The 56,990-nt window shown below is 63.8% G+C and carries 47 protein-coding genes and 1 pseudogene (1 of these 48 running past the window's edge); 25 read left to right on the top strand and 23 right to left on the bottom strand.

What is annotated here, in order from left to right; all coding sequences use genetic code 11:
* Positions 1-56: 56 nt before the first annotated feature.
* Complete coding sequence (locus J0I79_RS08830) at positions 57-515, bottom strand: phasin (protein WP_292856550.1); 459 nt, start codon at positions 513-515, stop codon at positions 57-59.
* A gap of 248 nt (positions 516-763) precedes the next feature.
* On the opposite strand from J0I79_RS08830, the gene J0I79_RS08835 reads away from it, so the two are divergent.
* Entirely contained in the window at positions 764-4,855 is a 4,092-nt protein-coding gene (locus J0I79_RS08835) for a PAS domain S-box protein (protein ID WP_292856552.1), read from the top strand.
* A 268-nt stretch (positions 4,856-5,123) separates the two neighbouring features.
* Here the strand turns inward: J0I79_RS08835 and J0I79_RS08840 are convergent, their stop codons facing one another.
* Positions 5,124-7,082, bottom strand: a complete 1,959-nt coding sequence (locus J0I79_RS08840) for an acetoacetate--CoA ligase (RefSeq protein WP_292856554.1) — start codon at positions 7,080-7,082, stop codon at positions 5,124-5,126.
* Positions 7,083-7,304: 222 nt separating this feature from the next.
* On the opposite strand from J0I79_RS08840, the gene J0I79_RS08845 reads away from it, so the two are divergent.
* Positions 7,305-9,158 (top strand): AsmA family protein, encoded by a 1,854-nt coding sequence (locus J0I79_RS08845; RefSeq protein WP_292856556.1) that lies wholly within the window; start codon positions 7,305-7,307, stop codon positions 9,156-9,158.
* Between the two features lie 70 nt (positions 9,159-9,228).
* Here the strand turns inward: J0I79_RS08845 and J0I79_RS08850 are convergent, their stop codons facing one another.
* The 6 genes from J0I79_RS08850 to J0I79_RS08875 form a co-directional block, all read right to left on the bottom strand.
* The gene (locus J0I79_RS08850) at positions 9,229-10,047 is read right to left on the bottom strand and encodes an ABC transporter permease subunit (protein ID WP_292856558.1); all 819 of its coding nucleotides are present in this window, start codon (positions 10,045-10,047) and stop codon (positions 9,229-9,231) included.
* The gene (locus J0I79_RS08855) at positions 10,044-11,012 is read right to left on the bottom strand and encodes an ABC transporter permease subunit (protein ID WP_292856560.1); all 969 of its coding nucleotides are present in this window, start codon (positions 11,010-11,012) and stop codon (positions 10,044-10,046) included. The genes J0I79_RS08850 and J0I79_RS08855 overlap by 4 nt, the downstream gene beginning before the upstream one ends.
* 10 nt (positions 11,013-11,022) lie before the next feature.
* Positions 11,023-12,162 carry an ABC transporter ATP-binding protein gene (locus J0I79_RS08860; protein WP_292856562.1) on the bottom strand — a complete coding sequence of 380 codons (1,140 nt, stop codon included), beginning with the start codon at positions 12,160-12,162 and terminating at the stop codon, positions 11,023-11,025.
* Between the two features lie 75 nt (positions 12,163-12,237).
* Complete coding sequence (locus J0I79_RS08865) at positions 12,238-13,335, bottom strand: polyamine ABC transporter substrate-binding protein (protein ID WP_292856564.1); 1,098 nt, start codon at positions 13,333-13,335, stop codon at positions 12,238-12,240.
* A 325-nt stretch (positions 13,336-13,660) separates the two neighbouring features.
* Positions 13,661-14,614, bottom strand: a complete 954-nt coding sequence (locus J0I79_RS08870) for a DMT family transporter (protein WP_292856566.1) — start codon at positions 14,612-14,614, stop codon at positions 13,661-13,663.
* Positions 14,615-14,750: 136 nt separating this feature from the next.
* A complete protein-coding gene (locus J0I79_RS08875; protein ID WP_292856568.1) occupies positions 14,751-16,193 on the bottom strand; it encodes an XRE family transcriptional regulator in 1,443 nt (480 codons plus the stop codon).
* 235 nt (positions 16,194-16,428) lie between these two features.
* Here J0I79_RS08875 and aceA point away from each other — a divergent pair, with 235 nt between their 5' ends.
* The 3 genes from aceA (at position 16,429) to J0I79_RS08890 (ending at position 18,705) form a co-directional block, all read left to right on the top strand.
* Positions 16,429-17,718 carry an isocitrate lyase gene (gene aceA / locus J0I79_RS08880; protein ID WP_292856570.1) on the top strand — a complete coding sequence of 430 codons (1,290 nt, stop codon included), beginning with the start codon at positions 16,429-16,431 and terminating at the stop codon, positions 17,716-17,718.
* 57 nt (positions 17,719-17,775) lie between these two features.
* Positions 17,776-18,018: a hypothetical protein gene (locus J0I79_RS08885; protein ID WP_137929594.1), complete on the top strand. Its 243-nt coding sequence runs from the start codon at positions 17,776-17,778 to the stop codon at positions 18,016-18,018.
* 273 nt (positions 18,019-18,291) lie between these two features.
* The gene (locus J0I79_RS08890; RefSeq protein ID WP_292856654.1) at positions 18,292-18,705 is read left to right on the top strand and encodes a response regulator; all 414 of its coding nucleotides are present in this window, start codon (positions 18,292-18,294) and stop codon (positions 18,703-18,705) included.
* Positions 18,706-18,776: 71 nt separating this feature from the next.
* On the opposite strand, the gene J0I79_RS08895 is transcribed toward J0I79_RS08890, so the two are convergent.
* Positions 18,777-19,493 carry an HAD family hydrolase gene (locus J0I79_RS08895; protein ID WP_292856574.1) on the bottom strand — a complete coding sequence of 239 codons (717 nt, stop codon included), beginning with the start codon at positions 19,491-19,493 and terminating at the stop codon, positions 18,777-18,779.
* 159 nt (positions 19,494-19,652) lie between these two features.
* Here J0I79_RS08895 and J0I79_RS08900 point away from each other — a divergent pair, with 159 nt between their 5' ends.
* The 4 genes and pseudogenes from J0I79_RS08900 to J0I79_RS08915 all read left to right on the top strand — a co-directional run bounded on the left by J0I79_RS08900 (position 19,653) and on the right by J0I79_RS08915 (position 24,074).
* On the top strand, positions 19,653-21,089 hold the full coding sequence (locus tag J0I79_RS08900; protein WP_292856576.1) for a glutamine synthetase family protein: 1,437 nt from the start codon (positions 19,653-19,655) through the stop codon (positions 21,087-21,089).
* A gap of 40 nt (positions 21,090-21,129) precedes the next feature.
* A pseudogene (locus J0I79_RS08905) lies at positions 21,130-21,495 on the top strand (four helix bundle protein).
* Between the two features lie 49 nt (positions 21,496-21,544).
* A complete protein-coding gene (locus J0I79_RS08910) occupies positions 21,545-22,831 on the top strand; it encodes an FAD-binding oxidoreductase (protein ID WP_292856578.1) in 1,287 nt (428 codons plus the stop codon).
* 373 nt (positions 22,832-23,204) lie between these two features.
* The gene (locus tag J0I79_RS08915) at positions 23,205-24,074 is read left to right on the top strand and encodes an SH3 domain-containing protein (RefSeq protein WP_292856580.1); all 870 of its coding nucleotides are present in this window, start codon (positions 23,205-23,207) and stop codon (positions 24,072-24,074) included.
* 136 nt (positions 24,075-24,210) lie between these two features.
* Here the strand turns inward: J0I79_RS08915 and J0I79_RS08920 are convergent, their stop codons facing one another.
* On the bottom strand, positions 24,211-24,957 hold the full coding sequence (locus J0I79_RS08920; RefSeq protein ID WP_292856582.1) for an SDR family oxidoreductase: 747 nt from the start codon (positions 24,955-24,957) through the stop codon (positions 24,211-24,213).
* Between the two features lie 313 nt (positions 24,958-25,270).
* Between J0I79_RS08920 and zwf the strand changes: the two genes are divergently transcribed.
* From zwf to edd, 3 genes are all read left to right on the top strand, one after another.
* The gene (gene zwf / locus J0I79_RS08925) at positions 25,271-26,740 is read left to right on the top strand and encodes a glucose-6-phosphate dehydrogenase (RefSeq protein ID WP_292856583.1); all 1,470 of its coding nucleotides are present in this window, start codon (positions 25,271-25,273) and stop codon (positions 26,738-26,740) included.
* The gene (pgl, locus tag J0I79_RS08930) at positions 26,722-27,441 is read left to right on the top strand and encodes a 6-phosphogluconolactonase (RefSeq protein ID WP_292856585.1); all 720 of its coding nucleotides are present in this window, start codon (positions 26,722-26,724) and stop codon (positions 27,439-27,441) included. Before zwf ends, pgl begins: the two co-directional genes overlap by 19 nt.
* Positions 27,442-27,514: 73 nt before the next feature.
* Positions 27,515-29,338, top strand: a complete 1,824-nt coding sequence (gene edd / locus J0I79_RS08935; protein WP_292856587.1) for a phosphogluconate dehydratase — start codon at positions 27,515-27,517, stop codon at positions 29,336-29,338.
* 65 nt (positions 29,339-29,403) lie between these two features.
* Here edd and J0I79_RS08940 read toward each other — a convergent pair whose 3' ends face one another.
* From J0I79_RS08940 to J0I79_RS08960, 5 genes are all read right to left on the bottom strand, one after another.
* Complete coding sequence (locus J0I79_RS08940) at positions 29,404-31,077, bottom strand: VWA domain-containing protein (RefSeq protein WP_292856589.1); 1,674 nt, start codon at positions 31,075-31,077, stop codon at positions 29,404-29,406.
* Between the two features lie 88 nt (positions 31,078-31,165).
* On the bottom strand, positions 31,166-32,545 hold the full coding sequence (locus J0I79_RS08945) for a tetratricopeptide repeat protein (RefSeq protein WP_292856591.1): 1,380 nt from the start codon (positions 32,543-32,545) through the stop codon (positions 31,166-31,168).
* A 197-nt stretch (positions 32,546-32,742) separates the two neighbouring features.
* Positions 32,743-33,741 (bottom strand): GlxA family transcriptional regulator, encoded by a 999-nt coding sequence (locus J0I79_RS08950; RefSeq protein WP_292856656.1) that lies wholly within the window; start codon positions 33,739-33,741, stop codon positions 32,743-32,745.
* A 28-nt stretch (positions 33,742-33,769) separates the two neighbouring features.
* The gene (gene folD / locus J0I79_RS08955) at positions 33,770-34,669 is read right to left on the bottom strand and encodes a bifunctional methylenetetrahydrofolate dehydrogenase/methenyltetrahydrofolate cyclohydrolase FolD (RefSeq protein ID WP_292856593.1); all 900 of its coding nucleotides are present in this window, start codon (positions 34,667-34,669) and stop codon (positions 33,770-33,772) included.
* A 184-nt stretch (positions 34,670-34,853) separates the two neighbouring features.
* Entirely contained in the window at positions 34,854-37,412 is a 2,559-nt protein-coding gene (locus tag J0I79_RS08960; RefSeq protein ID WP_292856595.1) for a Wzz/FepE/Etk N-terminal domain-containing protein, read from the bottom strand.
* Between the two features lie 197 nt (positions 37,413-37,609).
* Between J0I79_RS08960 and J0I79_RS08965 the strand changes: the two genes are divergently transcribed.
* Entirely contained in the window at positions 37,610-38,905 is a 1,296-nt protein-coding gene (locus tag J0I79_RS08965) for a lipopolysaccharide biosynthesis protein (RefSeq protein ID WP_292856597.1), read from the top strand.
* Positions 38,906-38,911: 6 nt separating this feature from the next.
* On the opposite strand, the gene J0I79_RS08970 is transcribed toward J0I79_RS08965, so the two are convergent.
* The 3 genes from J0I79_RS08970 to J0I79_RS08980 are packed head-to-tail and all read right to left on the bottom strand — an operon-like array spanning position 38,912 to position 41,813.
* Positions 38,912-39,841 carry a DUF6492 family protein gene (locus J0I79_RS08970; protein ID WP_292856599.1) on the bottom strand — a complete coding sequence of 310 codons (930 nt, stop codon included), beginning with the start codon at positions 39,839-39,841 and terminating at the stop codon, positions 38,912-38,914.
* The gene (locus J0I79_RS08975; RefSeq protein ID WP_292856601.1) at positions 39,838-40,644 is read right to left on the bottom strand and encodes a WecB/TagA/CpsF family glycosyltransferase; all 807 of its coding nucleotides are present in this window, start codon (positions 40,642-40,644) and stop codon (positions 39,838-39,840) included. Before J0I79_RS08975 ends, J0I79_RS08970 begins: the two co-directional genes overlap by 4 nt.
* A complete protein-coding gene (locus tag J0I79_RS08980) occupies positions 40,641-41,813 on the bottom strand; it encodes a glycosyltransferase family 4 protein (protein ID WP_292856603.1) in 1,173 nt (390 codons plus the stop codon). Before J0I79_RS08980 ends, J0I79_RS08975 begins: the two co-directional genes overlap by 4 nt.
* A 175-nt stretch (positions 41,814-41,988) precedes the next feature.
* On the opposite strand from J0I79_RS08980, the gene J0I79_RS08985 reads away from it, so the two are divergent.
* From J0I79_RS08985 to proC, 3 genes are read left to right on the top strand one after another with little or no spacing between them, the layout of a single operon-like run.
* On the top strand, positions 41,989-42,987 hold the full coding sequence (locus tag J0I79_RS08985; protein ID WP_292856605.1) for a glycosyltransferase: 999 nt from the start codon (positions 41,989-41,991) through the stop codon (positions 42,985-42,987).
* Entirely contained in the window at positions 42,956-44,284 is a 1,329-nt protein-coding gene (locus J0I79_RS08990) for an O-antigen ligase (protein ID WP_292856607.1), read from the top strand. The genes J0I79_RS08985 and J0I79_RS08990 overlap by 32 nt, the downstream gene beginning before the upstream one ends.
* A 60-nt stretch (positions 44,285-44,344) precedes the next feature.
* The gene (proC, locus tag J0I79_RS08995) at positions 44,345-45,160 is read left to right on the top strand and encodes a pyrroline-5-carboxylate reductase (RefSeq protein WP_292856609.1); all 816 of its coding nucleotides are present in this window, start codon (positions 44,345-44,347) and stop codon (positions 45,158-45,160) included.
* A gap of 12 nt (positions 45,161-45,172) precedes the next feature.
* Here proC and J0I79_RS09000 read toward each other — a convergent pair whose 3' ends face one another.
* From J0I79_RS09000 to J0I79_RS09010, 3 genes are all read right to left on the bottom strand, one after another.
* Positions 45,173-45,565: a type II toxin-antitoxin system VapC family toxin gene (locus J0I79_RS09000; RefSeq protein ID WP_292856611.1), complete on the bottom strand. Its 393-nt coding sequence runs from the start codon at positions 45,563-45,565 to the stop codon at positions 45,173-45,175.
* On the bottom strand, positions 45,565-45,807 hold the full coding sequence (locus J0I79_RS09005; protein WP_292856613.1) for a type II toxin-antitoxin system VapB family antitoxin: 243 nt from the start codon (positions 45,805-45,807) through the stop codon (positions 45,565-45,567). Before J0I79_RS09005 ends, J0I79_RS09000 begins: the two co-directional genes overlap by 1 nt.
* A 65-nt stretch (positions 45,808-45,872) precedes the next feature.
* Positions 45,873-47,186 (bottom strand): NAD(P)H-dependent oxidoreductase, encoded by a 1,314-nt coding sequence (locus J0I79_RS09010; protein ID WP_292856615.1) that lies wholly within the window; start codon positions 47,184-47,186, stop codon positions 45,873-45,875.
* Between the two features lie 343 nt (positions 47,187-47,529).
* On the opposite strand from J0I79_RS09010, the gene J0I79_RS09015 reads away from it, so the two are divergent.
* From J0I79_RS09015 to J0I79_RS09025, 3 genes are all read left to right on the top strand, one after another.
* Positions 47,530-48,936, top strand: a complete 1,407-nt coding sequence (locus J0I79_RS09015; RefSeq protein ID WP_292856617.1) for a PTS transporter subunit IIC — start codon at positions 47,530-47,532, stop codon at positions 48,934-48,936.
* A gap of 72 nt (positions 48,937-49,008) precedes the next feature.
* Positions 49,009-49,470, top strand: coding sequence for a PTS sugar transporter subunit IIA (locus tag J0I79_RS09020; RefSeq protein WP_292856619.1), 462 nt, complete (start codon positions 49,009-49,011; stop codon positions 49,468-49,470).
* Between the two features lie 20 nt (positions 49,471-49,490).
* The gene (locus J0I79_RS09025; protein ID WP_137929567.1) at positions 49,491-49,778 is read left to right on the top strand and encodes a PTS sugar transporter subunit IIB; all 288 of its coding nucleotides are present in this window, start codon (positions 49,491-49,493) and stop codon (positions 49,776-49,778) included.
* A 19-nt stretch (positions 49,779-49,797) separates the two neighbouring features.
* Here J0I79_RS09025 and J0I79_RS09030 read toward each other — a convergent pair whose 3' ends face one another.
* Complete coding sequence (locus J0I79_RS09030; RefSeq protein ID WP_292856622.1) at positions 49,798-51,192, bottom strand: multicopper oxidase family protein; 1,395 nt, start codon at positions 51,190-51,192, stop codon at positions 49,798-49,800.
* 276 nt (positions 51,193-51,468) lie between these two features.
* On the opposite strand from J0I79_RS09030, the gene J0I79_RS09035 reads away from it, so the two are divergent.
* A complete protein-coding gene (locus J0I79_RS09035; RefSeq protein ID WP_292856624.1) occupies positions 51,469-52,239 on the top strand; it encodes a glucose 1-dehydrogenase in 771 nt (256 codons plus the stop codon).
* A 13-nt stretch (positions 52,240-52,252) separates the two neighbouring features.
* Complete coding sequence (locus J0I79_RS09040) at positions 52,253-52,762, top strand: HD domain-containing protein (RefSeq protein WP_292856626.1); 510 nt, start codon at positions 52,253-52,255, stop codon at positions 52,760-52,762.
* Positions 52,763-52,822: 60 nt separating this feature from the next.
* Here J0I79_RS09040 and J0I79_RS09045 read toward each other — a convergent pair whose 3' ends face one another.
* The gene (locus J0I79_RS09045; RefSeq protein ID WP_292856628.1) at positions 52,823-53,641 is read right to left on the bottom strand and encodes an alpha/beta hydrolase; all 819 of its coding nucleotides are present in this window, start codon (positions 53,639-53,641) and stop codon (positions 52,823-52,825) included.
* A gap of 189 nt (positions 53,642-53,830) precedes the next feature.
* On the opposite strand from J0I79_RS09045, the gene J0I79_RS09050 reads away from it, so the two are divergent.
* The 4 genes in view from J0I79_RS09050 to J0I79_RS09065 are tightly spaced (at most 9 nt apart) and all read left to right on the top strand, a layout consistent with a single transcriptional unit that may run on beyond the window.
* Positions 53,831-55,084, top strand: a complete 1,254-nt coding sequence (locus tag J0I79_RS09050) for an ABC transporter substrate-binding protein (protein ID WP_292856630.1) — start codon at positions 53,831-53,833, stop codon at positions 55,082-55,084.
* Between the two features lie 3 nt (positions 55,085-55,087).
* Entirely contained in the window at positions 55,088-55,825 is a 738-nt protein-coding gene (locus tag J0I79_RS09055) for an ABC transporter ATP-binding protein (protein ID WP_292856632.1), read from the top strand.
* Entirely contained in the window at positions 55,822-56,535 is a 714-nt protein-coding gene (locus tag J0I79_RS09060) for an ABC transporter ATP-binding protein (RefSeq protein WP_292856634.1), read from the top strand. The genes J0I79_RS09055 and J0I79_RS09060 overlap by 4 nt, the downstream gene beginning before the upstream one ends.
* A gap of 9 nt (positions 56,536-56,544) precedes the next feature.
* Positions 56,545-56,990 carry the 5' portion of a branched-chain amino acid ABC transporter permease gene (locus tag J0I79_RS09065; RefSeq protein ID WP_292856636.1) on the top strand. The gene runs 430 nt beyond the window's last position, so the window shows 446 of its 876 coding nt (coding positions 1-446); it begins with the start codon at positions 56,545-56,547; its stop codon lies off the right edge, out of view.

A 56,990-nucleotide genomic window follows, 5' to 3' on the forward strand; every position in this document is an offset into this window, starting at 1 on the left:
TCTATTTGTCTGATAAAATGCGACGTTTTGTTGCATCCGCAGACGATGCACAGATATCAGGCAGCCTTGACTTCCTTGATCGCCTTCTCGAAGGCGGTCTTGATCGGCTTGGAGACCTCTTCGGCGGCCTTGGAGGCGACAGCCTGGAAGTCCTTGGCCTGCTCGACGCTCAGTTCGACGCGCTTGCGCAGGAAGGCGGTCTGCAGCTCGACGACTTCCGACAGCGACTTGGCGCCGATCAGGGCTTCGAGATGCGAGAAGCCGGCCTCGGCATTGGCGCGCAGCGCGGCAATGGTCTTGAGCGACAGGTCGCTGGAAACAGTCTTGGCGGTCTCGTAGGTCGACTCCAGAGCCTTCTGGGTCTCCTCGGCGCCGGTCTTGAGCTTGGCATAGGCCTCTTTCGACTGCTCAACGCCCTTTTCGGCGAAAGCGCGGATCTGGTCGGTGGCCTTGGAAGCGTCGAAGCTCGGGAATTCAACGTTTTCGATCGTCTCGGCAGTCTTGGTCTTGGTCATTTTCCATCCTTTCAGCGGCAGCGGCTTTGACAGAAAGCCGTCTCGTTCATGTATGATGGCAATATAAAGGCAAATTTTGTGCATTGCAATATCTTTGTTGCAGTGCACAAAAAGAATCTTTCCCAGCGTTAACCAAAAGCCCAAATTCCAGCCTTTGCACGTTCTGGCTTGTGGACCTTCGCGCCCGCGGCTTTTATTAACAAAGCGTTAACTGCAAATTCGCCGCTCCGTGAGGGTTCGCCAAGCGCATGCCGTCCGAATACTCCTTCCTCGACGTCGCCGTGCTCGACGCGGTCCGGCAGCGCTTTGCCGCCGGCGACGCGATCGCGATCCTGTCGGAGGACCTCGAGCAGGTGATCTGGGCCAACGGACCGGGAGCGGCCGTCTTCGGCTATCCCGATATCGAAGCAATCATCGGCGCCTCGGCGCGGCTGCCGCTGATCGCACGCCGCCAGATCACGGCAACCAGCGGCTTTCCCGAGATCGGCAGCGACCGCGCCATCACGGTCCGGCTGGCGACCGGTATGAGCAGCCGCGCCGTCGGTTTCCTGGCAAGTGCCGTGACCCTGCCCGATGGCGAGAAGGCGATCATGCTGGCCGTGCCGGCGGCGCAGACAGGCTCGCGAAGCGCGGCCGAAATCGCAGCCAAGGCGATCAGCGGCTTTACCGAGGACGGTCATTTCATCGCTTTCGTCGACGCCAGGGGCAATGTCGAAGCCGCCTCCGACGGGTTTTCCAGACTCGGCATCCAGCCAGCGACGCTGGCCGCCCTGGTCGCCGATGTGGCGGCCGAAGGAGAGCGCATCGTCAAGCGCCTCGTTCCGGGCGGCAAGACATCCTATCCGGCAGGCCTCGCGCAGTTGACACCGGAACGGCATCTGCTTGTCGTGATCGACGAGGATCAGTTCGAGGATAGCGCGGCCGCTTCGCCGGTGCTGGCGGATGAGCCCGCCGCTCCGCCGGAAGGCCACGCAGACGACACTGGCGATACGGCAGCGGAAGGCGTCGCGACCGAGCCCGAGCCTCAGCAAGACAGTCAGCCAACGGCGGATGTTTCACGCGCGGAGCCGATCGGGCATTCGCCTGCCGCCACCGAGATCGAGCCGGAGGCCGCCGCTTCCGAGCCAGTAGCGGAGGAAGGGCCGCAGGAGGCAAAGCAAGCGATCGACAAGCCGGCCGAGCCGATGCCTGATGTCGCCGACAATGATCAGCAAGCAGCGGACGGCGCGCCGGCACAGCACGATCATTGGTATTTCCATGCCGGCGAAGACGACGCTCAACCCGAGCCGCCCGCCCCGGAAATCGAAGCCGAAACGACCGGCGCCAAGGCTCCGGCCGAAAGCGCGAAGCAGGACGAGCCTGCAGCGCCGGCGCCTGTCGCGGCTTCGGCGGCCAGGACGATAGACCGGACCGCGCCGCCGTTGCGCTTTGTCTGGCGCACCGACGCCGAGGGCAAATTCAGCGCGCTGTCGCCGGAATTCGCCGATATCGTCGGTAAGCAGGCCGCCGACGTGATCGGCCGGCGCTTCAGGGATGTCGCGGCCGCCTTCGGCCTCGATGCCTCCGGCGAGATCGCCGGCCTCCTGGAGCGGCGCGACACCTGGTCGGGCCGTTCCGTGTTGTGGCCAGTCGTCGGCACCGACATGAAGATACCCGTCGACCTCGCCGCGCTGCCCGTCTATGGCCGCAGCCGCGCCTTCGAAGGCTTCCGCGGTTTCGGCGTTGCCCGCAGCGGCGATGCCGTCGTCGATCCGGAAGCGATCGGCATGGCGCTGGTGCCCAATGGCGAGGTGGCGGCAACGCAGGAGCCGAAGGACGCCGCACCGGCAGCCGAACAGCCGAAGGCCGAACAAGCGCAGATTGAGCAGCCCAAGGCGGAGGCGCCCAGAGCCGAAGAGCCGAAGGCGGAGGATCCGTTCAAGGGCGAAGTGCCGGCGCTGACCATCGTGCCGAAGCCCGAGCGGCGCTTTGCCGACAAGGTGATCCGGCTGGCGGAACACCGGCAGCCGGCCAACGACAAGGGCTTGTCCACGCTGGAGCGCAGCGCGTTCCGGGAGATCGGCGAGCGGCTGAAGAAGGACAATCCTCCCGCCGACCCGCCTAAGGTCGAGGCGCCGGCTGTCGAAAGCGCCCCGGAAGCGGCAGCCCCTGCAACGGTCGAGCCGGCGGTCGAAACAGCCCTGGAGAAGCCGGAAGCCAAGATCGAACCCGCCGGCGAGATCGCGGCGACGCCTCAAGCCGAGCCGGAAGCAAAGAGCGACGACGTCCTCTCGCCGGCGCCTGAGGACGACGCAACGCCGTCAGAGGCATCCGATGCCGACGCCCAGGATGAAGCGGATCTTGCGCGGCTCGATGGCGCTCATCCCGACGACGTGCCCGATGAGGAACATGCCGGAACGCCGTCCACGGCCAACGGCTCGTTGCTCAGCTATGCCGACCGCCATGACGAACCCGCTTCGATCACGGATGGTGACGCACCGGCCGCCGCCGGACCGGCAGGCACCGAGGCGACAACAGCCGAACCAATAGCGATGGAGACCAAACCCGCATCCGCGGACGCCGGACACGTCGCCGCCGATGACGATGACAGCATGACTTCGGCCGATTTCCGCGATGCCGAAGACAGCGAGGACTGGGCTGAAGACACGGGCGTCGCCCCCGGCGGCGACGGTCAGGGCGGGCATGCCGAGCGGTCCGCCGCGTCCGACGGACAAGGCACTGCGCCTAGCGCCGAGAGCATCGGGGCACCTGACGCGGCAGCGACACAGCGACCACGCCTCCAGGTGCCGCCGCTCAGAACCGAAGGGATCGTGCCGTCGGCCTTTTCTGTCGGCGATGAGAGCAAGGCTCCCGATACCTCGCTGCTCGGCAAGCTGCCGGTGCCGCTGCTCATCCATTCGGGCGACCAACTGTATTACGCCAATGAGGAATTCCTCGACCTGACCGGCTACGAGACGCTCGAGGACCTCGAGGATGCCGGCGGCCTCGGCGCGCTGTTTGCCGATCCGTATGCCGATGACGGCGCTTCCGACGGCAGCGACCGGTCCTTGCGGCTGAGGACGCGCGACGGACAGGAATTCCCGATCGACGCCATATTGCGGTCGGTGCCCTGGCGCGACGGCAAGGCGCTGATGCTGGTGGTGCGCCGCTCCGGCGAGGACGACGCGCCTGTCGCCCTGCATGCGGCGGGCGAGGAGCAGACGCAGCCCGACATTTCCGACCTCAAGGCACGCATCGCCGAGATGCGCACCATCATCGACACCGCCACCGACGGTGTCGTGCTGATCGGCAGCGACGGCACCATCCGGTCGATCAGCCGGCCGGCCGAAGCGCTCTTCGGTTTCGACAGCGACGAGGTCGCCGGCAAGCCGTTCGCCTCGCTGTTTGCCATCGAAAGCCAGCGCGCGGCGCGCGACTATCTCAGTGGCCTGTCGGAGCCCGGCGTGGCCAGCGTCCTCAACGATGGCCGCGAAGTCATCGGCCGCGAGGCGCAGGGCCGCTTCATCCCGCTGTTCATGACCATCGGCCGGCTGCCCAACGACAGCGGTTTCTGCGCCGTCGTGCGCGACATCACGCAGTGGAAACGGGCCGAGGAGGACCTCACCCAGGCGCGCGCGGTGGCCGAACGCGCCTCCTCGCAGAAGACCGACTTCCTTGCCCGCATCAGCCACGAAATCCGCACGCCGCTCAACGCCATCATCGGTTTTTCCGAGCTGATGGTCGACGAGAAGTTCGGACCGGTCGCCAATGACCGCTACCGCGACTATCTCAGAGACATCAACCGTTCGGGCAATCACGTGCTCGATCTGGTCAACGACCTGTTGGACATCTCGAAGATCGAGGCCGGCCAGCAGGAAATGGCCTATGAGGCGGTGTCGCTCAACGACACGCTGGCCGAGACCGTGGCGATGATGCAGCCGCAGGCCAACCGCGAACGCGTCATCATCCGCTCCAGCTTCGCCTCGCGCCTGCCTGAAGTGGTGGCGGACCTGCGCAGCGTGCGGCAGATCGCGCTCAACATCCTGTCGAACGCCATCCGTTACACCCAGGCCGGCGGCCAGGTGATCGTCTCGACCGCCTATGAGAGCTCGGGCGACGTCGTCATGCGGGTGCGCGATACCGGCATCGGCATGAGCCAGGCCGAGATCGAGCAGGCGCTGAAGCCATTCAAGCAGATCAACGCGCTGAAACGCGGACGCGGCGACGGCACCGGGCTCGGCCTGCCGCTGACCAAGGCAATGGTGGAGGCGAACCGCGCCCGCTTCACCATCAACTCGACGCCCGGCGAAGGCACGCTGGTGGAGGTCGCCTTCCCGTCCACCCGGGTGCTGGCGGAATAGGCATCTCCCCGGATGCAGCCTTCGGGGCAAAAGAAAAGGCGCCCAAAGGGACGCCTTAAGAGATGGGATTGCTGTCACAACGGGGGCTTGAGCGAATTCAGATCCTCCGGGGGCAGAGGAACGGGATTTCTCCCTCAAGTTACGTGCGACTATCGACGTCGGGCCTTAACAACTCCTTACCGGGCCGCCGGAAAATTTACGAATGTGTACCACTCGTGAAATCTAGGTAAATTCACGCGACAGATTTCGTTAACCATGCCGGTTGGCGTCACTGCGCAAGCTGCGGCAGGTTCCTGAACAGGTCCAGCGCTTCCGGATTGGCAAGCGCTTCCTTGTTTTTGATGGCGCGGCCATGAACCACGTCCCGCACGGCAAGCTCGGTGATCTTGCCAGACTTGGTGCGCGGAATGTCCGAGACGGCAACGATCCTGGCCGGGACATGGCGCGGGCTGGCGCCGGTGCGGATCTTGGCGCGGATGCGCTTCTCCAAGTCTTCGTCGAGCTTGACGCCCGCGGCCAGCCGCACGAACAGCACGACGCGCACGTCATTGTCGAAATCCTGGCCGATGCACAAGGCTTCCAGGATTTCTGGCATCTGCTCGACCTGGTTGTAGATTTCGGCCGTACCGATGCGCACGCCGCCCGGATTGAGCGTGGCGTCCGAGCGGCCATGGATGATCATGCCGCCATGCCCGGTCCATTCGGCGAAGTCGCCATGACACCAGACATTGTCGAAACGCTCGAAATAGGCGGCGCTGTACTTCTTGCCGTCGGGATCGTTCCAGAAGCCGATCGGCATCGACGGAAAGGCCTTGGTGCAGACCAGTTCGCCCTTCTCCTGCCTGACCGGCTTGCCGTCATCGTCCCAGACATCGACCGCGAGGCCAAGGCCGGGCCCCTGGATTTCGCCGGTCCAGACCGGCTCGATGGGAACGCCGAGCACGAAGCACGAGACGATATCGGTGCCGCCGGATACGGAGGCCAGATGCACGTCCTTCTTGATACCGTCATAGACGAAGCGGAAATCCTCCGGCGACAGCGGCGAGCCCGTCGAGGAGATGGCACGCACGCTCGAAAGATCGTGGCTGCCGATCGGCTTGAGGCCGGCCTTGCGCACGGAATCGATGAACTTGGCCGAAGTGCCGAAGAAGGTCATCTTCTCGGCATCGGCGAAGTCGAACAGCACATTGCCGTCGGGATAGAAGGGCGAGCCGTCATAGAGCAGCAGGGTCGCGCCGGAGGCCAGGCCCGACACCAGCCAGTTCCACATCATCCAGCCGCAGGTGGTGAAGTAGAAGAAGCGGTCGCCTTCGGTAAGGCCGGCATGCAGCTGGTGTTCCTTGACATGCTGGATCAGCGTGCCGCCCGCCGAATGGACGATGCATTTGGGAATGCCTGTCGTTCCTGACGAAAACAGGATGTAGAGCGGGTGCGAAAACGGCAGCCGCTCGAAGGCGACCGGTTTGACGGCGAAGGGCGCCAGCGCCTCTTCCATTGCCACGGCCCTGTCGATCGTCTCGGCGACGTCGGTGGACGTGCCGAGGTAATCCACCACAAGAACCTTGCGGACGCTGCCGAGCTTGGCCGCGACCGCCGCCACCTTGTCGGCGACCTCGATCGCCTTGCCATTGTACCAGTAGCCGTCGGGCGCGATGAAGATGACGGGCTCGATCTGGCCAAACCGGTCAAGCACGCCCTGTTCGCCGAAATCAGGCGAGCAGGACGACCACACCGCGCCGATCGAAGCGGCCGCCAGCATCGCGGCGACGCTTTCGGGCATGTTGGGCATCATCGCCGCGATGCGGTCGCCCTTCTTGACCTTTAGTGACAGGAAAAGCTGCTGCAGGCGCGAGACCATGCCATGTAGTTCATTCCAGGACAGCCGCCGTTCGACCTTGTCCTCGCCGCGAAACACGATCGCCTCACCGGCACCGGTCTTCTTCAGCAGGTTCTCGGCGAAATTCAGCATCGCGCCGGGAAAGAAGGCGGCGCCGGGCATCCTGTCGGCATCGGCGAGAACCTGCTCGCCCTTGTCGCCGACGATGCCGCAGAAATCCCAGACCAGGCTCCAGAACGCCTCGCGGTTCTCGACGGACCAGCGGTGAAGGTCTGCGTAGGAGGGAAATGCCGTGCCGGTGGCCGCCTGCGCCGACTTCATGAATGCGGTGAGCGGCGCGGCGTCAATCCGGTCTTGCGACGGGGTCCAGAGCGGTACTTCAGCAGCCATGATCGATCCTCCCAGGTCGTCATCGCTTATGCATATTGCAGCGCAGCAGAGCAAGATTTTGTTAAGCCGACGCGGCCGGATGTGCGCAAATGCCATCGCCGGGCCATAAAGACTTGAAATGCGTCGGCCCAAAGTCGTAGTGACGACTGGAAGCCGCAGGTGGCGACCGGGATTTATACCCCTCGGACGATTTTTTGCCGGAATGGAGGCATACGGGGCGATATGCCATCATCCTTGATCCGCCGCGGAGTATGGGCGATCGGCGCTGCCGTGATCGTCGTTGCTCTGGTGGTCGCCGCCCTGCCGCTGATCGCCTCGACGCGGATCGTGCGTGACCGCATCGCCTGGGAAATGAGTGCGTGGAGCGGCTTTCGGGTCGCTATTGATGGCTCGCCGCGCATCGAGGTCTGGCCAAAATTCCGTGCCATCCTGACCGATGTGACGTTGTCGAAGTGGACGGACGGCGACGCGCCGCCGGTGGTGGAAGCCGAACGGGTCGAAGTCGACCTCTCGGCGATGGCGGCGTTGCAAGGCGATGTCGCGTTTTCGACGGCACGGCTCGTGCGGCCGACGATCCGCGTCCAGCGCACCACGGACGGCCTGTTCCTGCCAACGGCACCGACGGGCGGGCGTATCGCGCGCTCCATCGACACGGCGCGCGGCGTGGTCAATGCCGATCCAGCCAAACCCGATCTCGACAAGCTGCCGGCGGACGCCTTCGGCACGGTGGAGTTCAGGGATGGCCGCATGGTCGCATCCGTCAACGGCAAGGACGTGGAAATCCTGAGCAGCCTCAACGGCAAGGCGACCTGGGCGGCGATGAACAGCGACGCGACACTGTCGGCAACCGGCATCTGGCGCGGCGAGAGCGTGACGGTGGACGCCGCTTCGGCCAAGCCGCTGGTGCTGTTTGCCGGCGGCATGGCGCCGCTTACCTTGTCCTTCAAGGCAGCACCCGCCACCTTCTCGTTCGACGGCACCGCCAGCATGTCCAACAATGGCTATTTCGACGGCCAGGTGAAGTTCGCGGCGCCTTCGCTGCGTCGCGTGCTGGAATGGTCGCAGGCCGGCATAGCGCCGAGCGCCGCGATCGGCTCGGTCAGCATTTCAAGCAAGGTCACGGCGTCCGCGGGACGTGTCAAATTCGAGAACACCGCACTGGCGCTGGACAACAATCCGGGCATGGGCGCGCTGGACGTATCGCTTGGCGACGCTCAGCCGCTGATCTCGGGTACGCTCGCCTTCGATACGCTCGACCTCAGGTCGTTTCTGTCCGCCTTCACGCCGCTGGGGCCGGCAAGCGGCGCCGCGCCCAGCGACGTCAACACGAGTTTCGCCGACCGGGTCAACCTGGACCTCAGGCTCTCGGCGGCGCATGCGACGGCAGGCGCCATCCAGCTTGCCGATGTCGCAGCGACCGCGCAGGTCAAGGACGGTCTTTCCGTCTTCGATATCTCCGACGCCTCGGCCTTTGGCGGCAATATCCAGACCAGCCTCCGTTTCGACCGCAAGCCGGAAGGCACGCAGGTCGAGATCCGGCTCCTGGCTTCCGATGTCGATGGCGGCGCGTTCGGCACGGCCGCCGGCATGACCCGGCTGGTGCCTGTCGGCACGGGAACCGTCTCGGTCATCCTCAAGGGGCCAGGCAGGACCTGGGACTCGATTTTCGAGAACGCCGACGGTTCGGTCTCGGCGACCTTCGGCCCCGGCGCGCTCAGCAAGTTCAATCTGCAGGCTTTCCTCAAGCACACCGAACAGGGCGGCTTCTTCGCGCTCGACGACGTTTCGGATGGAACGCTGCCGATCGACGGCGCCGAAGTGAAGGCAACCATTTCCAGAGGCGTGGCGAGGCTGGACAAGGCCGAGGCCAATTCGGCGAAATACAAGATCTGGCTTTCCGGCATCGCCTCCTATGCCGGACGCGGGCTGGCCCTGTCCGGCGGCGTCACCCAAGCGGATCAGGCGGCAGCGCAGAAAGCCGGCCAGCAAGGCCCCAACCAGTCGTCCTTCTTTGTCGGCGGGACGTGGAGCACGCCGTTCATTTCACCGATCAGCCGCGGCGTGTCGGGCGAATAGGGCAAATCCAGGATAGCGTTTCACCGCTTGCCGAAACGATGAAACGCCTTGATCCCGCGTTTGCCTTCTATCAACCGCGCTGCGCGGCCTGTTCGTCGAGCTGGCGCTGCACCTCACGCCGCTTGTTCGCGATCGAGGCTACGATCACACCGACCGCGACAACTGCGATCAGAAGGGTGCATGCGGCGTTGATTTCCGGCGTCACGCCGAGACGGACCTGGCTGTAGATCTTCATCGGCAGCGTGGTGGCGCCGGGCCCCGAGGTGAAGCTGGCGATGACCAGGTCGTCGAGCGACAGCGTGAAAGCCAGCATCCAGCCGGACACGATCGCCGGCATGATGACCGGCAGCGTGATCTGGAAAAAGGTCTTGGCCGGCGTTGCGCCGAGATCCATCGCCGCTTCCTCCAGCGAACGGTCGAAGGACACCAGACGCGACTGCACGACGACCGCCACGAAGCACATGGTCAGCGTGATGTGGGCGAGCGTGACGGTCAGGAAGCCGCGGTCGAGACCCACGGCGACGAACAGCAACAGCAGCGACAGGCCGGTGATGACTTCCGGCATGACGAGCGGCGCAAAAACCATGCCTGAAAACAGGATACGGCCCCTGAACCGGGTGTAGCGCGTCAGGGTGAGCGCGGCCAGCGTGCCAAGCACCGTCGCTACCGTGGCCGAAATGACGCCGACGCGCGCGGTGACCCAGGTGGCGTCCATCAGGCCCTGATTGTGAAACAGCGACACGTACCATTTGGTCGAGAAGCCGCCCCACACGGTGACGAGCTTGGATTCGTTGAACGAGAAGACGATGAGCAGCACGATCGGCAGGTAGAGAAAGGCAAAGCCAAGCACGATCGAGGTGACGTTGAAGCGGCTCCAGGTGGTGTTCATTTGCCCTGCTCCTGTGCCTTGGCCTGCGCCTGCTGGAAGAGCATGATCGGCACGGTCAGCAACAGGAGCAGAATGACCGCGACAGCCGATGACACCGGCCAGTCACGGTTGGCGAAGAACTCGTTCCACAACGTCTTGCCGATCATCAGCGTTTGCGATCCGCCGAGCAGGTCGGGGATGACGAATTCACCGACGGCCGGGATGAACACAAGCAGGCAGCCGGCGATGACGCCCGGCAGCGACAGCGGGAAGGTGATCTTCCAGAAGGCAGCGGTCGGCGGGCAGCCGAGATCCTTGGCGGCCTCAATCAGCGAATAGTCCATTTTCTCCAGCGAGGAATAAAGCGGCAGCACCATGAACGGCAGATAGGAATAAACGATGCCGATGAAGATTGCCGTATAGGTGTTGAGGATGACCAGCGGCTGGTCGATGATGTGCAGCGACAGCAGCAGCTGGTTGAGCAGGCCCTCGGGCTTCAGGATGCCGATCCAGGCATAGACGCGGATCAGGAACGAGGTCCAGAACGGCAGGATGACCAGCATCAGCAATGTCGGGCGCACGGTGGCCGGCGCGCGCGCCATGCCATAAGCGATGGGGTAGCCGACGATCAGCGTCAGCACGGTCGAAATGGCGGCGATGACCAGGCTGGTGACATAGGCCTTGAAGTAGAGCGCGTCCTGCGTCAGCCAGGCATAGTTGTCGAGGTTGAGCTCGCGGAACCCGCCGAAGAAGCCGGAAAGGCCGTCGCTGAAATCGAGCACCGGCGTGTAGGGCGGCATGGCGATCGCCGTCTGCGACAGCGATATCTTGAAGACGATGATGAAGGGGATAAGGAAGAAAAACAGCAACCAGACGTAAGGGACGATGATGACGAGCCGGTTGACAAAGCCGGCCGCCAGCCGCGTCAGGAATGGCTTGGCGGCGGCCGGTGCCGCCGCGGCGTCGGTGATGGCGATGTTGGACATGTCCGCCCCCTTACCTGGTCAGCACGACGCCGGCATCGGGCCGGAATGAGACCCAGGCACGGTCATTCCAGGTCAGCGGATCTTCTGTAATGCGCGAGGCGTTCAAGGCGCTGGCCCGGACGATCTGACCATCGTCGAGCTTGATGTGATAGACTGTCATGTCGCCGAGATAGGCCACGTCATAGACCTCGCCTTCAAGGGCGTTCACGGCATCGACCGGCTTCTTCGACGACACCTTGATCTTTTCAGGCCTGATGGCAAAGACGATATCGGAATTGGGGGCCGCGGCGCCGCCGTTGTCGACGACGATCTGGGCTCCGGTCGATCCGGTGATGCGGGTGGTGTTGGCCGTCCGCTCGGCGACCTTGCCTTCGAACATGTTCACATTGCCGACGAAATGAGCGACGAAGCGCGACGTCGGGGCTTCGTAGACTTCGGCCGGCGTGGCGACCTGCATCACTTCGCCCTTGTCCATGATGGCGATGCGGTCGGCCATGGTCATGGCTTCTTCCTGATCGTGCGTGACGACGACGAAAGTGAGGCCGAGCTCCTGCTGCAAATCCATCAGTTCGAACTGGGTTTCTTCGCGCAGCTTCTTGTCGAGCGCGCCAAGCGGCTCGTCGAGCAGCAGCACCTTCGGCCGCTTGGCGACCGAGCGGGCGAGCGCGACGCGCTGGCGCTGACCGCCGGAGAGCTGGTGCGGCTTGCGCTTGGCGAACTGCTCGAGTTTGACCAGCTTGAGCATTTCGGCAACGCGCTTCTCGATATCCGGCTTGGGCATGCCTTCCTGCTTGAGGCCGAACGCGATGTTGTTCTCCACGGTCATGTGCGGGAACAGCGCATAGGACTGGAACATCATGTTGACCGGCCGGCGATGGGGCGGGATGCCACGCAGGTCCTGGCCATCGAGCAGGATGCGGCCGGCGCTCGGCTCCTCGAAGCCGGCGAGCATCCTGAGCAGCGTCGACTTTCCGCAGCCGGAGGCGCCAAGCAGGGCGAAGAATTCGCGCTCGAATATGGTCAGCGACAGATTGTTGACGGCCGTGAAGTCGCCGAACTTCTTGGTGACATTGTCGAACTGGATGTATGGCTTGGCGTTCGGGTCGTTCCATGGCGCGAAATCCCTGCGGATGCTGCCAAGCGATTTCATGTCCCACTCCGTGCTTTGTAATTCCCCAAAATAAAACGACCCCGGCAGTTGGCTGCCGGGGTCACGTCCAATCGCCTACTGGCCGGTAACGATCTTGGTCCAGCTGCGCGTGATGATGCGCTGGGTCTTGGGATCGTAGGGCTGGACGGTGTAGAGCTTCTGCAGCGTCGCCGCATCAGGATAGACTGACGGATCATCCAGAAGAGCCTTGTCGACGAACTGCTGCGACGCCTTGTTGCCGTTGGCATAGAGCACGTAGTTCGAGGATTTGGCGATCACTTCCGGCGTCATCATGTAGTTGATGAATTCAAGCGCTTCGGCGACATGCGGCGCATCGGCGGGAATCGCCATCTGATCGAACCACATCTGGGCACCTTCCTTCGGCACGGAATAGCCGATCTCGACGCCTTGCTTGGCCTCGACCGCGCGGTTGCGGGCCTGGAACACGTCGCCCGACCAGCCGACCGCAAGGCAGATGTCGCCATTGGCAAGCGCATTGATGTATTCGGACGAATGGAACTTCCTGATGTAGGGACGGACCTTGAGAAGAGCGTCCTCGGCCTTGGCGATGTCGTCGGGCGACGTGCTGTTGGGGTCGAGGCCGAGATATTTCAGGGCCGCCGGAATGATGTCGGCCGGCGAATCCAGCACGTAGACGCCGCAATCCTTCAACTTGGCCAGGCTCTGCGGATTGAAGAACACATCCCAGCTGTCGATCTTGTCGGTGCCGAGGGCCGCCTGCACTTTCTTGGTGTTGTAGCCGATGCCGACCGTGCCCCACATGTAGTTGACCGAGTATTCGTTGCCCGGATCGTATTTGGCGGTCCGTTCCGAGACCGTGTCCCACATGTTGGAGAGGTTCGGCAGCTTCGACTTGTCGAGTTTCTGGAACACGCCGGCCTGGATCTGGCGGGCGAGGAAGTTGCCGCTCGGCACCACGACGTCGTAGCCGCTGCCGCCGGCGAGCAGCTTGGTTTCCAGGATTTCATTGGAATCGAAGGTGTCGTAAACAACCTTGATGCCGGTCTTCTTGGTGAAATCGTCGATGATCGAGCTGTCGATGTAATCCGACCAGTTGAAGACGTTGACGACGCGGTCCTCCGCATGCCCGGCGGGCGTGAAAAGCGTCAGAAATACCGAGGTCGCCGAAAGCCATAGCGCTTTGCGGATCATGCTATTCTCCTTTGGTGAGTGTTCCATTGCCGGCTCGTCGCGAGTTGCACGCGGCCGCGCATTTGCTTCAGACTATTGTGTTGTCCAGGGGACAACAAGCGCCGATTGGCGCGCCTTTTGCGGCCTCGCGGTTGTCCCGGTCTGGAAGGAATCGCGGTGCCGTCAGAAGCTTTCGCCGCCGCGCGGACAGAAATACAGAAATATGGTCCGGTCTCGATCGGGCCGCCGGGGAGACTTGGCAAGATAAGCCTGTCTTGTTGTTGCCGTACTCCCAGCCTGCCCGGGCGGCAGCGATGTTGTCAATGGCAAAGCTTCGGCGCCGGCATCAATTAGGCGACGGCACCCCGGTGACGCCAGCGCGCTGGGGCCGCGCCTGACGCCTGAACTCGATCCCGATATGGACAAGCAGCGCCGTGACCACCACCGCACCGCCGACGATGGTGCGCCCGGACGGCACTTCGGAATGGATGAGCCAGACCCAGATCGGGCCAAGGATCGGCTCGAATGTGCCCAGCAGTGCCGCGATCGCCGCCGGGATCAGCCGTGCGCCGGTGGCGAAGAAGGCAAGGCCAATGCCGAGATTGACGACGCCGAAGGCGAAGAGAAAACCCATGTCGCCGGCCGATACGCTGAAGGTCGATGCTTGCGAGGCGGCAAAGGCCGCGGCCAGGATCGTGCCGAGACAGGTCGCCGGCGTCATGCGCACGTTGGCGAAGCGCCGTGTGATGACGGTGGCGATCGAGAACATGAACGCGATCAGCAGCGCCAGCCCGTCGCCTATGGGCGAGACGGCGCCATCGAGCGATTCCGACACCATGATCGCGACGCCGGCAATGACAGCGGCGATCGCCACCCAGGTCACGGCAGTTACTTTCTCGCGAAACAGTGCCCAGGCAAACAGCGCCGCCAGCAGCGGCACCCCGGCCTGCATCAACAGGATGTTGGCGACGGTGGTGTAGGCAAGGGCAACGACGAAGGCCGTCGATGCGATGGCGAAACAGAAGCCGACGGCAAGGCCGGGCAGGCCCATGTCGCGAAACATTCTCAGCATGCCCCGCCAGCCGTCACGCCAGACCATGAAGGAGATCAGGAAGGCGGCCGCCCAGGCCGAGCGCCAGAAGATTACCGTCCAGCTGTCGCCGACAGTGATGAAGCGGGCAATGGTGCCGCCGAAACTCCACATCAGCGCTGAAAGGAACACCAGAAGCATGCCGATGCGCTCGTCGCGTTGCGGAGCGGTCGATGCAACAAGGCCCGGCGATGATGCTGCGTCTGTCATGGGCGCGACTGTCGAGCTTTTGTGGGCGGAGCGATGCGCAAGGGGCGACAAAAAACTGCTCTGTTCGCGTAACGCAAAGATCTGGGCCGTGGCTGATCCAGACACCGGCGACGATTGTGGCACCTTTGCTTGCGCGTTACTGGAAATCGAAGGCGCTGAGGCCGGTCACCATCTCGTCGAGGCCGAGCGGACGCGTGACCGGCGGCTCGGCGCGCGCCAGGCACCCGGCGCGCTCGCACAGCCGGCATGCCGGCCCGACAGGCGTCGCCGTGACCATGGCCGACTTTCCGGCGGCGCCAGCCGCGGGCAAGGCAGCGCCGTAGACGATGTCGTCACGAAAGCCGATGTCGCAGCCGAGCAGCAGCGCGGTCCGGCGCGGTCGCTCTGAAAATGCGCCCTGCGGTCCCTCCAGGGTGCGGGCAATGCACAGGAACTCGGCGCCGTCGGGCATCTCAACCGCCTCGACGAAGATCTGACCGGGCTGGGTGAAGGCGACATGCACGGGCAGCTTGGGGCAGCCTCCGCCAAAGCGGCTGTGCGGAAAGCCCTGGCTGCCGGCCCTGCGGAAGCGGTTGCCCGCATTGTCGACCTCCAGCATGAAGAAAGGCACGCCGGCGGCGGCCGGCCGCTGCAGCATTGTCAGCCGGTTTGCCGCCTGCTCGAAGGAGACACCGAAGCGGGAGCGCAGGACGTCGATGTCGTAGCGCGAGCGCAGGGCCGCCGCCAGAAAGGCCTGATAGGGCATCATCAGCGCATGCGCGGCATAGCGCCCGAGTTCGAAGCGGGCGAGGCGGCGCGCTTCGTCGGTGCTCAGTTTGAGAGCCTGGATTTCGCCGGCGACCGCCACCGTCATGCGGATCAGGCAGGCCTCCATCGCCACTTCGCGCAACTGGTCGAACGGCGACAGGCGCTCGGACAGGAACAAGCGCTGCGAGTGGCGATCGTAACGGCGCCGCCAGTTCGGCATGGTGGCGACCGGCAGCACCTTGACCACGATGCCATATTCGCGCCTCAGCCAGGATTTCAGCGCGCCGAACAGATCGTCGCCCGGATCGAGCACGGCGGTGAATGCCTCGGCCTCCTCCTCGAGGGCGGCAAAATGGTTCGGTCGCCGCTCGAAAGTCTCGTGCACCTCGTCGATCGGCAGGCGAGCGCCGGAGAGCGCGGTCGCGCGGCCCTCTCGCGCCAGCAGTTCGCTGAGATCGGACAGCCGCTCCGCCTGCTCGCGATAGGCCCTGAACAGTTTTATCACCGCCGCGGACGCATTGGGCGCCGCCTCGGCAAGCTCGATCAGTTCCTGATCTCCCGGCAGTTCGCCGACCAGCAGCGGATCGCTGAACACTTCCTTCAGGGCAGCGACCGAGCCCCTCGCCTCACCTTGCAGTTCATGCGGATCGACCTTGTAGACGGACGCCAGCTTGAGGATCAACTGCACCGTCAGCGGCCGCTGGTTGCGCTCGATCAGGTTGAGATAGGAGGGCGAGATGCCCAGGCCCTCGGCCATGGCCGTCTGCGTCAGGCCCTTGGCGTTGCGGATGCGGCGGATGCGCGGCCCGGCGAAGATCTTCTGGTCAGCCATCGGCAGCCCTTGACAGGATTTACACCGCCGCCGCCCGCGGCTGGGGGCTTATCGTTTTACAGATATTACAAATTTACCTGGCCACCTTGTCAAACGCAATACAGGTTTTCCCTTATCTTTGGCGGTTTCCGTTGATTTTCCTGTCATGTTTCGTGGTGCAATGTAAATTCAGTAACATCCCAGCGGCAAGGAATGAGCCGCACGGAAATCGAGCAGCAATCCTTCGGAGTGACCCATGACCGATTTTTACAACCTTGTTCCCTCGGCGCCTGAAGGTCGCTTCGACGGCATCGAACGCCCCTATTCGCCTGATGATGTGAAGCGGCTGCGTGGTTCGGTGCAGATCCGCCAGAGCCTCGCCGAGATGGGGGCCAACCGGCTCTGGAAGCTCATTCACGAGGAAGACTTCGTCAACGCGCTGGGCGCCATGTCCGGCAACCAGGCCATGCAGCAGGTGCGCGCCGGGTTGCAGGCGATCTACCTGTCGGGCTGGCAGGTCGCGGCCGATGCCAACACGGCGTCCGCCATGTATCCGGACCAGTCGCTCTATCCGGCCAACGCCGCGCCGGAACTCGTCAAGCGCATCAACCGCACGCTGCAGCGCGCCGACCAGATCGAAACCTCCGAAGGCAAAGGGCTTTCGGTCGAGACCTGGTTCGCGCCTATCGTCGCCGACGCGGAAGCCGGCTTCGGCGGCCCGCTCAACGCCTTCGAGATCATGAAGGCGTTCATCGAGGCGGGTGCGGCCGGCGTCCACTACGAGGACCAGCTGGCGTCGGAGAAGAAATGCGGCCATCTCGGCGGCAAGGTGCTGATCCCGACCGCGGCGCATATCCGCAACCTCAACGCCGCGCGGCTGGCCGCCGACGTGATGGGCACGCCGACCCTGGTGGTGGCGCGCACCGACGCCGAAGCCGCGAAGCTCCTGACGTCCGACATCGACGAGCGCGACCAGCCATTCGTCGACTACCAGGCCGGCCGCACGGTGGAAGGCTTCTATCACGTCAGGAACGGCATCGAACCCTGCATCGCCCGCGCGATCGCCTATGCGCCGCATGCCGACCTGATCTGGTGCGAGACGTCGAAGCCGGACCTGGCGCAGGCCAAAAAGTTCGCCGAGGGCGTGCGCAGGCATCATCCGGACAAGCTGCTCGCCTACAATTGTTCGCCCTCGTTCAACTGGAAGAAGAATCTCGACGACGCGACGATCGCCAAATTCCAGAGGGAACTCGGCGCCATGGGCTACAAGTTCCAGTTCATCACGCTCGCCGGCTTCCACCAGCTCAACTACGGCATGTTCGAGCTCGCCCGTGGCTACAAGGCGCGGCAGATGGCGGCCTATTCCGAGTTGCAGGAAGCCGAGTTCGCCGCGGAAGCCAACGGCTACACCGCCACCAAGCACCAGCGGGAGGTCGGCACCGGCTATTTCGATGCCGTATCGATGGCCATCACCGGCGGCCAGTCGTCCACAACCGCCATGCATGAATCGACCGAGCACGCGCAGTTCAAGCCGGCCGCGGAATAGCGGACCGGGAAACACAGAGGAAACGCCCAACAGGGCTTCAGGGACAGGAGAAGAGCAATGGCATCGATAAGCCGCGTCAAGGAACGGGCGGAAGAGCAGTCGAGCGCGATGAGCGTCGACCAGCAGGCGACGATCCGCATGCTGGCCAACGACCTGCATCGTCTCAACCAGTCGGTGATGAAGGCCGTCGAGGCGGGCGTCTCGGTCGAGCTGGTGCGCTCGGCCAGGCATCATGGCGGCGACGGCAACTGGGGCGATCTGCTGATCCCGGTGATCGTCACTCAGCAGAGCCACGGCTGACCTGAAATCGCTCGGCCCGACCGTTCACCTGCGCGGATATCTGCGCAGGTGAATTCTATTTTTACGCGACCGATCCGTGGACAGAGCAGTACAGTACTGTTGCTTGTATCCACTGTCGAGACAGGTGTATCGGGGGATTTTTTATTTCAACTTGACATAGGCTGCGATCTCACGCCAATTGGCGCCCAGATTCAACTCTGCATTGAAATTGGGGGCGAACTTCTTGGCCGACTTGGGTGCCCAGTGAATCGTGAGGGCGAGACCACCAAAAATCTGAATCTGGGAACCCGGAGTTCAAGCACCGAGACGATCCATGATCCCTCGCAAGTGCTCGTCGTCGGCAAGTCACCGATCAATCGCGTGGTGGTATCGAAGATCGTCGAGCGTTCAGGACTAAGGCCGATCTCGGAATCTCCGGACATGGCGGCGAGGATTCTGCGGACACTGGTGCCCGGAGCGATTGTGCTGGACGGCGGCCCCGACAACAAGGATTGCGACGGCCTGATGGCCGGCATCGAAACGCTGCGCCGGGCCTCGGGCAGACAGAACCCGCCCGTGATCCTGCTTTCAACCAAGACTGGCACGCCGGAAAGCCTGGGCCTGCCAAGCGTCGTTGACGTGGTGGTGGCCAAGCCTATCACGCCCGAGCGTTTGCAGCCTGTGATCGATCGGTTGCTCCGCCGCTAGCCCGCTCCCACGAGAGGCATGCGCGGTTTTCCATTCGAAATCGCGCAGAAGCCGGCGATCGGATATACTTTTCAACCTCCGCTCGCAATGCCTTGCACAAGGTCGGGCAATTGTCCGAGATCGGATATCTGGCGAAATCTCGGCTCGGTGACAGGCGCCTCGACATGCTCGAGCACCCAGGTCAGTTCGTGCGGCACATGGACACCCCAGCCACCGGCCTCGATCGCCGGCACCACATCCGACTTCAGCGAATTGCCGACCATCATGCTCCTTGCGGGGCCATCGCCATGGCGGCTGAAAAGCCGCGCATAGGTCGCGGCATTCTTGTCGCTGACGATCTCGACCGCGTCGAAAAGGTCACCGAGACCGGACCCCGCCAGTTTGCGTTCCTGGTCGAAGAGGTCGCCCTTGGTGATCAACACGAGGCGGAAGACACCGGCGAGTTTCTCGATAGCCTCGCGCGCGTGCGGCAGGGGCTCGATCGGATGGCTCAGCATCTCGCGGCCGGCATCGAGAATCTGCGATATGACCGAAGCCGGCACGCGCCTCTCGGTGACCTCGATCGCCGTCTCGATCATAGACAGAGTAAATCCCTTGATGCCAAAACCATAAACGGCAAGGTTGCGCCGCTCGGCCTCGAGCAGCCGCGCCGAAATCTGTTTCTCCTCGCCATGGTCTGCGAGCATGGCGGCGAAGCGCTTCTCCGTCATGTGGAAGAACTGTTCGTTCTGCCAGAGTGTGTCGTCGGCGTCGAAGCCGATCGTTGTCAGTTCGCTGCTGGTTCGCATCGCCGGCTTCTTGAAAAGGGCAAGTCGATTGAAAGACGGGCTGAATCTAAGCCGACCCGGGCGCGGTTTTCAACCTCGGCGGCAATGCCGTGGACAGCTCCCCTTCCCTTCCATCGCAGGGCACGACTATACTGGGAAATCCGAAACTCCATCTGGTGAATGATGCCGCCTGCAAAAAAGGAAGTCCGTCCGTCGAGCCGCGGAGGACGCGTCCGCACGCCTGCCTTCGTAAAAAACCAACGTGGTGTCAAAGACTGGAAGGAAGTCAGCGCCTGGCTTGAATGGCGCGGCATCGAGGACATCGAGTGCATCACGCCCGACCAGGCTGGCGTCGCGCGCGGCAAGATGATGCCGTCGAAGAAGTTCACCTCCAACACCTCGCTGGCCCTGCCCTCGGCCGTCTTCATGACGACGATTTCCGGCGGCTATCCCGAGGACGGCAACGGCTTCCACTATCCCGAGGACGATGGCGACCTCAAGCTGATGCCGGATCTTTCGACGCTGACCGTGGTGCCCTGGGAAGAAGACCCGACGGCCGCCGTGATCTGCGATCTCGTGCACCAGGATGGCCGCTCGGTCGAGTTCACGCCGCGCAATGTGCTGAAGCGCGTGCTCGCCGCCTACGACAAGCGCGGGCTTAAGCCTGTCGTGGCCCCCGAGATCGAATTCTACCTCGTGCGCAAGAACCCCGATCCGGACTATCCGCTGACGCCTCCCGTCGGCCGCTCGGGACGCGCCATCGGCGGCGGCGCCGGCTATTCGATCGCCGGCGTCAACGAGTTCGATGAGCTGATCGACGACATCTATCATTTCTCCGAACGGCAAGGCCTGGAGATCGACACGCTGATCCACGAGGAAGGCGCCGGCCAGCTAGAGATCAACCTGCGCCACGGCAATCCGATCGAGCTTGCCGACCAGGTGTTCATGTTCAAGCGCACCATCCGCGAGGCGGCGCTGAAGCACGAGATCTACGCAACCTTCATGGCCAAGCCGATCCAGGGCCAGCCCGGCTCGGCCATGCATATCCACCAGTCGATCGTCGACAAGAAGACCGGCAAGAACATCTTCTCGGCCGAGGACGGCTCCGAAACCGAGGATTTCTTCCATTTCATCGGCGGCATGCAGCAGCATGTGCCGAACGCGCTGGTGATGTTCGCGCCCTACGTCAATTCCTATCGCCGGCTGACGCAGGCGGCTTCCGCTCCGGTCAACAACAAATGGGGCTACGACAACCGCACCACTGCGTTCCGCGTGCCGCGTTCCGACCCGGCGGCGCGGCGTGTGGAAAACCGTATCCCGTCTTCCGACGCCAATCCCTACCTGGCGCTCGCGGCATCGCTCGCCTGCGGACTGATCGGCATGACCAACAAGATCAAGGCCGAGCCGCCGGTGCTGACAACGGCCAATGCCGACGAGATCGACTTGCCGCGTGGCCTGCTCGAGGCCGTCGACCTCTTCGAGGGCGACGAGGAACTTGCCGCGATTCTCGGCAAGTCCTTCGCCGCCACCTATGCGGCGATCAAGCGGGCGGAATTCGAGACCTTCATGGAAGTGATCAGCCCGTGGGAGCGCGAGTATCTGTTGCTCAATGTCTAAGGGAATAGGGGAGTAAGGCAGTAGGGCAGTAGGGGTGAATATGGCGAAGATCGAATCGTACAGAGATTTGGTCGTCTGGCAGCAGGCCATGGATCTCGCGGTATCAATCTACGAAGCGACAAAGACTTGGCCGAGAGAATAACTCTATGGATTGACACCTCAAACGCGCAGGGCAGCCACTTCAGTACCAGCCAATATCGCCGAAGGTTATGGGCGAGAAAGCAGAGCCTCCTATCAGCAATTTCTCAGGATTGCGCAGGGATCGCTGAAGGAGTTGGAGACCCACTTGCTGATCGCGCAGCGTGTCGGAATTACCTCCAGTGAGGCAACCGGACCATTGATGAGCCGAAGCGAAAGCGTTGGAACGCTCTTGCGGCTACTAATCCGCAAGCTGTCCCCTGAATAGCCTTACCTACTGCCCTACTGCCCTACTGCCCTACTGCCCTCGGAGCATCATGCCTTATCAATCCCCAATCTCCCCCGGCCGTTCCTGGTACGAGGACACGGCCGGTCCTCGGCCCGAATACGCCGCACTTGACGGCGACCGGACCTGCGACGTTGTCATCATCGGCGGCGGCTTTACCGGCTTGTCCGCAGCCGCGCATTTGGCTGCGACCGGAACCAACGTCGTCCTGCTCGAATCCTACCGCTTCGGCGATGGCGCCTCTGGTCGCAATGGCGGGCAACTCGGCACCGGGCAGCGTGCCTGGGCCGAAGACCTGGAAGCCGAATACGGCCTGTCGCGCGCCAGGGCGCTTTTTGACATGGCGGAGGAAGCGAAAGCCCATCTGCTCGACTTCGCCACCGTCAACCGGATCGACATCGACTATGTACCGGGCCAACTGTCGGTCGCCCACAAGCCTCGCTATGTCGACGACTACAAGGCGCATGCCGAAATCATGGCCAGCCGGTTCTCCTATCCGCATATTTCCTTCATGGATGCGACGGAGACGGCGGAGCGGCTGGGTTCTACGGCCTATTTCGGCGGGACTCGCGACACGGGCACCGGGCACATCCATCCCATGAAGCTGGTGATCGGCACGGCGCGGGTGGCAGCGCAAGCCGGCGCGCACCTGTTCGAGCAGACGTCATCCACGGGCATCGTTTCTGACGGCGGCAAGGTGAAGGTTTCCACGCCAAAAGGCACGGTTACGGCGAAGAAGTGCCTGATCGCCGTCAACGCCTATGGCGGAACGCTTGAGCCGGTGAGTGCAGCGCACATCATGCCGATCGGCTCCTTCATCGGCGCGACGGTGCCACTCGGAACGGATACGAAAGTGCTGCCGGGCGGCGAGTCCGTCGACGACTCCCGCTTCGTCGTGCGCTATTTCCGCAAGTCGAGGGATGGCCGGCTGCTGTTCGGCGGGCGCGAGGTCTACGGCGTCAACGATCCCAAGGATATCCACATCCATATCCGCCGCCAGATCGCCGAGCTCTACCCAGCATTGAAGGATGTCGAGATAACCCACGGCTGGGGCGGCTATGTCGGCATTACAGTGCCGAGAAAGCCCTTCGTGCGCGAAGTGATGCCGAACGTGATCTCGGCGGGCGGCTACTCCGGCCACGGCGTGATGTTGTCGAACTACTTCGGTAAGCTCTATGCCGAAACCGTCACCGGCAACCGCGACCGGCTGAAACTGATCGAGGATCTGAAAATCCCGCCCTTCCCCGGCGGCCGGCGATTCCGCACGCCGCTGCTGTTCCTGGCCCTCAACTGGTTCGCGCTGCGCGACAGGATTTAGGTCGTTCTACCGCAGCCTAGCTCCGGTTTGGGGAACGACAAAAGCCCAGAGCGTTTGGCATGAATTCGTCCAGGCGCGATGTGCTTCGGCCGGTATCGATACCGTCAGGCGATCACGGCCAGATGTAATATTGTAATATTCATGTAACATTTATTGCCCAGACGATCCGTTGCGAAAATGCCCGTAAAGGCGCAGAATCCATTATAATGGCGTAGTGATGCCACAATCGCGGGCGAAAGGTCCGCATCTGGGCGATTGTTCGGGGATTTGTTAGCGGGCCCACCCGCGTTGATTTTCGGGACCGATGCCGATCACATGCCGGACTTCCGGCACCGATCGAAAGAACATCGGCCCGCTTATGGAGGTGGCTAGAGTGAGAGAGCCCTTCAGTTTCGGTGCTCCGGAACGTCGGCGCTTTGCCATGCAGTTCGGTTACGACATGCGCCCGTCCTTCTGGCAGGAAGTGCGTTCGAACTCGCATCTGGTGATTGCCGCCGTCGGTACAGCCGCGTTGCTCGGCGTGGCCGGGGTGGCGCTTTGGCTGGCATTGCCGACCAATGAGCGCCAGGCCGCCGCCGCCAGCACGGAACAGAGCATTCCAACCATTCCGGTGAAGACGACGAAGATTCCCCCCTCAGGGACGACAACGGTAGCCGCCACGGCGGTATCGCAGGTTGAGCGCAAGTCCGCCAAGGTCACGCCAACCCTGGCCGTCGCTCAGGTCGCGATCCCGGCGCTCGCCGCCAATGATCCCCGCTGGACCGGATCAGAGGCAAAACCGGTCCCTGCCTCGGCCTCGCCCGGCCAGGAGACTGCCCAGGCCGAGCAGGCACAGGACAAGCCCGCGGCCGCCGCCGCATTCGCGCAACCGGCAGCCGATACCGATGCGACGGACGAACTTGCCAAGGTTGCCGCTCCGGCGGCGGCCCGCACCAACCCCGATGGCGCACAAACCGCTGCCATCCCGGATGTGCAGCCGCAAGTGCCGGACCAGCAGCCCGCCGCCGCAGAGGATGATGGCGGCAAGCCCAAGGCCAAATCCCACAAGGTGGCAGCAGCCGGCACAGGGCGCATCCTCAGGGCTGTGACCATGCGCAGCGGACCGAAGAAGGGGGCGGCGGCGATCGGCACCGTGCCCGCCAGGACCTCGGTGCAGGTCGTGAGCTGCAAGCAATGGTGCCAGATCGTCTACAACGGCAAGACCGGCTGGATTTACAAGAGCTATATCAAGCCCGGCGCGTAACTTTCGCTAGAGCGGTTCAGCGTTTGATGGAATCTCCGAACCGCTCTAACTCTTTGTTTCTACGCAATTCCTGACGGAAAACCGTTACACACTTTTCCTGGAATTGCTCTAGGTAAAACCTCCAATGTCGGGCGCTTCAGATGCAACGTCCGCCATCGACCTCCAGCGCCACGCCGGTGATGAAAGCAGCCTCATCCGAGGCCAGCCAAAGCGCCGCGTTGGCGATATCAAGCGGCGCCGACAGGCGGCCGAGCGGAATGGAGGCGCGGAATTGGTCCCGGATTTCGGGCGTGTCGGCGCCCATGAATTTTTCCAGCATGCCGGTCTCGCCGGCTACAGGGCAAAGGCAGTTGACGCGGATGTTCTTCGGCGCCAGTTCCACCGCCATCGACTTGGTGGCGGTGATCGCCCAGCCCTTCGAGGCGTTGTACCAGGTCAGACCGGGCCGAGGCCTGATGCCGGCGGTCGATGCCGTGGTCAGGATGACGCCGCCGCCCTGCCGGTCCATGATCGGCACGACGGCAAGGGCGGCGTGATAGATCGCCTTCATGTTGACGGCCGTGATCAGGTCGAAGGTTTCCTCGTCGACCTTGAGCATGTCGCCGTTGCGATGGGTGAAGCCGGCATTGTTGACCATGATGTCGATGCGGCCGAAGGCGCTCTTGGCCGCATAGATCATCTCGTCGAATTCGGAACGCAGCGAAACGTCGGTCTGGGTCCAGATCGCCGCATCGCCGATTTCCTCGGCAACGCGCTCGGCGCCCTTAGCGTTGAGATCGGCGACGACCACCCGCGCGCCCTCTTCGGCGAAGCGCCTGGCCATGCCTTCGCCAAAGCCGGATGCCGCACCTGTGATGACGGCGACCTTGTTTTCCAGACGCATGCTTTCCCGCTCCTCGAATTCGTCCACGGCCGCACGAATGGATCGTCAACCGCCTTTTGACATGCCATGACGGATGGCATGCCGATTTTCTCCCTTAGCTTTCGTCACATTCGCGTTCTATGCTGCGGCTGCGAGAGCTTCCGGGGTCTTCTGTCACCGACAAGCCTCCGGATAGCGACAGTGTCAAGCGCGCGCGTGGACCCAAGCTTTGACCAGAGATTGGTCCTCGATGTGACACCATGGCACTGGAAAATTTAAATCGATTAGAATATATCAGCCGCGTACTCGCGACCGGCGTCAGAGCGGACAGACCATGACCAGCCAGATCATCCCCGTCGATCCTTTCGACTTCATCATTTTCGGCGGCACCGGCGACCTGTCGGAGCGCAAGCTCCTGCCGTCGCTCTATTATCGCCAGCGCGACCATCAATTCTCCGAACCGACGCGCATCATCGGCACGTCGCGCTCGAAGATGAGCGACGAGGAATTCCAGGCCTTCGCCAAGCAGGCCATCTCGGACCACGTCAAGCCGGCCGATATCGACGCCAAGGAATTGAAGACATTCCTCGCCCGGCTTTCCTATGTCTCCGCCGACGCGACCAGCGGGGCCGGATTCGACAAGCTCAAGAAGGCGATCGGCGAGAGCGCCAACATCCGCGCCTTCTACCTCGCCGTGGCGCCGGCTTTGTTCGGCGATATCTCGCACAAGCTCAAAGAGCACAATCTGATCACGCCGAATTCGCGCATCGTGCTGGAGAAGCCGATCGGCCGCGACCTTGCCTCGGCGCAGGCGCTCAACGACCTGGTCGGCGACGACTTCCACGAAAGCCAGATCTTCCGCATCGACCATTATCTGGGCAAGGAGACGGTGCAGAACCTGATGGCGCTGCGCTTTGCCAATGCGCTCTACGAGCCGCTGTGGAATTCCGCCCATATCGACCATGTGCAGATCACGGTCGCCGAGACCGTTGGGCTGGAAGACCGCGTCACCTATTACGACAAGGCCGGCGCGCTGCGCGACATGGTGCAGAACCACATGCTGCAGTTGCTCTGCCTCGTCGCCATGGAGGCGCCGTCGTCGATGGACGCCGACGCCGTGCGGGACGAAAAGCTGAAGGTGCTGCGGGCGCTGAAGCGCATCAACGGCAATGAGGCCCCCAAGCACACGGTGCGCGGCCAATATCGTGCCGGCGCGTCGGCCGGCGGGCCGGTGAAGGGCTATGTCGAGGAGCTCGGCAAGGACAGCAACACCGAGACCTTCATCGCCATCAAGGCCGAGATCGGCACCTGGCGCTGGGCCGGTGTCCCTTTCTACCTCAGGACCGGCAAGCGGCTCGCGACCCGGGTTTCGGAAATCGTCATCGAGTTCAAGCCGATCCCGCATTCGATCTTCGGTGACAGCGCCGGACCGATCTTCGCCAACCAGTTGGTCATCCGGCTGCAGCCCGACGAAGGCGTCAAGCAGTTCATCATGATCAAGGATCCCGGCCCCGGCGGCATGCGGCTGCGCCAGATCTCGCTCGACATGAGCTTCGCGCAGTCCTTCGACGGCCGTGCGCCGGACGCCTATGAGCGACTGATCATGGACGTCATCCGCGGCAACCAGACGCTGTTCATGCGCCGCGACGAAGTCGAGGCGGCATGGAAGTGGATCGACCCGATCCAGAACGCCTGGGAGGCCGCCAAGCAGGAGGCGCAAGGCTATACCGCAGGCACCTGGGGGCCTTCGGCCTCGATAGCTCTGATCGAACGCGACGGACGGACATGGCACGAGAGCAATTGAACAGCGCCAGCTACGACTGGAACGCCTTTGTCGACCGCCCCGCCCTGGCGGCGGCGCTGGCCGGCCGCGTCGCCGAGCGCCTGACCAAGGCGATCGCCGAGCGCGGCACGGCATTGCTGGCCGTCTCCGGCGGCACCACGCCGGCCAAGTTCTTCGCCGCACTCTCCGCGCTCCCCATCGCCTGGGACAAGGTGATCGTAACGCTGGTCGACGAACGTTTCGTGCCGGCCTCCTCATCCCGCTCCAATGCCGGGCTGGTGGCGGCCAATCTGTTGCAGAACGCGGCCAAGGCGGCGCGCTTCGTGCCGCTCTACCATGAGACTGCCGGCGGGATCGAGGATGCGGCGGCATCCGACGACGCGGCGCTGCGATCGCTGCCCTGGCCGCTCGACGTCGTGGTCCTCGGCATGGGACCGGACGGCCACACCGCCTCCTTCTTTCCCGACGCCGACGACCTGCCAAAGCTGCTCGACCCGGCCTCGGACAGGATCATCCTGCCGGTTCACGCGGCAAGCGCCGGCGAACCGCGGCTGACCCTGTCGCTGGCGCGCATCATCGATGCCGGCTTCATCGCGCTGCACATAGAAGGCGAGGACAAGCGGACGGCCTTTGACGGCGCGGTGGCGCCCGGGCCGCGAAAGCCGATCCGCGCCGTGCTCGACGCCGCACCCAGGCCAGTAGAGGTTTTCTGGGCGCCCTGATTTCAAGTTTACAGTGGTCCCGGCAAACGGCGGGAGGATGTTTCCGGGACCTCGCCTGAAAGGACCTGATGCCATGACCGCAAGACGCGATATCGAAGCCATCACGCAACGCATCCGCCAGCGCTCGAAGGCAAGCCGTGAGGCCTATCTCGGCCGCATCGCCGGCGCATCGAGCCAGGTTGCCAATCGGTCGGTGCTGGGTTGCGGCAACCTCGCCCATGGCTTCGCCGTCTGCAGCCCGTCCGAGAAGCTGGCGCTCGGCGCCGACAAGGTGCCTAATCTCGGCATCATCACCTCCTACAACGACATGCTGTCGGCGCATCAGCCGTTCGAGACCTACCCTGCCCTGATCAAGGAGGCGGCACGCGAAGCCGGCGGCATCGCCCAGGTGGCCGGCGGCGTGCCGGCCATGTGCGACGGCGTTACGCAAGGCCAGCCGGGCATGGAGCTTTCCCTGTTTTCACGCGATGTCATCGCCATGGCGGCGGCCATCGGCCTGTCGCACAACATGTTCGACGCCGCCGTCTATCTCGGCGTGTGCGACAAGATCGTGCCCGGCCTGGTGATCGCAGCACTGACTTTCGGCCATCTGCCGGCGGTGTTCATTCCGGCCGGTCCGATGACCACGGGCCTCGCCAATGACGAGAAGGCCAAGGTCCGCCAGCTCTATGCCGAGGGCAAGGTCGGCCGCGCCGAACTCCTGGAGGCGGAGTCCAGATCCTATCACGGGCCGGGCACCTGCACCTTCTACGGTACGGCGAATTCCAACCAGATGCTGATGGAGATCATGGGCCTGCACACGCCGGGCGCGTCTTTCGTCAATCCCGGCACGCCGCTGCGCGACGCCTTGACCCGCGAGGCGACGAAGCGGGCGCTGGCGATTACCGCGCTCGGCAACGACTATACGCCGGTCGGGCGCATGATCGACGAGCGCTCGATCGTCAATGGCGTGGTCGGCCTGCATGCCACCGGCGGCTCGACCAACCACACCATCCACCTCATCGCCATGGCGGCGGCGGCCGGCATAGCGCTGACCTGGCAGGACATTTCCGACCTGTCGGAAGCCGTGCCATTGCTGGCGCGCGTCTATCCGAACGGCCTTGCCGACGTGAACCATTTCCATGCCGCCGGCGGGCTCGGCTTCCTGATCCGCGAACTGCTCGACGAGGGCGTCCTGCACGACGACGTCCAGACGGTGTGGGGCGAAGGCCTGCGCTCCTATGCGGTCGAGGCCAAGCTCGGCGCCGACGGCGGCGTCGTGCGCGAAACCTCCCCGCGCGCGAGCGGAGACGAGAAGGTGCTGGCGCCATTCAAGAAGGCGTTCCAGCCGACCGGCGGCCTGAAGGTCCTGGCCGGCAATCTCGGCCACGCCGTCATCAAGACCTCCGCCGTCAAGCCGGAACGGCGCATCATCGAAGCGCCGGCAAAAGTGTTCGACAGCCAGCAGGGGCTGAACGACGCCTTCAAGGCCGGCACGCTCACCGGCGACTTCATCGCCGTCATCCGCTTCCAGGGTCCCAAGGCCAACGGCATGCCGGAACTGCACAAGCTGACCACCGTGCTCGGCATCCTGCAGGATCGCGGCCAGCGCGTGGCGCTGGTCACCGACGGGCGCATGTCGGGCGCCTCCGGCAAGGTGCCGGCGGCGATCCATGTGACGCCGGAAGCGGTCGAGGAAGGACCGATCGCCAGGATCCATGACGGCGACATCATCCGGCTGGACGCCGATGCCGGCACGCTGGAAGTGCTGGTGCCGGCGGCCGAGTTCGCGTTGCGTCGCACCGCTGATGCCGACCTCATCGGCAACGAATTCGGCTTCGGCCGCGAGCTGTTCGCGGGACTGCGCCAACTGGTGGGCCGTGCCGATCATGGCGCCAGCGCTTTCGGAACAGCCTGAGCTTTCCGATCTCCAAATGAAAAGGGCGGCTTATGCCGCCCTTTTTTCGTTTTTCCTGCCGGTTGTTAGTCGACTTTGAGCTCGTTTCGCTCGCCGGCCTTGACCGTGAAGGGCGTTTCCTTGTCGGCCTTGTCGGTCGTGAAATTGGTCACCAGCACGTAGTCGCCTGCGGCCAGCGTGGTCTGCATCTTCTCACCATAGGCGTAGGTCACCTGCTTGCGCTCGCCCTGGATGTTCTTCTTGGCCTCGAATATCTTGAAGCCGTCGGCGCCTGGCGCATCGACGGCCAGGACACCCGCGTTCAGCGTCACGTTGACATCGGTCATCTGGCCGACCGTCACGCTGAAGGGCTGTTCGGTGGACACTGCCTGGACATCGACGCCCATCACATAGTCGCCCGGAGGCAGATCGAACAGACTGTCGGCGCCATAGGCATAGGTGACCTGGTCACGAGTGCCGTCGATCTTCTTGGCGGCCTTGTAGACCTTCCACGACACATCCGTCTCGGCCTTTTCTCCGCCCTGGGTATAGAACGCGTTGGCCTTCGCCTTGCCGACGCCGACGATCATGTCCTTGTCGACGACCTGGCCTGCCGCAAGCTGCAAGGTCTCGCTCGCTTCGCCGGCCCCGAGCTTCACGGTGACCTTGGTCTCACCGGCCGGGACGACGAACTTGACCTCACCGTAATTGGCATCGGAGGTGCCGCCGGGATAGGCGATGCTGATCTGGGCATTGCGGTCGACATCGGCACCCGGCGACGGCCGTGCGTGAATGGAAAGTTCCGCGGCGTTGAGGTTCAGCGCCAGCTCAGTGGCTTTTTCGGCCGTCAGCGAGACCTTCTGCTCGGCCTTCGCCGCGCCGCTGCTGGCGACGACGATGTAGTTGCCGGCCGCAAGGTGGAACTTAACGGCGTTGTAGCCGTAATCGACGTTCTTGCCGCCCGTTCCCTGGGCGTCGTCCTTGAAGATTTCATAATAGACGTCGGTTTTCGGCGCCGCGCCGCCATCCTTCAGGAAGGCTTGCGGGATCAGATTGTAGTCGACCTCGGCTGCCTTGGGTGCGGGAGCCGGGGCCGGCGCCGGTTCGGGGGCCGGTGCAGGCGCGGGAGCCGGCGCCGGTGCGGCCACGGTCTCCACGAGCGCTTCCTGCAAGGCCTTCTCGTCGGAAGCCTGGATGTATTTACCGCCGGTATTCTCGGCAAGGCAAGATATCTGCTTGCCCTCATCGGCGGTCAGGCCGAAGCCGACGACATCGGCGGTGAAATCGACGCCCGCGGCCTTCAGTTCCTTGCCGAGCGCGCAGGGGTCGCCGCCGCAGGTCTCGAGCCCGTCGGTGATGAGGACGACAGTCGCCTTGTCCTCGGTGTATTTCAGCGCCTCGGCCGCCTGTTTGACGGCCGCCGTCAGCGGCGTCTTGCCGAGGAATTTCAAACTGTCGGCGGCTGCCGTGATGGCGCTGGCCGAACCTGGCTGCGGCGGCACGATCAGCTGAATGTCCTCGCAGCTGCCCTTTTCGCGATGGCCATAGGCCATGAAGCCGACCTCGTCATCGGCGGGCACGGACTGCAGGACGGTTCTGAGCGATTCACGGGCGATTTCGAGCTTTGGCTTGCCGTCGATCTGCGCCCACATTGAGCCGGAAGCATCGAGAATGATGATGACGCGATTGGCGGCAAAGCCGACCGACGTCATGAAAAACAGGAGGATCGCCGCAGCGATGCTCCGGGACAGTACCGCCATCGAAATCTCCTGAGTTAGCCCCCTAATCCGCACCGGGAAGCTATTTGACGTTGCGTCCGGACACAAGCCCAGCGTGTGGCGATCCCGCTCAGGCGCCGGGCACCTCGGCAGGCCTGAAACCCTGCTGCTCGACGATGGCGCGATAGCGGGCGTCGGACCACAACGCCTTGAACGGAGGCTCGATGCGGATACCGAGCATGTCCTCCTCCTTGCGCCGTACCGCTTCCTGGATGTAGCGGATGGCCTCGTCCTTAAGCCCCAGCATCGCCGCCGTGCCGGCCACCTTGTAAGCCGGCTCCAGGTTCCTTTCATACTGGCGGATCTGCTCGTCATACATGGCCGACAGCAGGCCTTCGCCTCCAGCTTCGCGCAGGCCTTTCTCGGCCGCGTCGGCGATTGCAAGGCGGGCTCCGTTGTTGGCGATCTCGGCTGCGCGCCGGTATTCGCGCAGGAAATCGGTGAAGCGGCCCTGATCGAGATAGATGGTGGCCAGATACTCCGGCGGAGACCGCAAGTTCGGCTCGGCCTTGGCCAGTTGCTGGAGGATCATCACCGCGTCGTCGACGCGTCCGGCGTAGAACAGGATCAAAGCCTTGTTGGCGACGATGGCGCGCGATTCCGGATTGAGCTCCTGCGCCCTGCTGATCTCGGCCAACGGCGTGGCGACCTCCCCCGACACCATCAGGGTCAAGGCATACCAATGGTGTGTCTGCGCCGCGTTCGGGTCGAGACGGATGGCGCGCTCGAACAGCTCCCTCGATCTGGGAAAATCCTTCGTCCAGTAGAAAGTGGTGAAGGCAAGGGCAGCATAGGCGCCGGCATTGTCGGGATCGAGCGCGATCGCCCGCTCGGCGGCCGCGACGGCGCGCGGATAGGCCTCGTTCGCCGGCATCAGCGTGAACTGGCTGATGGTGTTGTAGGCCTCGGCAAGCTTGACATAGGCATCGGCATAGTGCGGGTCGAGCGTCGTTGCCTCGGTTAGCAACTGGATCGCGTGGGTGAAGCCATCAGCCTGCCTTGTACCCAGATGATAGACGGCATCGAGATAGAGGTCCTGAACCCGGGACTCGGGCCGGTAGATCACACGTTGCGGCGGCGCGACGACGTCGCGCGTGACAACGGCGCCGGCCAGGGCGGCCAGCAGCACGGCAATCGCACCGAAAACAAGTACCCGACGCGACCCGAACGATTTTGGAGCCGCGGCGGCCGCCTCAGGCATAATCGGTGGCGCTGGGATGAATTCCACTGGCGGCGGGGCGGCCTCGTCCTGTTGCGCGGGCTCGCCGCCACGCAACCACGCCTCGAGCTCGTCCGTATAGGCAAACACCAGGCTCCTGGCACCGCCGGAAATCCGATGCACCGGCAGCCCGCGCTGTTGTTCCCAACGGCGCACCGTGCGTTCGTCACGCCCGAAGAACGCGGCGATTTCCTTCCAGTCGCGAAGACGGCGGTCGCGTTTGCTTGCCAAGGCCTGTCCCACTTGTCCCCTAACGCCCGTATCTGCCCGCATTCGCCTGATGCCCTCCAACACCAGGCTGCGCTAGCATCGCCGTCGACAACAGAGCGATGCCAACCCGACGGCTAATGCCGGCGGTGAACATTGCTTGGCCTGTCGCTGTTTACAACCCAGCGAAAAAGGGGGGATGGGCTGCCTTCGAAGCCCCGTCAGTAGGTGGTGCGGCGCTCTTCCGACGGCGGGCGACCGAACTGCAGCCGGTAGCTCTGGGCAAAATAGGAGTGCGAGGTGAAGCCGGTCGCGATCGCCACGTCGAGGATCGGCATGTTGGTCTGGCGCAGCAATTCGCGCGCCCGCTCCAGCCGCAGCCGCATGTAGTAGCGGCCGGGCGTGACGTTGAGGTGGCGCAGGAACAGGCGCTCCACCTGGCGGACAGAGAGACCGGCCGACTTGGCAAGCTGCACCGCCGAGAGCGGCTCGTCGAGATGGTCGGCCATCAGTTCGACAATGCGCCTGAGCTTTTCCGACTTGCCGGTCAGGTCACGCTCAGGTCCGACGCGCTGCCGGTCTCCGGCCGAGCGGATGCGCTCGTGCTGGAACTGGTTGGCGACGCCATTGGCGAGGTTCGAGCCGAAGTCGCCACGCACGATCTCCAGCATGAGATCGATCGATGTGGTGCCGCCGGCGCAGGTGTAGCGCTTGCGATCGATCTCGAAGACATTGCCGGTGCAGTTGATATCGGGGAAACGCTCCATGAAACCGGCGCGGTTTTCCCAGTGGATGGTGCAGCGATAGCCATCGAGCTGGCCGGCCTCGGCCAGCAGGTAGGACCCGACCGACAGCGCGCCAAGCGCATTGCCGCGCCGGCCCCAGTTACGCAGCGCCGCCAGAACCTTGCTCTTGCCGGGGAATTCGGTGGTCAGACCAACCGATACGAACAGGATATCGACGGTTGGCAGGTCGGCGACGCTGTAGTCGATCTTGAGCGGCAGGCCGTTGGAGGCCATCACCGGGTCGCCATCGGCCGAAACGGTGGTCCAGCCATAGAAGTCCCGGCCGAGAAGACGATTCGCGGACCGGAACGTGTCGATCGCCGCGGCCAGCGAAAACATGGAAAACTTGTCGACCAGCAGGAAGGCAAACTGCCGGCCGCCCTGAACGGGATCATTGGTGACCGGCCGTTCCGGAGAAACAGAGGTGTTCGGCAAAGCTGCGGCTTTCAGGGTCAACCCGGGCTCAGAAGGAAGGCCGTTTCAACCCGGCCGCAAGGTAGGCCGAAGCTAACGTATTGGCCATCAGCATGGCAATGGTCATCGGCCCGACGCCGCCGGGCACCGGCGTGATGGCGCCTGCAGCCTTGGCGGCTTCGGCATAGGCGACGTCACCGACCAGGCGTGACTTGCCCTCGCCTTTCTCGGGCGCGGGAATGCGGTTGATGCCGACATCGATGACGGTGGCGCCCGGCTTGACCCAATCGCCCTTGATCATTTCCGGCCGGCCGACGGCGGCGACCAGGATGTCCGCCGTGCGCGCCAGTGCCGGCAGATCCTTGGTGCGGCTGTGGGCGATGGTGACGGTGCAGTTGGCGGCAAGCAAGAGGTTGGCCATCGGCTTGCCGACGATATTGGAGCGGCCGACAACGACCGCGTTGAGACCGGACAGGTACTTGCCGCGCACGCGCTCGATCAAAAGCATCGAGCCGGCCGGCGTGCAAGGCACGAAGGCGGTCTCGAGTTCACCGGTGCCGAGCTTGCCGACATTGATGAAATGGAAGCCGTCGACGTCCTTTTCCGGTGCGATGGCCTGGATGATCTTGCCGGCATCGATATGGGCGGGCAACGGAAGCTGCACCAGTAGGCCGTTGATCGCCGGATCGGCGTTGAGCTCGGCGATGATCTTCAGCAGGGCCTGCTCGGACGTCTCGGCCGGCAGCGTGTGCTGCAGCGAATGAAAGCCGCATTCCTTGGCGGTCCGCGACTTCGAGGCGACATAGACCTGGCTGGCGGGATCCTCGCCAACGATGACGACGGCCAGACCCGGCTTGGCCTTGCCCTTGGCGACCAGTTCTGATGTCAGCGACTTGACCGTCCGGACCACATCTTCGGCAACGCTTTTTCCGTCAATCACTTCGGCCATGGACCACCCTCAACACCGTTTTCGCTCTACGCCGCTGCCGGCAAAAACAATGCAGCGACACCGGCAACATGCTGCGCGGCATTGTCATGAAAATTCCAGCACGCAATCCCGTCAAAGCGCCGTCCCATGCCGTTTACGCGAAACCATGATGGTTTTGTTCGACCTCGACGGCGTATTTGATGGCTCAGAAGTAACGGCGTCGCGCGCGGCTCTCGGTGAGCTCGCGGACCGCTTCTCGAAACTCGCGCAGGCTGGCGCGAATCTCCTCGATCGGCGCCTGTTCGGCGCTTTCTTCGGTGTGGGGAGCGGGCTCCGCCACCGGTTGTGCAGGATAGGCCGGTGGCTGCGACGGAACTGGCGACGATGGATATGACAGATGCCCGGCATAGGGCGCCTGAGCATACGGATAAGCCGGCGCCGGTGGCGCCTGCCATGACTGCGTCTGGGGATATCCCGCCTGCTGTGGCTGGGAATAGGGCAGCGGAGCCGGATAAATCGGCTGCAGCGGCATCAAGGGCGACCGTGACGGCTGCCCGGTCGGTTCTTGATATCGGGCATCGAAGGCGGGCGGAAAAGGCGGGCGGGGATATTCCGGCACCTCAGGTCGAGGCGTGAAGCCGTATCCCTGCGGAAAATCGGACGCAGTGCCTGCATCCACCGGATGGGTGCTTGCGGCGAAGGCGCTGGAAATGTCGTCGTCCGGCTCGATCGACGGCCTGCGCCACAGCGCTTCGTACATTCGGGCCATCAGCCCGGCGAACCTTCCGGTTCGCTCGGCCGGGGCCGCTTCGGCTTCTACAGGCGATGGCGCAGGTGGCGAAGGCGGCACCGGCGCGACCGGCATTGGTGAAGCGGGCGGGGGCGGAGCAGGCGGAGGCGCGGCCCTGAATGCCTGGTCCTCGAGCGGCGCTTTGCGTTCGCGGCGCGAGCGCGATGTGGCGGTCTCGCGCAGGCTTTCATAGGCACCGCGCATGGCGCCGAGGCCAATTCCGGAGGCAAGGCCCAGGAGCAGGCCGGCAAGCGCCATGATCACCCGAGACGGACCCTTCGCCTCCAGCGGCGGGAAGGCCTTGGAGATCACGTTCATATTGGCGGTGTTGATGTCTTTCTGCTCGCCGGTCTCCTTGGCGCGCAGCAGGAACTGCTCGTAGACGGAACGCTTGGCCGCCGCCTCGCGCTCCAGTTCGCGCATCGACACCAGGTCTTTGTTGACGTCGCCGCTGCGGACCTTGAGCTGGGCCAGGCGTGAGGAGAGGTCCTGCTCGAGCTGGACCGCGCGCTTCAGGTCGACCTGGAGCGAGGAGGCGATGCAGCGCAGTTCACCGGCGATGCGCTCGCGCGCGCCGGCAATCTGCGCGTTGAGTGCCTGAAGCTCGGGATGACGCGGTCCTAGCCGGATGGCGGCGCGGTCCGCCTCCTGCTTGAGCGTCGCATATTGCGAGCGCAGATCGCTCATCGTGTTGGAGTTGATTTCCTCCGGCAAGGTGCCGGATAGAACCGAGTTGACGTCCAGCGACCGCGCCGAAGCCGCCCTTGCGTTGAGTTCCAATGTACGGGCACGCGCAACCGACAGCTGTTCGTTGAGCTTCAGCATCTCGTCGTCGCTGATCAGATGCCCCTGCGCGTCGACGAGATCGTGCGAAGCCCTGAAATCCTCGACCTTGCGTTCGGCCGCCTCGACGCCCTTGCGCAGTTCGTCGAGCCTTGCCGTCAGTTCGTCGTTCGCCCGGCCGGCCGTATCGGACTGGATCTGGCCGAAGGTCTGAAGGAAGACATCGGTCATCGTGTTGGCGATGAGGGCCGATTTCTCGCCGTTCTGCGTGGTCGCGCTGACGGTGATGACGAAAGTCTTGCCGCCGCGCTCGACCGACAGGCTTTCAGCCAGATTACCGACCGCCAGCGCGCGCCGGCGAACCTCGTCGGCGCTGCCCGCGCCATCCTGGCGCGACAGGATCGAGCGGATGAACGACCTGATGCCAAGTCCTCCAGTGCCCTGGCCGTTGAATTCGGGATCATTGGTCAGGTTGAGCTTGTCGACGACCTTGTTGAGGACGGTCCCCGACGTCAGCACCCGGACCTGGTTTTCGACAATGGCGAGCGTCGCGTCGGAGGCGACGACGTTCTGGGTGAGGTCGCGGTCGGTGAGCTTGAGGTCGCGCGGGTCGACGATCAGTTCGGCGGTGGCTTCATATTTCTTCGGGGTCGACAACGCGATGGCAATGCCGAGCCCGGCACCGATCAGCGTCGTGGTGATGATGAGCAGCTTCGACCTGGCGACACCGCGCACCACCTGCATCGGATCGATCAATGGCTTCCACTGCTGATCATCGCCGCGATCGGAGACAGATGGTCTTGGCTCGCTATCCCTGTGCGATGCGGACGTTTCGCGGGAGCCGGCGCTGACGGAGACTTCTTCCCGAGCAACGCTTTCACGCCGCGCGACCGGGGGTGGATCGTCGATATCGGCGTGCGCCTGCTCGCGCCAGGCATCCTGCCGCGAGGCTGATTCCGGCTCGCCGCCCGGCGACATCGGTTCTGTCCCGATCGCCGACGCCGGGTTCGCCCGCGCCTCGCGCATGGAGCGAGCCTGGCGGTGGCGCGCGGCGGCATCCTCGCGCCATGACGGGTCTGCCCTGTCCCCTATCGAGACGAGCGATGGCTCATCCTCACCGCGCATGGCCTGGCCGAGCGCCAGCAAGGAACGCTCGCGCCTCCAGTCCTCACGGTTTTCCCTGTCGACCATTGTCTTGGAGCTTCACTCTGGGCCGCTAGGCAGCGGCGGTCGGCCATTTGTTAAGCCAAGCTAAACAGGCATAGGAAACAAAAGGTTAATTTTGGCGGCGGGCGCGTAAGCTTTTCATAACCGCAAAAGCCGGTATTTCCGCCGCTTCGAGGGCCAGAACGGCACGTTAAGCTTTCACGCCTAAGGCTTGCCGGCACATGAGCGAGGCTCGCGGCATACCGCAAAGGCGGACTTTCGCCCGGATCGGCACTTTCGTGGTCGAGCGACGGGGGCTGGTCCGTGACTATTTTTCAGCAATCAGCGGCGCCGGCGGCCGGCTCGTCTTTTCGCTCGCCTATTTCATCGCTCTCGCCAACACGCTGTCCATCGCCGAATTCGGCATGTTCGCCACCGCCTCGGCGGCGGGCGTGATGCTGTCGCGGATCCTCGCCTTCGGCTTCATCTCCGCGCTCTACCGAACCGCCACCATCCGGCCCAACCTGATCGGGACCTTCACCGCCGGTTTCCTGCTGCTCGGCGTCGTCTCGCTGCCATTCCTGGCGGCTGCCTCCTACGCGGTCTACCTCATCTTCTTCGCCAGCACCGTGCCATTGCCGGTTTTCGCCGCGATCGTCTTTGCCGAGGCGCTGCTCTGGCGGCCGGTGGAGGTGGCGCTGATCGTCAACAACGGCCTCGGCAAATTCGGCCGGGCGGCACTTCTCGCCATATTGGCGACCGCGTTGCGGGCCGTCGGCGCGGGGCTGTTCATGTTCTCTGCGCAACACAGCGTCGCGGTCTGGTCATGGTACTATATCGGCGCCAACGCAGCCTCGCTGCTCCTTGCCTTCGGCTGGTTCTATCCACGCCAGCGGCTGCGGCTGCGCACCGAGCTTTACCTGCGGCGGCTCGCCGATTCCCTCTATGTCGCGGGCGCCGAGGTGCTGTTCTACCTGCAAATGGAGTTCGACAAGCTCCTGGTGCTTGCCATCGGCGGACCGCATTTGGCCGGCATCTATGCGATCATCATGCGGCTGGTCGACCTGACCGCCATCCCGATCCGCGCCTTCTCCATGATGCTGGTGCAACGCATGATGCGAGCGCCGGAACTTCTCTCGCGGCTGGCGGTCAAGACCGGCATCGAAGGCGGTGTGTTCGCGGTGTCGACACTGGCCCTCATGACGCTGGGCGTGGTGCTGCATTTCTTTCCCAACGCGCTCGGCAAGAATGTCTCTGAGGCCGCCCCCCTCGTTGCACTGGCGATCTGCGTGCCGGGGCTGCGCAACCTCGTCGAATACCAGGCCGAGCTGCTTTTCGCGCGCGGTCAGACGCTGGTTAGGGCGCTCAATCTCGGCCTGCTCGCCGGGCTGAAGGCGCTGCTGCTGACCTATGTGCTGACCACGATTTCCGACACCTCGACGCTGGTGCTGTCGCTCAACATCGTCTTCCTGCTGCTCTATCTCGCGTCCATGCTGCTCACCTACTCGGCGCTGCGCCGGCCTGCAAAGGCGATCTGACCGGGATCAGGCGCGATCGAGCCCGATCAGGCGGCGGATGCGGCCGATGTCGGTGCCGATGAAGGATTGCATGCCGATCGCCACCTGTTCGGGCGCCATGCCGGCGACGAAGCGGCGGAATTCGTCATCGGACAGCGCCTCGCCCGTCCAGTGGACGCGGCAGAATTCCTCCGCGCCGTGGAAGTGCCCAGCCCCTTCGAGGATATCGTCGACATAGCGGCCGTAGATCATGCATTCGGAGAACTGGCGCGCCCGGCCGATCACCTCGACCCAGTCGCGGCCATGTACCGCCTCGATCCGTCCGCACATGGCCAGCACCGTGTCCCGACGCCAGGCAATCAGCGTCGAGATATAATCGTGGACCGATCCCATGGACGGCTCGATGCCCAGCGCCGCGCCGGCGTTGCGCGACCAGACGCGGTGCTCGTCGTGACCGTCATCGGCAAGCACGCCATCGCGGCGGAACAGCCTCGTCCTGCCGTCGCGCCAGAAGGCACCGCAGTCGAATGGCTTCACGAAGGCTACGTCGGAATCGCAGAACACCAGCACGTCTTCCCCGGCATGCGCCGCGATGGCGATGCGGCGCAGCTGCTGCACGTGCCAGCCGCGCAATGGTTGTGTCTTGAGGCTGAGCCAGACGCGCCGGCGAAACAGGCTGAGCGGATCGTCGACGGCGCGCAGCCAGCGCGGCAGCAGGTCGCGCTCATCGACGACGGTGCGACGGCTGGTCTCCAGCTGGCGGAAAAGCGCGACATCGCGATGTTCGACAAGGATGTAGTGGTGGGCGGCGCCTGAAACATGCCGGTCGAGCGTTTCGCACAACAGGTGGCAGCGCTCGAAATCCGGTGCGTAGCTGGCCGTCACCACAGCCGCCGCCGGCGTGCGCGGCAACAGGCTCGAACCGGCAAGAGGCTCTGGAACGAACCGCTTGTTCAACGGAACTCTCCCGGTGCGTTTCCAACAGTCTCGCGATCGCCCGACCATTTCTGCTTGACGACCCGCCACAGAAACATCGGATTGCCTACCACGTAGCGGCGCCAGAGCCGGCCCGGTTCGACCGCCAGCCGGAATAGCCATTCCAGGCGCAGGCGGCGCATCCACAGCGGCGCGCGCGGCACCGAGCCGCTGAGGAAATCGAGCAGTGCGCCGACCGCGACCGGCAAGGTGCAGTGGCGCTCATCGATATGGCGCGCGATCCACAGCTCCTGACGCGGCACGCCCATGGCGACCAGCAGCATGTCGGGCCGCAACGCAGCGATCCGGCCGATGATCTCCGGCTCCTGTTCGGCCGAGAAATAGCCGTCGTGAATGACGACGAAATTGTGCTGCACGGCAAGGGCGGCCAGCTGGACCGACGCCGCCTCGGCATTGACGCGGGTTGCGCCGAGAAGGCCGACAGTCAGCGGCCTGTTCGAGGCCTGCAGGAAGGCCGGCACGAAATCGGTGCCGTTGAGATTGTCGGGAAACGGCGCGCCGTAGAGAAGCTTGGCGGCGAGATCGACGCCGATGCCGTCCGGCAGGATGAGGAAGTCGTCAAGCGCCTCGGCGAAGACCGGATCGGTGTAGGCGATGTTTGCATTGTGCGCGTTAAGGAAACTCACCTTGGTGAAGCGTTTCTCGGCGATCAGCCGGTTCAGCAGGGCGATCGCGTCGTTCCAGCGGATGGCGAGCACCGGGATGCCCAGGATCGCCTTGAAGCTGTCGAATCCGAACGCGGCGCGGGCTGTGTGCATGTTCATGCAAACACCTCCTGCCTGACCGCCGCGAGCTTTTCGAGGCCGAGCCGGATGGCGGCATCGAGCGCCTTTACCTGCCGGCGACGGAACGCGCCGCCATCGACGTCATGAATGTCGGCGGCGGCCGCCTCGAGCGCCCTGGCGAAGGCGACCGGATCGTCGGTGACCACGCAATTGGCGGGGCGATGATCTATCCCGCGCAAGGAATGGCTGGTGGCCACCGAAGGCAGGCCGAGCTCGAAGGTCTCGATGGTCTTCAGCTGCACGCCGCTGCCTGCGGTGCTTATCAGCGGGATGACGGCGGCACCGCGAACGAAGGCCCCCGCATCTGGAACACGGCCGACGAACTCGACACCGGGATGCGTGGAGGTGACACCGGAAGGCATGTGGCCGGCGATGCGGATGCGGAAACCCGGACGCAGATGCGGCACCACCTTGCCCAGGAACCAGTCGAGGCCGATGCGGTTCGGCTGCCAGGTCCAGGTGCCGATCAGTGCAGCGTCGCAATCGATCAGGCGCGGACCCTTGGAGATTGGCGCCACGGCGCCGGTCACCAGCGGCAGCACCACCGACCGCGCATCGGAGGCAACACCGAGCGCCGCACGATCTTCCTCGGCCAGTGTGAAGACGAAGCGAGCGCGCCGACATAGACGCTCTTCGACGATCTTGAGCAGCCTTGCCTCGCGGCGGAACAAGAAGCGCTGGAAGAGGCTGCCGGCGGCGGCCGCATTCTCCCGGGCCGAGAGATGCTCGACATTATGGGCCACAAAAATCGACGGGCGGTCCTCGAAAAGCTTTTCGAAGGCGCCGGCGAACTGCACGGAATTCAGGACATACCCATCGAACGGTCCGGCCTGTTTGATCGCGGCCTCAACGGCTTGATCGGACACCACGCGCAACTTGACCGACGCGAAAGTAAGGCCCGAAAGCATTGCCTTGCCGGCCCAGGCGAGCTTTTGCAGCGGCGAGGCACTTTCGGTGCGCACGTCGATCTCGCCCAGCACGATGGTGTTTTGCGGATCGGCGGCAACTTTCCCGGGCCAGGTGAAGCCGATGACCGTGACGCGCGCGCCGGCACGCCGCAAGGCGGCGATGATGGCCGCGTTGGCGATCTCGTAGCCCGAGGCGAGAGCGCCATCGGGCACGATCGATGTGGCGAACAGCAGATGCATCTCACCTAATCCAGTGGTGTAGCCGGTAGCAAAGCGCGGTGAACCCTTGATTAAACGAGCACGGTCAACGGCCGAAAGCCCATGCCTGGCAGGCTTCTCCGTGCAAGGTGATTAACGAAACCTTATCACCGTGATGCTACCAGAACTCCAACTTACCATGTGGCTGGACACCCGGATGATCCCCTTGCCATCGGACGGTTTGGTATCGATCGCGGGACGATCTCCGCGGCTGGACGTGGAGACCGTCGAGGCGGTCGTCACCTTGCCGACCTTCAAGCGGCCCGAACAGGTGCTGGAAACGCTGGCGTCCTTGCGCGCGCAGCGGACTGGCAGGCGCTTTGCCGTCATCGTCATGGAAAACGAAGCCGAGGCGCGCGAGGGCGCCGGCGCGGCGCTGCCGCTGTTCGAGCGCGGCGAGATGCAGGGCATGGTCATCATCGCGCATGAGCGCGGCAATTGCAGCGCCTACAATGCCGGCTGGCAGACGGCGATCCTGCACTTCCCGAACTTCCGGCATCTGCTGGTCATCGATGACGACGAGATCGCCGATCCTGACTGGCTGGAACGCATGTGCATGGCCGCCGAGACGCTCGAAGCCGATATCGTCGGCGGCCCGCAAGTGCCTGTCTTTGCCGACGTCACCCAAGCGAAATGGGCCGACCATCCTGTCTTCGCACCGCCCTACCGGCAGACGGGGCGCGTGCCGGCGCTCTATTCCTCCGGCAATCTTCTGGTCGGGCACAACGTGCTCACCGCAATGGGGCCGCCCTTCCTCGATCTCAGGTTCAACTTCATGGGCGGTGGCGATTCCGACTTTCTCAGCCGGTCGGCGCAGCGTGGCTTCGTGCTTGGCTGGTGCGCCGAGGCCATAGTGCGTGAAGCCGTGCCGGCCCGGCGCGTCGAAGCCGACTGGATCCGCGCCCGGTCCTTGCGCAACGGCGTCATCTCGACCCTGGTCGAGAAGAAGAAGCGCGCCGGCACGCCGCTGGCCGGCGCCAAGGTGTTCGCCAAGAGCCTGGCGCTGCTCGCCGCATCGCCGTTTCGCGGGCTGATGCGGCTGGCGCGGACAGGATCGCCGGCGATCGCCATCTATCCCGTCCATGTCGCGCTTGGCCGGGTGCTGGCCGAATTCGGATATGCCAATGAGCAATACCGCCAGCCTGAGAAAAACTGAGCGCGCTCCGCTCAGCGCCGCGTTCACGCGTGACGGCGTGGCGACGGCGATCGCGGCGCTGCTGTTCACCGTCATCATGGTGTCCTTCCGTCCGTTCCAGCCGGCCGGTGCGGAGCTCACCGGCGAAGGCGGCGACATCGTCAACCAGCTCGGCTTCGGCTCACTCGGCGCCATTTCGATCTTCTCGCTGATGGCCTTCGCCGATCCGCGCGTCGTGCGCTCGCTGCTCAGCCCGTCCTGGATGCTGATGCTGGGCTTCTTCTTCCTGTCGGTGGTGCTGGCGACCGATCCGCCGTCGGCCATGCGCGCCGCGTCCTTCACCATGATCGGCATCCTGACCATGGCGACGATCCTGGCGCTGCCGCGCGATGCCGAATCCTTCTCGAAAGTCATCATCTTCACCGCGGTCGTGGTGATGGGCCTGTCCTATGTCGGCCTGATCGTCTTTCCGCACGAAGCCCTGCACACGGCCGACTCGCAGGAACCCGAACATGCCGGCCTGTGGCGCGGCGTGTTCACCCACAAGAACATCGCCCGCCCGATCATGGCCTGCTTCAGCTTCGCCGGCCTCTATCTCTTCCGGCGCGGGCAGCGCTGGTGGGGCGTGGGGATCTTCTGCGCGGCGATGATCTTCATGCTGCACACAGGCTCCAAGACCACTGCCGGCCTGGTGCCGTTCTCGATCCTGATCGTGATGTTCCCGAGCCTGATGGGCATGCGGCTCGGCACACCGATCCTGTTCGCGCTGGCAATCATCGCCACGGCGGTCGGCACGCTGGGCATCGTCTTCCTGCCGCCGGTCAAGCATCTGGCGGCGATCTATTTTCCTGACATGACCTACACAGGGCGAACGACACTATGGGAGTTCGCCGGCTCGATGCTGGCGAAGAAGCCATGGACAGGCTACGGCTATGAGAGCTTCTGGGGCACGCCGCTGCTGCTCAACCAGGATCAGCCCTTCGATCGGCCCTGGGACATCCGGACGATCGTGCACGGCCATGACGGCTATCTCGACATCGCCGTGCTGATGGGCATTCCCGCGCTTTGCGTGGCGGTCTACACTTTCCTCATCGCGCCCTTGCGCGACTACATGCGCATTCCGCTGCGCAGGGAAAACATCTTCCTCGGCGACTTCTTCATGATGGTGGTGCTGTTCACCGCGCTCAACGCCTTCCTGGAAAGCTTCTTCTTCCATCGTGGCGACCCGGTGTGGCTGTTCTTCGTGCTCGGCGTTCTAGGCCTGAGACAGGTGTCGCTGCGGCCGATCGCGGTGCGCGCGCCCATCCGCCAATCCTGAGAGGGCTTCCCCACCGATCCGCCAGCGTCTATGTCAGAGCCTTTCCTCGGAGGGCTCTCAATGACGATCAGGCTTGTTCTCGCCGGCTGCGGCAATATGGGTTACGCCATGCTCTCGGGCTGGCTGAAATCCGGCAAACTCGCGCCATCGGCGGTCTTCGTGGTCGAGCCCAATGCCGATCTGCGCAACCGCGCGGCGGCGCTGGGCTGCGCGACGGCGGCGGAAGCGGGAGCGATCCCGGCCGATGCCGTTCCCGGCCTCGTTTTCATCGCGGTGAAACCCCAGGTCATCCGCGACGTCACCGCCGCCTACAAGCGCTTCGGCGATGGCCGCACGACCTTCGTCAGCATCGCCGCCGGTACGCCCGCCGCCACCTTCGAGGAAATTCTTGGCAACCGCGCACCCGTCGTGCGCTGCATGCCCAATACGCCGGCGGCTATCGGCAAGGGCATGATGGTGGTGTTTTCCAACAGGCTTGTCTCCGACGATACCAAGCGTTTCGTCGCCGACCTTTTGTCGGCCAGCGGCGAAGTCGCCACCATCGACGACGAGAGCCTGATGGATGCGGTGACCGCCGTGTCGGGATCAGGCCCCGCCTACATCTTCCATTTCATCGAGGCGCTGACCGTGGCCGCCGAGAAGGCAGGATTGCCAAAGGCCACCGCCAGACTGCTCGCCATGCAGACGGTCTATGGCGCCGCTTCGCTCGCCGCCGAGAGCGGGGAAGACCCAGGCGTGCTGCGCCAGCAGGTGACCAGCCCGAACGGAACGACGGCGGCGGCGCTTGGCGTGCTGATGGGCGAGGAGCGGCTGACCAATCTGCTGACACAGGCCGTGGAAGCGGCCCGGCTGCGGTCGATCGAACTGGGGAAATAGAGAGAAACCCCGCTAAGCGAGATCCGTGTGCGAAAAGTCGTTGCCTTTGTAGAGCAAGACTGAGCCATGGTTCTTTGCGCAGGCATAGGACAGGCAATCGGCAAGGTTGAGCTGCGCGGGATGCCCACGTCCCTTTCCGTAGTCTGAAAACGCCCGGATCGCGAGTTTGGCGTCGCTGCCGTCGATCGGGACGATCTCGATTTCGGCCTCGCGCAAAAACGCCTCTATCGCCGATTCCACGACAACCGGCTCGACGGCAAGCATGGTGGAGAGCCGCATCGTTGCTTCGAGCACAACCAACGCGGACGTAATCTTGTGTGGTGCTGTCTGGATGCGGTTGCTCCATTCGCCGGCATCACCTTCTTCCGAAAGAATTGCCACAACGACAGAGGTGTCGACGAACATCAGGAATGTCCCCACATGTCGTCGATCTCATCCTTGCCAACAGATCGGCCGCCCTGGCCGGCTTTGGCCTTTAAATCACCGGCGATGGCAGCGAGCCGCTCTGCCAGAGGAACGCGTCCGCTCTCTCGCTTCAGTTCGGATTCAAGCGCTTCGATAACCGCCTCGGTCATGGAAATCTTGCGCTTGGCGGCGAGCCGTCGTGCCAATTCGCGCGCACGCGGGTCCCTGATCTGGAGGTTCATTGGCCACTCCTCGGCGACATTGTCACTACAATATAGTCCCTTTGTCATGACAACGCCACCAAGGCCTACTTTGCATACAGCATCTCGTCCTGCAGCCGGCGCAGTGCAAACAGCCTCGTGGTCGGGTCCGGCGCGGCATTGTCGGCGGTCAGCAATTCGCCTTTCCTGACCGGGTTCAGCACCTTGCCGCCCTCGAGCAGACCGACCGGCACGGCGCGCTGGGCGCGGGCGTCGCCGACGGTCATGGTCCAGGAGCGGTAGCAGGTCTCGCCGATCGCATCGAAGGTCTCGCCGGCGGCGAGATCGCGCTTGGCCACGGCGCAGACTTCGGCAACGGGGCGCGGCAGCGGCACCATGTCGGGCATGCCGGACAGCATGATGCGGGCGGCCGTCAACGGCACTTCCAGCGACGTCAGGTGATAGGGCCGGAACAGGCTGTAGTAAGGACCGTGGCCGATATGCAGATCGTCCATGCGTTCGATGATGCGCGGATGCGTGGCCTCGACGATGACGAAGACACCGGGCGCGACGCCCTTGCCGATGGTGTAGTCGACGACGCCCTTCTTCAACAGCAGCCCGCCGTCCGCGCGTGGGATCAGCACCTTCGCCAGGTCGTCGCGATCGGCCTTCGGGCCATGCATGCCCGGAACGTCGGGCACCAGGCCGGTGGCATTGGCGATAGCGCACATCTCGACCATGGTCTTGGAGCCGTCGACGAACTCGACCAGCATGCGCGGGTTCATGTTGCGGCGGATGGCTTCCTCGCGATAGTCGTCGGGCACGGCATCGCGATTGAGCGGGTTGTTCTTGCCCTTGCCGGCCGAGACGATGGTCAGCCCGAGTGCGGATGCGAACTCGATCAGTTCCATGCAGCTCGACGGCTCGTCGCCGGCGCCGACCGAATAGACGACGCCAAGCCGGTCGGCCTGCTGCTTGAGGTAGCAGCCGATGGTGACATCGGCCTCGACATTCATCATCACCAGATGCTTGCCATGCTCCATGGCCTTCAGATCGAAGTCGGCGGCGACACCCGGTTTTCCCGTGGCGTCGATGACGACGTCGATCAGCGGATTGGTGACCAGCATCTCGTTGGAGGTAATGGCTATCTTTCCGGCCTCGATCGCGCCGGTGACTTTCGAGGCGCTGTCGGCTTCAACCGCCATCGCCTCGTCGCCATAGGCGATGCGGATGGCGTCACGTGCGGTGTGCGGGCGCCGTGTCGACACGGCGCAGACCGAGATGCCGGGCATCAGCATACCCTGCGTGACGAGATCGGTGCCCATCTCGCCGGAGCCGATGACACCGATGCGCACCGGGCGCCCCTCGGCGGCGCGGCTGGCAAGATCGCGGGCAAGCCCGGTCAGGGCGACATTGGTCATGCGGGGATGTCCACAGCTTCTTGATTTGCGGCCGAATTAGCAGGGAGCGGCCGCCTGTACCAACGAAACCGCGCGACTGCGATGATTTCCAACGAAAATTGCCTGAAAAACAGGCTTCGCCCCAGGCATTTGGCCCAAAGAGTTGCCAATTGACATTGCCGTGAACAGCCTCAATAAAACATTCGTTTGTCAACAAAGGCAAATGTTCACCGGGGTGACGGAATCGGCGGGCATGCATAGCTGGCAAATTGGGGACTGCCTTTGCACCGAGGTGGCCGCAAAGGCCTTGGATTGAGATCATGGAGTATCGCGAGCCGCGGGCTCGGGCTCCGGGGGAGGAACAATGGATACTATTCTCGCTGGCCTGAAAGGGGCCATCGACACGCTCGGCGCGACAGTCCTGCTGCCGATTGTCATTTTCATCATTGCCGTGGTTCTGGGCGCCAAGGTCAGCAAGGCGTTTCGCGCCGCGGTGACCATCGGCGTCGCCTTCATCGGTATCAATCTCGTGCTTGGCCTGATGTTCACGTCGATCGGCGACGTGGCCAAGGCGATCGTCACCAACACCGGCATCCACCGCGACATCATCGATGTCGGCTGGCCGTCGGCTGCCGCGATCGCCTTCGGTTCGTCGGTCGGACTATGGGTCATCCCGGTCGGTATCCTGGTCAACATCGTGCTGCTCCTGACGCGCATGACGCGCACGCTCAATGTCGACGTGTGGAATTTCTGGCACTTCGCCTTCGTCGGCTCGCTCGTCGTGGCTGCCACCGACAATCTGGCCTACGGCATCGCCATCGCGGCCCTGGTGGCGGCGCTGTCGCTGCTCTTCGCCGACTGGTCGGCACGCGCGGTGCAGCAGTTCTACGGCGTGCCCGGCATCTCGGTGCCGCACCTGGCCTCAGCGCAGATCCTGCCGATCGCCATCATCCTCAACTGGATCATGGACCGCATTCCCGGCATCAACCGCATCAACATCAACACCGAAACCATCGAGCGCCGCTTCGGCGTGTTCGGTGAGCCTGTCGTGCTCGGCCTCATCATCGGCCTCGTGCTCGGCGCGATCGCCTTCTACAATGCCGGCGATCTCGGCGTGGTGCTGGCCAAGGTGCTCGGCACCGGCATGACGCTGGCTGCCGTCATGCTGCTCCTGCCGCGCATGGTGAAGATCCTGATGGAAGGCCTGCTTCCGGTCTCCGACGCCGCCCAGGAATTCGTGCGCAAGCGCACCGGCGACCGCGAGCTTCTCGTCGGCCTCGATTCGGCGATCCTGATCGGCCATCCCGCCGCGATCTCGTCGTCGCTGATCCTGGTGCCGATCGCGATCGTGCTGTCGGTCATCCTGCCCGGCAACCGCGTGATCCTGTTCGCCGACCTGGCGGTCATTCCCTTCATCGTCGCCATGACCGCGCCGCTGGTGAAGGGCAACGTCTTCCGCATGGTGGTGATCGGCACGGTGACGCTGGCCATCGGCTTCTACGTCGCCAATGCGCTGGCGCCGCTGTTCACCAGCGCCGCTGTCGCGTCGGGCTTCAAACTGCCGGCGGATGCGCTGCAGATCACCTCGGTGGTCGACGGCTTCCTGTGGGTTCCCTATGTGATCATCGAAGCGATCCAGGGGCTCGGGCTCGCCGGCATCATCGTCATCGCGGTGGTGATCGCCGTCCTGTTCGTTCTCTACCGCCGCAACACGCTCGGCTGGGAGCGGGCGGCGGGCGCTGAGGATGAACCCGCGGAAGGCACTGCCTGAAGCGCATCGCGCCTTTAATTCGAATTGATCGTGCGCCCTCCGGGGCGCACGATTTTTATAACGGAGTAGAATATGTCTGACGGCCTCATGCAGCTTCTGGATCCGGAAGCGATCGTGCTCGGATCCGACGCCTCGACCAATGAGGAGATCATCCGCATTCTGGCCGGTCGGCTGGAAAAGCTTGGCTATGTCAGGAGCACCTACGCAGACGCCGTCGTGCGCCGCGAAATGACCATTCCGACGGGATTGCCGCTGGAGCGCGCCGACAATGTCGCGGTGCCGCACACGGATCCAGAACATGTGCTGAAGCCGGGCATCGCGATGGGCACGCTGGTCAAACCGGTGACCTTCGCCAACATGGAAGACCCCGACGAGAAGCTGCCGGTCGGCTTCGTCTTCCTGCTTGCCATCAACGACAAGGACAAGCAGATTGAAGCGCTGCAGTCCGTCATGGCCACCATCCAGAATCCGGATGCGTTGGACGGCCTTAGATCGGCGAGGACGCTCGACGACGTGCGCGCCGTGCTCGGCTGACAATCAGGGAGAAGCAAGACATGTCCAGACAGAAAACAATTCTCTTTGCCTGCGGCACGGGCGTCGCCACGTCGACGGCCGTCAATGTCGCCGTCACCGAGGCGATGAAGAAGCGCGGCCTCACCTTCAACGCGCAGCAGGCCAAGGCGACCGAGGTGCCGGGGCTGGCCGACAGCGTCGACTTCATCGTCGCCACCACGCCGATCTCGGCTTCGGTGACCAAGCCGGTCATCAAGGGCCTCGCTTTCCTTACCGGCATCGGCAAGGACAAGGTGCTCGACGAGATCGAGGCGCAGCTTCGCAAATAGATCGCCGGCGGCGCGGTCCTCACACCACCCTGACGTAGCTCGTCATGCCCGATTTCTGGTGCTCGATGATGTGGCAGTGCAGCAGCCAGTCGCCGGGATTGTCGGCGACGAAGCCGAGGCTGACCTTTTCGTTGGCCTGGATGAGATAAGTGTCGGAAATCAGCGGCTGAACCTGCCGCGTCGAGGACGACAGCACCTTGAAGCTCATGCCGTGCAGATGGATCGGGTGCGATTGCGGCGTCAGGTTCTCCATGTCGATGACATAGCTCTTGCCGAGCTTCAGCTCGGCCAGCGGCGCGGTCGGATCCGGCGTATCGCCGGGCCACGGCACCTTGTTGATCGCCCAGAAACTGTAGCCTAGCGAGCCGCAGATGCCGTCGCTCGGGACGTTTTCCGCCGTGGCGCTGAGCGCCAGCGAAATATGCTGGGCGGTGGAGAGATCGACTTCGGCCACCGGATTGGCCTCCAGCGGCGCCACATCGCGAATGTCCCGCTTCAGCGAACCGCCGACTGACCGCAGTGTCGCGAGCACCTTTGGCTTGGTGCCCCTGACATCGCGCAGGCTGACCACCGCGCCCTCCTCGTCGGGCATGCGGATGGCGAGTTCCATGCGCTGGCCCGGTCCCAGCAGAAGCGCATCGGGCGAGAAGCGTTCGGGCACCGGATTGCCATCGAGCGCAATAACGGTCGCGTTGGCACCCTCGACCAGAAAGGCATAGATGCGGGTGACATCCGTGATGGCGACGCGCAGACGCACCAGCCCGCCGGCCGGCGCGTCATATCGCGGCTGGTCGAGCCAGTTGGCGGTGCGCACCGTGCCGTAGGTGCCGGTTCTCGCGGCGTCGCGCGGCCGGAACTGCTCGATGAACTGGGCATCGTCGCCCAGCCGCCAGTCGCGCAGATTGAGAACCACCTCGGCATCGAATTTCTGATCCGCAGGGTTTTCGACCACGATCACGCCGGTCAGCCCGTGGCCCATCTGCTCCAGCGTGTTGCAATGCGGATGGTACCAGAAGGTGCCGGCGTCGGGCGGCGTGAAGGCATAGTCGAAATGGTCGCCGGTGTAGACATAGGGCTGCACCAGAAACGGCACGCCATCCATCTTGTTCGGCAGGCGAATACCATGCCAGTGGATGGTCGTGGGATCGTCGATGGCGTTAACAAGGCGTGCCGCGAAGGGCTCGCCCTTTCTCATCCTGAGCACGGGCGGCATTCCGGCGCTGCCATAAGTCAGCACATTGCTTGTCTGGCCGCCATCCATCAGCGCGGCCTGGATCTTCGCGGTCTGCAGAATCACCGGATCGGGACTCGCGGCGGCCCAACCGCCGAACCGGCCGACGGCCGCGTACGCGACGCTGCCCGCACCAGCGATCGCCGCCGTCTTCAAGAGCCCGCGGCGTGTGAGAAAGGTCATTCAGCGCTCCAACTGGAAGGACGATTGCCGGAAATCCATCATTGCCTTGGATCACGAACCGGCCGCCCGCACAAATGCCTATACGGGCTTACCGCATCTCAGTGCAATCGCGCCAGCAGCGCCTGTGCCTAGACAAGGGCGGCCCCGGCGCATCAAGTGTTTCGATCGGGAACTGGATCGAGATGCCGCTGGTTTTAACACGGCGACCAGTTACTCTGCGCCAGGAGGTCGCCGGGCGCGCTTTGGCTCGGCCTGAGCATTTCAGGGGGGATTGCCATGACGGACTTCACGCCAAAATTCGATCTGGCCGGCAAGGTGGTGCTGGTGACCGGCGCCTCGCGCGGCATTGGCCGGGCCTGCGCGCTTGCCTGTGCAGGCTCCGGCGCCGACATGATCGTGGGTGTGCGCAACAGGACCGATGGCGCCGACCTTGTCGGCGAGATCGAAAGGATCGGCCGGCGGGCGCTGGCCGTCGAGATGGACGCGACCGATCTCGACACCGTTCGCAAAGGCGTCGCTGACGCCCATGCCGTCTTCGGTCGCATCGACGTCCTGGTCAACAATGTCGGGCTCGGACCGGAAAACCTGGCGGAGAATGTGACGGAGGAGGATTTCGACCTAACCGTGAACGTCAACCTCAAGGGCACGTTCTTCACCACGCAGGCGGTGGGCAGGCTGATGATCGCGCAGAAGGGCGGGCGCATCATCAACATCTCCTCCCAGGCCGGCACCGTGACGCTGAAGGGCGAGGCGATCTACTGCATGACCAAGGCGGGGATCAACCACCTGACCCGTTGCCTGGCAGCGGAATGGGCGCAGCACAGGATCGCCGTCAACAGCGTTGCGCCGACCTTCATCTGGACGGACGGCACGCGGCCTTCGCTCGCCGAGCCGGATTTCCACGCCCATGTGCTGGGTCACATTCCGCTCGGCCGCATCGGCGACCCGATCGACGTGGCGGGAACCGTGGTGTTCCTGGCCTCGCCTGCGGCCTCGCTGATCACCGGGGCCAACATACTGGTCGATGGCGGCTGGTCGGTGGCGTAGGAGGGAGGTCCTGATGGCTGATTTGGAGGACCGCGCTCGCGCTTTCGCCACGCGGGCGCACGCGTCGATCGACCAGCGGCGGAAATACACGAATGAACCCTATATCGTGCACCCCGTCGCGGTCGCTGAGATCGTGCGTGGCGTCCCGCACAGCGCAGAAATGATCGCCGCCGCCTATCTGCACGACGTGGTGGAGGACACGCCGACAACGCTCGGCCAGATCGAGGAAGAGTTCGGTCGTGACGTCGCCGAGCTGGTCGGATGGCTCACGGATGTTTCCGTGCCGACCGACGGCAACCGCGCGGCACGCAAGGCGAAAGACCTGGCCCACACGGCAGCCGCACCGGCACAGGCCAAGACCATCAAGCTTGCCGATCTCATCGACAACACGAGCACCATCGAACGCTACGATCCCAACTTCTGGCGCGTCTATCGAGCCGAAAAGATCCGCCTGCTCGACGTGCTGAAGGAAGGCGATGCCACGCTCTGGAAGCGTGCCGCCGAAAAATGTTCCATGCCGTAGAGGGGCGGCGCGCAGCGCTGAAGGCGAGCTGCGACACCGCGGCTCGCCGCCGGGATCGACCTATCCTTCGTCGACGCTTGCCAGGAAGCGGGCGAAGATCGGGTTGAACCGATCCGGCGAATCCCAGAAAGGCGCATGGCCCGAATTGTCGAGAAGATGGGCCTTGCCTTCCCAGAGGTTGGAGAATTTCACGGCGGAGACGAAATCCGTGTTGACGAACGGCTCGTCGATGCCGTTGAGGACGGCGATCGGCGGCGTCTTGCCAGCGACGATCTCGCGCTGGTTGCGGCCGGTGCCGGCGGCGAATTTCTCGAACATCAGACGCCGTGCGCGCCCATCGGTACGGGCCACCGTCTCGAGCAGGAACGGCTCGAACGGCTCGCCGCAGGTGCTGCGCGCATAGGCCTCGACATCGGCGGCGCTGAAGGTTTCCTGTCCGGCAAGATGCATGTGCGGGCTCGGCTTGAAGCCGTTGCCGACCTCTTCAGGCGCGACGGGCGGGGTGCCCGTGATCATCAGGGCCAGAAGGCCGGGATAGCGGTCGATCATCTCCAGGCCGATATGGCCGCCGAGCGACCAGCCGAAGACGATCGCCTTGCCGACGCCGAGCAGCCTCAGCACTTCGGTCATCGCATCGGCGTAGCCTTCCATGCTGTAGGAGCGGTCCGGATCGATGGCATCGCCGGATGCGCCATGCCCAGGCAGGTCGGGTGCGATGAGCCGGTAGCGGTCGGCCAGAGAGCTTTCGAGCTGGTTGCGGAAAACCGCGCCTGAGGACGAATTGCCGTGGATCAAGAGCACGGCGGTGCCTTTGCCGCCAGTGTCGCGAACGGCGATCGTACCGTGGCTGGTTTCAAGGGTCTTCTGCGCGATCGTCATGGTCCCTCCGTCTGGAATTGCCTTGTTTCAGTGCAGTTGCGCAACAAAGCGCCACCGCTTTTATACCTTTGCGGGAACCGGCCTCCCGGTTAGGTTGCATTGAAAAATCCTTTTCAAATAAGAACAATTATGCGTAGATTGTCAATTATCCAACTCCCGATGAACGGGAGGAAAACAGGGAACCGCACGATGAAATCCAAATCCGCCGCGACCAGAATCCGCCATATGCTTATGAGCACCGCACTGATCGGCGCATTCGCCACGGCTAGCGCGCCCGCCTTCGCCGATGTCGTCAAGATCGGCCTTCTGGCGCCGATCACCGGGCCCGCCGCTGCCGACGGCCAGGAATTCCAGCGCGGCGTGCAGATGGCGATCGACGAGGCGAACGCCGCCGGCGGCGTTGCCGGCAACACGTTCGAACTGGTGGTCGGCGACGTCAAGGATCAGTCCGCGGGCAACGTCACCAGCGCGGTCGAGCGCCTGCTCGGCGACCCCGGCGTGCAGTTCATGCTGACCGGCTATGCCAGCCTGACCAATTTCGAGATCGACAACATGGCCGAGGCCGAGATGCCCTACATGCTGGCGGCGACATCGCAGCAGACCAAGGACATCATCGCGCCGAACCCCGAAAAATACATGTGCTGCTGGTCGCTGACGCCGTCCTTCGACGCCTACAACACCGACGTCACCCTGTTCGTCGAAAAGCTCGAGGCGGAAGGCAAGATCAAGCTGCCGACCAAGAAGGTCGCCATCATCTCCTCCGACAACGCCTATTCCAAGACCATCTCGGAAGGCATGAAGAAGACCTTCAAGGAGAAGGGCTGGACCATCACCGTCGACGAGATCGTGCCGTTCGGCGAAGTGACCGACTGGCGGCCGATCCTGGCCAAGGTGCGCGGAGATGTGCCCGATGTCGTCATCAACACCGACTACCTGCCGGGCAATTCGGCGTCCTTCCTGAACCAGTTCCTGGAACAGCCGACCAAAAGCCTCGTCTTCCTGCAATACGCACCGAGCGTGCCGGAATTCATCGAGCTGACCGGCAAGAAGTCGGACGGCGTCATCTACAATCTGCTAGGCGGCGCGCTGACCACGCCGAAGAACCCGCGCGCCGACGAGGTGGCGGCCAAGTTCAAGGCCAAGTACGGCGTCGAGAGCGGCACTTACGGCGTCGGCCTCTATGAAATGACCAATGTCTATTTCGACGCGGTCAAGAAGGTCGGCGGCGCATCGGACCACGCGGCGATCATGAAGGCGCTGTCGGAGACCGACAAGCAGGTTGCCGAAGGCAGGCTGAAGTTCGATCCCGCCACGCACCTCGCCACGCAGGGCGACGACTACATCCCGATCACCTTCTTCCAGATCTGGGACGGCAAGCGGACGCTGATATCGCCGGACAAATATGCCACCGGCGCCTTCAAGCTCCAGCCCTGGATGCAGTGAGGAATGGCCCTGCTTGAACTGGACGACGTGTCGAAGGCCTTCGGTTCGCTGAAGGCCGTCGACGGCGTGTCTTTCAAGGTCGAGGCCGGCGAGATCTTCGGCATCGCCGGTCCCAACGGCAGCGGCAAGAGCACGCTGTTCAACATCATCACCGGCATTCCGTTCGGGCCGGACAAAGGACGCATCCGCTTCGACGGAACCGCGATCAACGGCAAGTCCGGGCATGCCATCGCACGGCTCGGCCTTGCCCGCACCTTTCAGCGGGAAACCAGCTTCGACGGGCTGACCGTGTTCGAGAACGCCCTGATCGGCGCCAGCTACGGCAAGCAGGAAAAGGCGGCGGGCGCGGCCCGCGACACAGCGGCGGAAGCCCTGGAGTTCGTTGGATTGGCGTCGGCCTCGTTCGGCCGGCTGGCCGGCGAGCTTTCCGTCTTCGAGCGCAAATGCCTGATGCTCGCCACCGCGATCGCCATGAAACCACGCATGCTGCTACTCGACGAACCGGCTTCAAGCCTGACCAAGCCTGAGATCGAGACCTCGATCGGATTGATCCGCCGCACCGCCGAACGCGGCATCACCATCCTTCTGATCGAGCATGTGCTGACCTTCCTGATGAGCCTGTCGCAGCATCTCCTGGTGCTCAATAACGGCCGCGTGCTCGCGGCCGGCGATCCCACTGACGTGATCGCCGATCCTCGCGTGATAGAGGCCTATCTCGGCACAAGGAGGTCGGCGGCATGACTCCGGTTCTTACCGTCGAAGGCGTCACCGCCGGCTATGGCCGCGTCACCGTACTGCACGACATTTCGCTGGAGGCGGGGCGCTTCGGCAATGTCGGCCTGTTCGGCCCGAACGGCCATGGCAAGACGACGCTGTTGCGCGCGATCTCCGGCCTGCTGAAGCCAAAAAGCGGCAGCATCCGGTTCGATGGGCAGGACATTGCGGGCCTGAGCGCGCGCGCCATTGTCGGCACCGGGCTGATCCATGTGCCGCAGGGCAACCGCCTGTTCCCGGACCTCTCCATCGCCGATTGCATGGCGCTCGGCGCCTATTCCGCGCGTGCCCGTCCGCATGAAGCGGAGAACCGCGAAAAGGTCATCAAGCTGTTTCCCAAGCTGGCGCAGCGCTGGCGACAGCGGGTGCGCACGCTGTCGGGCGGCGAGCGCCAGATGGTGTCGATCGGCACGGCGCTGATGAGCCATCCGCGCCTCTTGATCCTCGACGAGCCGACGCTTGGGCTGGCACCCAAGATCAAGGACGAGCTCTGCGCTTCCGTCATGGACATTTCGCGCGGCGGCGTGCCGCTCATCGTCGTCGAGCAGGATATCGAGTTCCTGCTGGAACTGACCCAGCAACTCTACCTCGTCAATCACGGCGCGGTGGCGACCGAGATCAAGCCGGGCGAGAGCCTCGACCACGGCGAGATCATGTCGATGTATTTTGGCCATTAGGGATTTGGTATGAGCGCATTGGCGGAAATCCTGTTCGGCGGCCTGTTCCAAGGGTCGCTCTACGCCATGATGGCGGTCGGTCTCGCTTTGGTCTGGACGACGATCGGCGTGTTCAACTTCAGCCATGGCGTGTTCATGATGCTGGGCGCCTATATCGCCTGGCAGCTGGTCGAAATCGGCCTGCCGGCGGCGGTCGCCTTTCCGGTCGCCGTCGTCGTCATGGCCGGCGTCGGCTGGATCCTGCAGGCGAGCGTCGTGCGGCCGCTGATCGGCCGCCCCAACATCGTGCTGGTCGTGGTCATCACCACGCTTGCCGCGGGATCGCTGATCGAGAACGGGGCGCTCACCATCTGGGGGCCGCGCTCGAAGCAGATTCCGGCGCTCATCGACGGCAACACCACGATCGGCGGTGTCGGCGTATCGCTGCACCAGATCGCCATCATCGTCATCACGCC

Origin of the sequence: Mesorhizobium sp. (assembly GCF_017306585.1) — a bacterium.
Taxonomy (GTDB): domain Bacteria; phylum Pseudomonadota; class Alphaproteobacteria; order Rhizobiales; family Rhizobiaceae; genus Mesorhizobium.

What these genes read in the sequence shown, in the direction of transcription:
- J0I79_RS08830 (WP_292856550.1), bottom strand. Translation starts at nt 515, where the DNA reads ATGACCAAGACCAAGACTGCCGAGACGATCGAAAACGTTGAATTCCCG.
- J0I79_RS08835 (WP_292856552.1), top strand. Translation starts at nt 764, where the DNA reads ATGCCGTCCGAATACTCCTTCCTCGACGTCGCCGTGCTCGACGCGGTC.
- J0I79_RS08840 (WP_292856554.1), bottom strand. Translation starts at nt 7,082, where the DNA reads ATGGCTGCTGAAGTACCGCTCTGGACCCCGTCGCAAGACCGGATTGAC.
- J0I79_RS08845 (WP_292856556.1), top strand. Translation starts at nt 7,305, where the DNA reads ATGCCATCATCCTTGATCCGCCGCGGAGTATGGGCGATCGGCGCTGCC.
- J0I79_RS08850 (WP_292856558.1), bottom strand. Translation starts at nt 10,047, where the DNA reads ATGAACACCACCTGGAGCCGCTTCAACGTCACCTCGATCGTGCTTGGC.
- J0I79_RS08855 (WP_292856560.1), bottom strand. Translation starts at nt 11,012, where the DNA reads ATGTCCAACATCGCCATCACCGACGCCGCGGCGGCACCGGCCGCCGCC.
- J0I79_RS08860 (WP_292856562.1), bottom strand. Translation starts at nt 12,162, where the DNA reads ATGAAATCGCTTGGCAGCATCCGCAGGGATTTCGCGCCATGGAACGAC.
- J0I79_RS08865 (WP_292856564.1), bottom strand. Translation starts at nt 13,335, where the DNA reads ATGATCCGCAAAGCGCTATGGCTTTCGGCGACCTCGGTATTTCTGACG.
- J0I79_RS08870 (WP_292856566.1), bottom strand. Translation starts at nt 14,614, where the DNA reads ATGACAGACGCAGCATCATCGCCGGGCCTTGTTGCATCGACCGCTCCG.
- J0I79_RS08875 (WP_292856568.1), bottom strand. Translation starts at nt 16,193, where the DNA reads ATGGCTGACCAGAAGATCTTCGCCGGGCCGCGCATCCGCCGCATCCGC.
- aceA (WP_292856570.1), top strand. Translation starts at nt 16,429, where the DNA reads ATGACCGATTTTTACAACCTTGTTCCCTCGGCGCCTGAAGGTCGCTTC.
- J0I79_RS08885 (WP_137929594.1), top strand. Translation starts at nt 17,776, where the DNA reads ATGGCATCGATAAGCCGCGTCAAGGAACGGGCGGAAGAGCAGTCGAGC.
- J0I79_RS08895 (WP_292856574.1), bottom strand. Translation starts at nt 19,493, where the DNA reads ATGCGAACCAGCAGCGAACTGACAACGATCGGCTTCGACGCCGACGAC.
- J0I79_RS08900 (WP_292856576.1), top strand. Translation starts at nt 19,653, where the DNA reads ATGATGCCGCCTGCAAAAAAGGAAGTCCGTCCGTCGAGCCGCGGAGGA.
- J0I79_RS08910 (WP_292856578.1), top strand. Translation starts at nt 21,545, where the DNA reads ATGCCTTATCAATCCCCAATCTCCCCCGGCCGTTCCTGGTACGAGGAC.
- J0I79_RS08920 (WP_292856582.1), bottom strand. Translation starts at nt 24,957, where the DNA reads ATGCGTCTGGAAAACAAGGTCGCCGTCATCACAGGTGCGGCATCCGGC.
- zwf (WP_292856583.1), top strand. Translation starts at nt 25,271, where the DNA reads ATGACCAGCCAGATCATCCCCGTCGATCCTTTCGACTTCATCATTTTC.
- pgl (WP_292856585.1), top strand. Translation starts at nt 26,722, where the DNA reads ATGGCACGAGAGCAATTGAACAGCGCCAGCTACGACTGGAACGCCTTT.
- edd (WP_292856587.1), top strand. Translation starts at nt 27,515, where the DNA reads ATGACCGCAAGACGCGATATCGAAGCCATCACGCAACGCATCCGCCAG.
- J0I79_RS08940 (WP_292856589.1), bottom strand. Translation starts at nt 31,077, where the DNA reads ATGGCGGTACTGTCCCGGAGCATCGCTGCGGCGATCCTCCTGTTTTTC.
- folD (WP_292856593.1), bottom strand. Translation starts at nt 34,669, where the DNA reads ATGGCCGAAGTGATTGACGGAAAAAGCGTTGCCGAAGATGTGGTCCGG.
- J0I79_RS08960 (WP_292856595.1), bottom strand. Translation starts at nt 37,412, where the DNA reads ATGGTCGACAGGGAAAACCGTGAGGACTGGAGGCGCGAGCGTTCCTTG.
- J0I79_RS08965 (WP_292856597.1), top strand. Translation starts at nt 37,610, where the DNA reads ATGAGCGAGGCTCGCGGCATACCGCAAAGGCGGACTTTCGCCCGGATC.
- J0I79_RS08975 (WP_292856601.1), bottom strand. Translation starts at nt 40,644, where the DNA reads ATGAACATGCACACAGCCCGCGCCGCGTTCGGATTCGACAGCTTCAAG.
- J0I79_RS08980 (WP_292856603.1), bottom strand. Translation starts at nt 41,813, where the DNA reads ATGCATCTGCTGTTCGCCACATCGATCGTGCCCGATGGCGCTCTCGCC.
- J0I79_RS08985 (WP_292856605.1), top strand. Translation starts at nt 41,989, where the DNA reads ATGATCCCCTTGCCATCGGACGGTTTGGTATCGATCGCGGGACGATCT.
- J0I79_RS08990 (WP_292856607.1), top strand. Translation starts at nt 42,956, where the DNA reads ATGAGCAATACCGCCAGCCTGAGAAAAACTGAGCGCGCTCCGCTCAGC.
- proC (WP_292856609.1), top strand. Translation starts at nt 44,345, where the DNA reads ATGACGATCAGGCTTGTTCTCGCCGGCTGCGGCAATATGGGTTACGCC.
- J0I79_RS09000 (WP_292856611.1), bottom strand. Translation starts at nt 45,565, where the DNA reads ATGTTCGTCGACACCTCTGTCGTTGTGGCAATTCTTTCGGAAGAAGGT.
- J0I79_RS09005 (WP_292856613.1), bottom strand. Translation starts at nt 45,807, where the DNA reads ATGAACCTCCAGATCAGGGACCCGCGTGCGCGCGAATTGGCACGACGG.
- J0I79_RS09010 (WP_292856615.1), bottom strand. Translation starts at nt 47,186, where the DNA reads ATGACCAATGTCGCCCTGACCGGGCTTGCCCGCGATCTTGCCAGCCGC.
- J0I79_RS09015 (WP_292856617.1), top strand. Translation starts at nt 47,530, where the DNA reads ATGGATACTATTCTCGCTGGCCTGAAAGGGGCCATCGACACGCTCGGC.
- J0I79_RS09020 (WP_292856619.1), top strand. Translation starts at nt 49,009, where the DNA reads ATGTCTGACGGCCTCATGCAGCTTCTGGATCCGGAAGCGATCGTGCTC.
- J0I79_RS09025 (WP_137929567.1), top strand. Translation starts at nt 49,491, where the DNA reads ATGTCCAGACAGAAAACAATTCTCTTTGCCTGCGGCACGGGCGTCGCC.
- J0I79_RS09030 (WP_292856622.1), bottom strand. Translation starts at nt 51,192, where the DNA reads ATGACCTTTCTCACACGCCGCGGGCTCTTGAAGACGGCGGCGATCGCT.
- J0I79_RS09035 (WP_292856624.1), top strand. Translation starts at nt 51,469, where the DNA reads ATGACGGACTTCACGCCAAAATTCGATCTGGCCGGCAAGGTGGTGCTG.
- J0I79_RS09040 (WP_292856626.1), top strand. Translation starts at nt 52,253, where the DNA reads ATGGCTGATTTGGAGGACCGCGCTCGCGCTTTCGCCACGCGGGCGCAC.
- J0I79_RS09045 (WP_292856628.1), bottom strand. Translation starts at nt 53,641, where the DNA reads ATGACGATCGCGCAGAAGACCCTTGAAACCAGCCACGGTACGATCGCC.
- J0I79_RS09050 (WP_292856630.1), top strand. Translation starts at nt 53,831, where the DNA reads ATGAAATCCAAATCCGCCGCGACCAGAATCCGCCATATGCTTATGAGC.
- J0I79_RS09055 (WP_292856632.1), top strand. Translation starts at nt 55,088, where the DNA reads ATGGCCCTGCTTGAACTGGACGACGTGTCGAAGGCCTTCGGTTCGCTG.
- J0I79_RS09060 (WP_292856634.1), top strand. Translation starts at nt 55,822, where the DNA reads ATGACTCCGGTTCTTACCGTCGAAGGCGTCACCGCCGGCTATGGCCGC.